Raw genomic sequence first — 43,067 nt, forward strand, 5'->3', positions numbered from 1 at the left:
GAAGATGATGAAGGGGCTAGCAAAACATTTCCAAACTATGTCCAAGTTTCAGATCAACGAGCTGGGGACCCTAAAGGCTGGAGCCTAACCGTTAGTCAAAAAGGCAACTTCAAAGATAGCAAGGCAAATACTTTAACAGGTGCGCAAATTCTTTTAGGCTCGGCAATTGTTAAAACAACCACGAATAGTTACCCTAGCTCAAATCATACAGTAACTTCTTCTACTAATGGTGCGGCATTACAACCTGGAGGTGCTACTGTGAATGTGATGGCTGCAAAAGCTGGTGGTGGTTCCGGAACATGGGTTGATGTTTTTGGACAAGCAAATAACTCAACAGTAAAATTAGAAGTTCCAGCTGCAGCACATCCAAATGCGGATAGCTATAGTACAACGCTCACTTGGAGTTTAGCAGACACACCAGTTAATTCTTAAAATAATTAGGTAAAGGAGGTTGTCACTGTGAAACGAAAAACTTTTATCTTGATACTAATGACTTTGGTACTAAGCATTCTCACAATCTTGCCGGTTTCGGCAAATCAGCTAACCTTTGGAGTTCAAGCAAACCTTCCTGAAAATCAAGTTGACAATAAGGTTACCTATTTTGATTTGAAACTAAACCCGGGTGCTAGCCAAACTGTAACGGTCACGGTAACAAACGGGACTAAAAAACAAGTCAAGATAAAACCGGAAGTAAATACAGCGACAACCAATCTAAATGGTGTAGTCGAATATCAGAAAGTATCAGCTAAGAACTTTGATTCATCCCTGAAGTATCCTTTGTCTAAATATGTAACGCCAGTCGAAAAAACGATTGTCTTAAATGCAAAACAGTCTAAGAAAATCCATTTCAAAATCAAAATGCCTAAAGGTAAGTTTAATGGTGTAATGGCTGGTGGCATTCGTCTTCAAGATGAAAATGCCGAGATTAGTAAAGATGCTAAGAAGGAAAAAGGAACAACTGTCCAAAATGAATATGCGTATTTAGTGGGAATAGTCTTACAACAAACTGCAAAAAAGGTTACACCTGATATGAAATTGGCAAGTGTCAAGCCAAGTCAAAACAACCTTCGAAATGTAATCAATTCCCGTTTACGAAATGTTAAGGCAACTTATTTAAATAAATTGTCAGTAAATGCAAAAGTTTCCAAAGCTGGTAGTTCAAAGATTTTGTATCACCAGAAGACTTCTAATATGCAAATGGCACCTAACTCAGTTTTCAATTATGCATTGAATTTAAATGGACAAAAATTGAAGGCTGGGACATATGTCATGGATATCACAGCTAAATCTAAAAAGCAGACTTGGCATTTTAAAAAGCAGTTTACGATTACTCGTAAAAAAGCGGCTGTGTTAAATGCAAAGGATGTCTCAATTAAAAAGAATTATAGCTGGATTTATATCTCGGTAGGAGTCCTCATCTTGTTAATCATGATCGCAATTGCATTCTGGCTGATCCGTAGAAAACTAAAAGCTAAAGAAGCTGAAAACGAAGCATTACGCGCCCAACTTGAAAAACACTCCTCAGACAACTAATTGTTTAATGACCCCCTTTGCAAATAAGACTGGAAATTTCCAGCCTTATTTGTTTATTGTTTCAATAAGTAATACTAAGCTGGTAAACTTAAAGAAAAGTCGAAAGAGGATTTAGCTATGTGGACTCAATTTAAAGAAACAAATTTTTTTAAATTTATCACAATCTTTTTGCGCCGATTTAAAAGTGGAAATGTGTCGAACAATGGAATTGTTTTTGCGTATTATACTTTGCTCTCATTCTTTCCGTTACTTCTGTTAATTGGAAACCTGTTACCATTACTGAATTTGCCGATAAAAACCGTTCTAGAATATGTGCAACAGGTCATGCCAGAAAATATTTATGAAATTTTGAGTCCTTTAATTCGTCAGTTATTGACAACTAATAGTGGCGGCATTTTTTCGATAGGAGTTGTGGTGGCAATTTGGTCGGCAAGTCGCGGCATTTCGGCATTTCAAAAATCGTTGGATGCGACCTATGAAATGGAGAATTCTGCAAATGCTATTCTGAGTCGGCTGTTGTCTTTTGTGATTGTCCTTATTTTTATGTTGGCCTTGGTTGTGGTCGTCCTGTTCTTCACATTAAGTTCGGCTGTTTTGACTTATTTGACCCCAATCCTTCATCTACCTCAAAACTTGGTGGGCATCGTGAGCACAGTTAAATGGCCGATTACCATTATTGCGGCTGTCATTATTTTGGCTGTTTTGTATGTCATTGTGCCAACCGCAAAGGTCTATTGGCGGTTTGTCTGGGTTGGTGCGGCGTTTTCGATGGTTGGTTTACTGTTGCTAACGCAGTTCTTTGCGCTATATTTACGTTACTTTGGCGGCGAAATTACCACCTATAGAACAATTGGGACTTTTATTGTGATCATGCTGTGGTTGGATCTTTTTGCGGAGATTCTCTTGATTGGCGGGGTCATCAATGCTTCCTTACAAGAAGGCTGGCAGAAAAAAGCGTTTATCCCCAAGAAACGCCGTTCAAAAAGGCAAAAATCTGATAAACTGGTATAATACAAACATAAATTAATGTACCGGGAATTTTGGTTCTCGGAGGCAGCTAAAGGTGTGAAAATTACGAATTTTATTAAAACGCATAAAGCTTTAACGACTGATGTCATTTTGATTTTGGCTGGGATAATCGATTGGTTGATTACGCGCAATGTCATTGTGACTAGCAACCACTTTTTTATGATTGGATTGGCGCTATTACTAATTGGTGTGGCCTTTGTATTAGAACGAGGACATTTACTAACGGGGTGGTTTCGCCGGCCAGCTAAAGGTGAAGAAAAACTGAAGCGAAAAAAGATCGATGTTCACAAAGTCGGGCGGATTAAAAACAGTCCAATTGTGTTTACAAAGCCAGCACGCTATTTTTTACGCATTGGGATTTTTACTGTTGTTGTCAGTATTCTTGTTTCATTTATCTAAAAAACTCTTTACCAAATGATTTTTGAAGTCATTGGTAAAGAGTTTTTGTTTGGAACCTAAGTAGTTAACACAAATTTTTGAATAGCTTTGGCAACGCCGTCTTCTTCGTTTGTGGCAGTTACAAATTTGGCTAATTGTTTGACTTCTGGAATTGCATTACCCATTGCGACGGGAGTTCCAGCAACTTTTAACATAGAAAGATCATTTCCTTGGTCACCAATTGCCATCATATTTTCAGACGTCCATCCTAAACGTTTCGCCAAATCTTTCAGCGCGTTACCTTTGCTGGCCGATTTATTTAAAACTTCTAAAAAGAAAGGCTCACTTTGCACAAAGTAGTATTTCTCTAAAAAGCTTTGTGGAATCTTTTCACGCAGAGCGGTGATCTTTTCTGGTGGGTCAATGAACATCCCCTTTGGAATTCGTAAATTCATTGGCATTTCACCGACATCACGATACCGAATACCCATGCGCACGTAAAAACTTTCTGCAATTGTGTAAGGACTCAGATTCTTATTGGCAGTATAAATATGGTTTTCAGTTTCTACATGAAAATGACTGCGCAATTTCCGACTTAAGGCTTCAAGATCAGTATAGTCATTGTAGTTTAGAGTATGCCGAATAATGGTCCGCCCCTCGATTGTTTGAACCAGCGCGCCATTGTAAGTAATGACAAACTGGTTATCACCAGACAAGCCTAGTTTTTTTAAGTGTTCAGCGACCCCAGTAAGTGGTCGTCCGGAGCATAAAACAATTTTGACACCAACTTGACTGGCCTGCTTGATAACAGAAACGGTTTTGTCGGTAATTTGTTTATTGTCGGTTAAAAGCGTGCCATCAAGGTCAATGGCCACAATTTTGATCGCCATTAGCGTTGACCTCCCTTAGCATCTAGCAAAATTCCGTTTTTAATATACGATTGAAACTCTTTGTAAATTGGGTGGAAGAGTTCACTATCATCTTCAGATAGCATTTTTTTAGGAAAGAAGAAACGTTCATCACCAGAAACGCGTCCCGTGATCGCAGCCACTAAAGCACTCACGGTTGAAAGCTCAACTAAACTACCATCGTGTTGCATAAGCTCAATTTGGGTCCGTGGTTTAGTGGTGCTAGGATCGTAAGCATCATATGGTAAGTCATAGCTATTATTGATAGCTGTGTAGTAGGTACTGTTAAACCCGGCTTTTTCAATGAGGCTTCGCAGCTCAGGTAATAAATATTCTGTTTCGCGCGTAAAGCGTACTGATTTCAGTGGGATACGATTTAAAAATCGATTTGATAAATCATTTAAAACGGGATCTTTATCGTCCTCCCACTGTTGGAAGTAGGTGTTTAAAACGCCATCATCTAAACGTAAATAATCGGCAACTGTTGCATTGTGATTAAAAAACGGCATCAAAAAATAAGGAATAAAATCGCGTTGCTTACTATTATCATTGGTAGCATCGCCATAAATTTCGTTTGCTCGTTGCAAAAGATGACTTAAAATCATTTCCATTGAGCGAGAAACAGGATGAAAGTAAACTTGAAGGTACATTTGGAAACGACTGACGATAAAATCTTCCACGGCATGAATGCCGCTGATTGAAAAGGCAATGCCATCTTTATAAGGACGCATCACGCGCAAAATTCTGGTTAAATCAAAAGTGCCGTAGTTTGTGCCTGTATAATAGGAATCACGAAGCAGATAATCCATTCGATCAGCATCAATTTGGCTAGAGATCATTTGGACAACCTGTGGATTTGGATATTTATGAGAGATCACGCTGGCAACTTCGCTCGGAAACTTTGGTGAAACTCGGCGGAGCACTTGGTTAACCTCGGTTTCTGGGTCCGTAATAATGTGTTCGGTATAGCTTTCATGATCAGTATGAAAAATATGCTCAAATGTATGTGAGTATGCGCCATGACCAATGTCATGCAGTAAGGCAGCACATAAGGTGACGAGACGTTCTGAATTGTCCCATAAACCATCGCCAGGTGTCTTTGAGGGATAGTTACGCTCAAAACTGTCACAAATGCGCCGGGCAACTTCATAACATCCAAGGGAGTGTGAGAAGCGCGTATGTTCAGCACCATGGAACACAAGTGAAGTTGTACCAAGTTGATGAATGCGACGTAAACGTTGAAATTCTTTTGTATTAATTAAGTCTAAGATGACCTGGTTTTGAACATAAACATAGTTATGAACCGGGTCACGAAATACCTTTTCCATTGGCAATAATTTATTACGGTAATCCATGAAAATAGGCTTCCTTCCATCTAAAAGTTATTTGTTAAGCCTAGTATAACAAAGTTTTGTAATTCCGTTTGAATAAAGCCAAATCGCTATGATGAATGAATTTTTGGGTTTATACTAATAAGGAAGTTATTTTTGGGAAAGAAGGGTGCTGACTTTAATGGATGAACTTAATACTGGTGTACCGGTTGCCATTCATTTGGACACTTATATCACACAAGAAGGAGAAGAGTCCCATTTTGCATTTGATGAAGATGGTCAACTTTTTCAAATGGGTGATTCTTTTTATATTCGTTACCAAGAAACGGATGAAGATACCAAAGAACAAATTCCGGTCACTATGAAAATTGATAGTGAAGGAGACGTCTTATTGACGCGTTCCGGTGAAAACAAATTGCGATTACGCTTTAGTAATGGCAAACGAATTCAGGCCCGTTATCGTACACCATACGGAATTTTACCGGTCGATACAGTTACCCCGTTTTTGGAAGTTCGTGTGCGTGATCGACCATTTTCCGGAACTGTGAATGTGGATTACCAGTTATTTGCTGGTGAAAGTTTATTAGGAGACTACAAAATTAGATTGCAATTTACAGCCTAGGTAATGTATCATAGGGAGTAGACTGTTGAAAGGACGTGCACCAGTTTGGATTTGAAAATTTTTGATGGTCAAGACAAAACTGAACTTTCATTAATCGAGGTTGCTCATGCAATTCTTGCTCAGCATGGTGATCCCATGGCATTTGTGGATCTTGCTAATGAAGTTCAACAGTATCTTGGCAAAACCGATGAAGAATTCCGCGATCGTTTGTCACAATTTTATACTGATTTAAATACTGATGGTAGTTTCATTTCTTTGGGCGACAATAGTTGGGGGTTACGTACTTGGTACCCCTTTGAGTCAATTGATGAAGCCATTATTCATGCTGATGAGGATGAAGATGACGATCGTCCAAAACGTAAGAAACGTAAGAAGGTTAATGCTTTCTTAGCTGACGCCGCAGATGATGACGACGTAATTGATTATGATGCCGATGATCCAGAAGATGATGATGTTGTTGCTGATGACGACAATGACTTTGATTCCGATAATAATGATGATTATACTGATAGTTCAAAAGATGATGATAGTGATGATTTACCTGATGATGATTTGCCCGATGGTATCGAAGGACAGTTATCTGAGTTAGATGATGACGATTCGGATGATGATGAATAAGTCAGCTTTTCAAGCTTGACATTAGATTAGTTACCTTGTATTATCTTTATTGGGCGCTTTGCTATGTGCAAAGCCAAACAGTACGGATTTTAAATTGTGCTCCCTATTCCAAATGAATAGGGAGCATTTTTATTATTTCATAAATGTCCCTAAAAAACCTCAAAGGAGTTATAAAATGACTAAATACATTTTTGTCACTGGTGGCGTTGTTTCTTCGCTTGGAAAAGGAATCGTAGCGGCTTCTCTTGGTCGTTTACTCAAGAATCGTGGCCTAAAGGTTACCATTCAGAAGTTTGATCCCTATATTAATGTTGACCCAGGAACGATGAACCCGTATCAACATGGGGAAGTATTTGTTACAGATGATGGCACAGAAACTGATCTTGACTTAGGTCACTATGAGCGGTTTATCGACAATGATCTTAACAAGTATTCCAATGTGACAACTGGGAAAATCTATTCTGAGGTTTTGAAAAAGGAACGTCATGGTGACTACTTAGGTGCCACTGTGCAAGTAATTCCACATATTACGGATACCATCAAAGAAAAAATCATGCGCGCTGGGACAATCACAGATTCTGATATTGTGATTACTGAAATTGGTGGAACAGTTGGTGATATCGAATCTCTTCCATTCTTAGAGGCTTTGCGTCAAATGAAGAGTGAAGTGGGTTCGGAAAATGTGATTTATATTCACACCACTTTGATTCCTTATTTACGTGCAGCTGGAGAAATGAAAACAAAGCCAACTCAACACAGTGTTAAGGAATTGCGTGGGCTTGGAATTCAACCAAATATTTTGGTAGTTCGGACTGAAAAGCCCATTACACAATCCATGCGGAATAAAATTGCGTTGTTCTGTGATGTAGATCCAGAAGCTGTTATTGAATCACGTGATGTGGATAATTTGTATCAAATTCCGTTGAATCTTCAGGTTCAAGGGATGGATCAAATTATTGTGGATCACTTTGGTCTTAAGACACCAAAAGCTGATATGGAAGACTGGCGAAAGATGACAGAACATGTTCGTAATGATTTGGACCATGTCATTAAGATTGCCTTAGTTGGTAAATATGTGGCCTTACAGGATGCTTACATTTCTGTATCTGAAGCTTTGAAACATGCCGGATATCCAGTCAATGCTAAAATTGAAATTAAAAAAGTGGATTCTGAAAAAATCACAACCGATAATGTTTCTGAAATTCTTGGCAACGTAGATGGTTTAATCGTTCCTGGTGGGTTCGGTGATCGTGGAATTGAAGGCATGATTACGGCCATTCAGTATGCTCGTGAAAATGATTTACCATTCTTGGGAATTTGTTTAGGTATGCAAATGGCTTCCGTTGAGTTTGCGCGAAATGTCTTAGGTCTTAAAGATGCTAATTCAACAGAAATGAATGCTGATACACCGCATAACATTATTGACTTAATGGCCGACCAGGAAGACGTTCATGATTTGGGTGGAACACAACGATTAGGCTTGTACCCATGCAAACTTAAAGCAGGTTCTGTGGCTGCTGCAGCATATGACAATCAAGATGTTATTCAAGAGCGTCATCGTCATCGTTTTGAATTTAATAATAAATATCGGGATGCTATGCAAGAACATGGATTAGTATTTTCCGGCACTTCTCCTGATAACCATTTAGTTGAAGTTATTGAATTACCTGAAAAGAAATTCTTTGTGGCTTCTCAATATCATCCAGAATTCTTATCACGGCCACAACGTCCAGAAGGTTTGTTCAAAGCCTTTATTGCAGCTGCTAATAAATAACAGTAAACAAAGTAGTACACGATCGTCAATAAGACATAGTCGTGTACTATTTTTGTGAATAAATTTATAGAAAAATTAGGTCAAATTATAAGTTTTTCGTGAATAACCCTTAGGCGGGTTCGGTTTATTGATTTTTTTTAATTTATGGTTGTTTTTTTGATATAGGTTATTTATGATTAGAATTGACTGTACAATTATTAGCATGTTGATAAGTGAGGAAAGTACACATGAAAAAAATGGTAATCCGTGGCGGACAACAACTTTCCGGTGAAGTGACAATTGGCGGTGCTAAAAACAGCACAGTAGCTTTAATTCCAGCTGCTATATTAGCCGATACTCCTGTCCGCCTAGACTCTGTTCCAGACATCTTAGACGTTCATAATTTAATGATCATTCTTGAATCAATGAATGTTCATTCTACGTTTGAAAATGGTGTTATGGAAATTGATCCAACTAATATAATTGAAAGTGCCTTACCAAGTAAGGCAATTAAAAGTTTGCGTGCTTCCTACTATTTTATGGGGGCATTGCTAGGTAAATTCAAACGCGCAACGGTAAGTTTCCCAGGTGGCGACAATATTGGTCCTCGTCCAATTGACCAACATATCAAAGGATTCAAGGCCTTGGGTGCTACGGTTAACGAACAAAACGATTCGGTTTATATCACGACTGATAACCGTGAATTACACGGTGCCCATATTTTCTTAGATGTCGTTTCTGTTGGAGCAACCATTAATGTCATTTTGGCGGCTGTCAAAGCCAACGGGCAAACAACGATCGAAAATGCGGCTCGTGAACCTGAAATCATTGATCTGGTGACCTTCCTAAATAGTATGGGAGCTAGGATTCGTGGGGCAGGAACAGATGTCATTCGTATTGATGGTGTGGATAGTTTGAGTAGTAATGCTACTCACACAATTATTCCAGATCGCATTGAGGCGGGAACTTATTTGTCATTGGCTGCTTCAGTGGGCAACGGTATCCAAATTAATAACATCATTCCAGAACATTTGGAATCTTTTAACTCAAAGCTTCTGGAGCTTGGAGTTGATTTAGATGTTGGTGAGGATAGTATTTATGTTCCTGAATCGCGTAATTTACATGCCATTGAAATAAAAACAAATCCGTTTCCCGGCTTTGCAACGGACCTTCAACAGCCCATCACACCCGCTTTAATGAAGGCTCAGGGAAGTAGTGTCATTGTGGATACTATTTACCCCAAACGTGTTAAACACATCTCACAGCTGCAAAAAATGGGTGCTAACATTAGAGTTGAAAATGATATTATTATTGTGGCACATACAGAACAATTACATGGCGCCGAGGTTGAGGCTGGTGAAATTCGTGCCGGTGCGGCCTTGATGATTGCTGGCTTGATGGCTTCGGGAACAACGATTATAACTAAAGCTGAGAACATTTTGCGCGGGTATGATCGCATTGTTTATAAGCTGAAGCAACTGGGTGCCAACATTGAAATTGTGAGCGATGCAGAAGAAAAAGTTAAATAGAGGTAAAGAATGAGCGATTTTTTAACAATGGCGGAATTACAAAAAATGACGCTCAAACAGATCTATGGTTTTGCGCGTCAATTTAAGATTCCGTATTATGGTCAGATGAACAAACCAGAATTAGCTTTAGCTATCATTCGGGCTCAAGCTAAGGAACAAGACTTTGTCGAAATGGAAGGCGTTTTAGATATCGTCTCCCAGGAAGGCTTTGGTTTTTTACGGCCAATCAATTATGGGCCTTCTCAAGAAGATATTTATATTTCGGCTTCACAGATTACTCGGTTTGGATTGCGAAATGGTGATCTTGTCACAGGAAAAGCTCGACACCCCAAACCATCTGAGCGTTATTATGGCTTGATGCACGTTGATCGAGTAAACGGAAAAAATCCCGAAGAAGCTAAACAACGACCTCATTTTCCGGCATTAACACCTATTTATCCCAAACAACAAATTAAATTAGAAACAACCTCGGAAACCTTGTCTACCCGCTTAATTGATATTTTCACACCAATCGGTTTTGGTCAACGAGGGCTGATTGTGGCCCCACCCAAGGCTGGTAAAACCACTTTGCTAAAATCAATTGCCAATGGCATTGCTAAAAATTATCCCAAGGTTAAACTAATTGTGTTATTGATTGATGAACGTCCTGAAGAAGTGACGGACTTGGAGCGCTCGATTAAAGGTGAAGTGGTATCTTCGACTTTTGATAAAGAGCCGAAAAACCACATTCGAGTTTCGGAACTTGTTTTGGAGCGGGCACTGCGCTTAGTCGAAGACAAAGAAGATGTGGTCATTTTACTGGATTCAATTACGCGTTTAACGCGGGCATACAATTTGGTGATTCCACCCAGTGGTCGAACGTTATCCGGTGGAATTGATCCAGCTGCGTTTTATAAACCCAAGAAATTCTTCGGAGCGGCGCGGAATATTGAAGAAGGCGGCAGTTTAACAATTTTGGGAACCACGTTGGTTGATACGGGAAGTCGCATGGATGATGTTATCTATGAGGAGTTCAAAGGAACAGGGAATTCTGAGTTAACCTTATCACGAGAACTTGCGGAACGCCGTGTTTTTCCTGCGCTTGATATAAAACAATCAGGAACCAGAAAAGAAGAATTGTTATTACCACAGAATGTTTTGGATCAAGTTTGGCGGATTCGCCGTGCTATGGTGGGTGATTCGCTTGAAACAACGGAACAATTGTTACAATTCTTGAAAAATACTAAAGATGATCAAGAATTTTTAGGTGAGATTGAAAATGTGAAGTTTAAATCAGCCGTTCGGAAACGAAAACCACGGTAAAAGTGAGTTGCGTGTAATAGATATTCATGATATTATAGTGGTCGTTGATTAATTTAAGAAAATAACTATGTCTCAGTAAATGACTCATGGCAAAGGAGCGTATTTATAATGAAAAAAGGAATTCATCCAGATTATCACGAAGTCGTATTTCAAGATTCAACAACTGGTTATAAGTTTATTTCCGGTTCAACAAAGACTTCTGCTGAAACAATCACAATGGACGATGGCAAAGAATATCCATTAGTTCGTGTTGAAATTTCTTCTGATTCACACCCATTCTACACAGGTCGTCAGAAGTTCAACCAAGTCGATGGTACTGTCGATCGTTTCAACAAGAAATACGGACTTACAGACGACAACAAGTAATTCTGTACTTAAAAAAGCTCGAACCAACTGTGACGTTGATTCGAGCTTTTTGTTTTGGGTTAATGTTTGCGGTCGGCGTGCGTGTTGATTTGAACCAAAATAAAATTCAAAGCAACTAAGACTGATGTGGAAATAAAGACGGATCCGTAATCAAAGGTTCCAGAAACTGCAGATCCAATTAAGGGACCGGACATGTTTCCTAATGCTTGAAAAGATTGATTCCAACTAAATACCCGACCTGTTACTTCGGCAGGCGAGCGTTTTGACAAGATTGCTTGAACGGCAGGCAACATGGCGCCATCCGAAATACCAACCATAAAGCGGAAGAAAGCCAATAGCCAAACTGAACTAACAAATGCCATTGGAATATACATACAAATGGCAAAAATAAAACCAATGGAAAGAATTTTTTCAGTCCCGATATGATCTCCTAATTCACCAAGTCTTGGGGCAGAAAAAAGCGTTGCAATTCCAGGAACGGCAGCTACGATTCCAGCCACAAGAGTGATCGGGCCAATTTCTTTCATTAACTGCCGCACGTAAAGGCTTAAAATAGGCGTGATTGAATTATTGGAAGCTTGAATAATCATGGTTGTGATAAACATGCCAAACACAATTTTAGGATTATCTAATTTGCCGATGACTTCTTTAGCGGTTAAAGGTTTTGCGCGTTCTACAGGATGGAAATGTTCATGCACAAAGAAATAGCTCAAAAAGAAAACGAGTAATAAGACGGCCCCGGTAATGAAAAAGGTAATTCGATAAGAGAAAAATTCTGCTAAAATTCCACCAAGTAAGGGGCCAATCAAGTTACCACTGACATACCCGGTTGATAATGTTCCTAGAGCCAAACCACTTTTTTCTTTAGGAGTTTCTGTAGCTAACAAAGCGTTAGCATTACTTATGTACCCGGAAAATACACCTTGAACCATCCGTAAAGCAATTAATTGCCAAATTGTTTGAACCAATCCCATTGCGCCAATTACAAATGCCATGCCAAGTGAAGCACGTAAGATCATTAGTTTTCGGCCTTTAGAATCGGCAAGTTTTCCCCAGATTGGTGAAACTAAAGCGGTAACTAAATAGGTTGCAGAATATGTAATCCCACTGTAGAATGTAAGTTGTTGCTTGGAAAAATTGCCAAGTGTGTCGACATATAAGGATAAAAAGGGCATGACTTCGCTAAAAGCCATCCCGGCCATAAAAGTGCCAAGCCAAAGGACGACTAAGTTTTGTTCCCAGGGTGCTCGTTTTTTAAATATGGATCTTTTAATTTTAGAAAACAAAGCCATCCTCCTTTCTAAACGAAATTAGGTTAATAAAAACTATATTTATTAGAATACCACTATTTAGGTTACAGGGAGAAGAACTTGAAAAAAAAGGGAACCAGGATTAGAAAATGGCTAACCACAATTTTAATTTTAATTTTGTTGCTTATAAGTTTGGCGTTAATTTTCAATGAACAGATCAAAGATTGGTTAGTTGATTCTTATAAACCACAAATTACGCAGCAAACGATTAAAAAGAATAAAAATAAAAAAGCTAGTTACAATTTCAAGAGTGTTAAGTCACTTGATTTTCAAACGGTTGCGAAGGCACGCGCTAATTCTGCTAAGTTGAATGTGGTTGGGGAAATTAGTATTCCAAAAATTAAGTTGAATTTACCAATTGCAGAGGGGGTCACCAATGAAAATTTGGCATTGGCGGCAGCAACTTTGAAGCCTAATATGAAAATGGGTAAAGGTAATTATGTTTTGGCTGGGCATCACATGGTGCGAAAAGACATTTTATTTAGTCCTTTGTATTGGAAGATGAGACCCGGAATGAAGATTTACATCACTGATCTAAAAAGAATATACACGTATAAAGCAACGAAAAGGCAATTTATTGCAGCGACGCGTGTGGATGTGATTAATGATGTGCCAAACAAAAAAATAATTACGTTGATTACTTGTGATGCAACTGGTGCCAAGCGTCTCATGATTCGCGGAAAATACGAGAGTTCAGTTGCATACAAGAAAGCACCAAAGAGTATTCAAAAGAGTTTTTCGAAAAATTTTAATAATAAATAGGCAGGTCATGTGACTAAGTAACCCTTATTCACATACTTGAGCGATTAGAATATATCATCTTAAAAACGACTGGGAAAACTTTCCCGGCCGTTTTTAGATTTAAAATGAAGAGAAATCTAATGTGACTTATTTTTCACTATCGCAGTTGGTTAAGTAGTCAAGCCAATTGTCAATACCAGCGGCGATTTGTTGGTAGGCGGCTTCAAATTTATGCGTGTACCAAGGATCTGGAACATCACTTGCCGGATTTTTAGATGAAACTGACATAAAAAGTCTGAGTTTTCCTCGTGAGTTTACGGGTTTTAATTTTTGCAAATCCTGCATATTTTTATGATCCATTCCGATAATCAGATCAAAGTTTTTAAAGTCAGTCTTTGTGACAGGACGAGAAATTAATTGTTTGGTAGATACCCCATGATTTTGTAAAGTTGCAATTGTTTGGGGATGCGGTGGGTTACCCTCTTCCCAGTCACTGGTACCGGCGGAATCCACACTAAATTGGTGCGTCAATCCAGCTTGAATTATTTTTTGGCGAAAAATCGCTTCGGCCATGGGAGAGCGACAAATATTTCCTAGACAAACAAATAAAATTTTTTGCATAAATACCACCTAATCTTAATTATTTTTGAATTCATTGCCTAACGCTTTATAAACAACCCGCCGTCTGGTATTATCAAGGTATTAAAACGAAGAGGAGAATTAGTATGACAGTAGGAATAATAATTGCAGTAATCGTCGTCATTCTAATCGGATTGTTTATTATATTATATAACAATTTGGTTAAGGCCAGAACTTATACACAGGAATCATGGAGCCAAATTAATGTTCAATTGAAGCGTCGAAACGATCTAATTCCAAATTTAGTTTCTACGGTTCAGGGGTATGCTTCGTATGAAAAAAGTACCTTATCCAAAGTTGTTGAGTTGCGAAACCAATTGGTGTCTGTTACTGACAACCCCCAGGCTAGTGCAACGGATCGTGCACAGACAATGGCTTTATCGGATCAATTAAGTTCTCAATTAAAAAGTGTGTTTGCTTTATCTGAGAGTTATCCTGATTTAAAGGCAAGTGCTGAGTTTACAAAACTTATGGAAGAGCTAACAAACACTGAAAATAAAATTGCTTATTCTCGTCAGCTATATAATTCAAGTGTGGCCAGTTACAACATGAAATTACAAACATTTCCAAGTAATTTGGTTGCTTCGATGACAAGTTTTAAAGAAGCAACTTATCTACAAGTTCCAGAAGAAGAAACTAAAACACCTGATGTTTCTTTTAAAAAGTACGAAGATTTATAAAAATCAGTAAGCAGAGAAGGAGTTGATAAACAGTGCTATTCCAACAAATTGCACGTAATAAACGACGGACTATTTACGTCATGATAGGCTTCAGCTTGCTCGTGCTTCTTATTGGTGGTGCGCTTGGATACTTCTTCTATGATAGTGCCATTTCAGGCATTATCATGGCGGCTGTTGTTGCTGGAATTTATATGATCATGATGATTTCACAGTCAACCTCAGTAGTGATGCGAATGAATCACGCGCATGAAGTTACAGAAGCACAGCAACCTGAGCTTTGGCATATTGTTGAAGATATGGCGTTAGTTGGGAAAGTCCCAATGCCCAAAGTGTTCATTATTGATGATCCAAGTCCAAATGCATTTGCGACGGGAAACGATCCAAAGCACGCAGCCGTTGCCGTCACGAGTGGTATCATGGAGCGACTGAATCGTGAGGAAATGGAAGGCGTTTTAGGCCATGAAATTTCGCATGTTCGTAATTATGATATTAGACTGCAAACGATCGCCCTTGCGCTGTCGGCAGCTATTTCAATGTTGGTTAACATTGGCATGAATTCGTTTTGGTGGGGTGGCGGTCGTCGCCGAAATAACAACGATTCTGAGGGTAGTAACATACAAATAATATTGTTGATATTATCTGTAGTGCTCATTATTTTGGGACCCCTTGCTGCTTCAATTGCACAAATGGCATTGTCGCGAAATCGAGAGTATTTGGCCGATGCATCAAGTGTAGAACTCACACGAAATCCCCAGGGTTTGATCACAGCTTTAGAGAAAATTTCGGATAGCAAACCTATGCAGGCAGCAGATCCGACAAGCGCGGCGCTTTATATTTCAGATCCGTTAAAGAAAAAAGGTGGGTTATCTCATTTGTTTGATACCCATCCGCCAATTGAAGACCGAATTGCAAGACTTCAAAATATGTAAGTTATTTAGCAAAATTTGGCGTACAATAATAAGTTGAACAGATAATTCATTGAAAGTGAGCTATTAAGATTATGCGGGATGATTTCGTATATATCCACTTGGAGCCCATTGCAAACTTGATTTACTCAAGAGGACTAAGTGTCGAAGATTTCCTACGTGGTATTCCCCGAATACCGACGCATATTTTGGTGTTGAATACACCGATTAATGATAATTTAAGTATTGATCCCCATACGCAGTTAAATACAGTGAGTGGGACTTTTAACATTCGAAAATATTTAACTAATCCAAAGGCCATTCATACGAGTTGGCTAGATTATTCGCGTGATGAGGGACTGGATGAACTTCTTCCGGAAGAAATTGCAGAATTGCTATATTTAGGCCATATGCATACCCATTATACGACGCCATTTTCTTATAAACTGCAAAACGATTTTGTTTTTCTTTCTTTGGGAAGTAAACATTTGAAAGTCTACTACCGCCAATTGAAAAATTTTTATCCAGTTTTGAATGGTGCACTTATTCGGCATACAAAGCAGGCTTTTAATGAGCGAAGAATGTTTCGGCGTTACGATGGGTTTCCCGAGATCCCACAGACTATGTTGCGACAGTTAACACCTATTCTAAGTAGTGGAATCATTTTTGCTTTTGATCAAGCATTCGAACAAGAAAAGCAGTACCGAATTCCAATTTTGATTGCTCAAGAAAATGGGCAGTCACCAATTTATCGTAGCCGAACGTCACTTTATAATAAGGCGCAGCAAGTAGCTGTTTTACGGTATAACATGGTGAGCAGTCATTGGCATTTAGTTATTACAAATTCGCGCGCTTTTGAAGATGATCAGTTTTATTAATTAATAACAATGTGAGAACTGACTGGTTCAGTTCTTTTTATTTTGTAAAACGAAGATAAATAGTTAGTGTGGTATAATTTAAGGGTTCTAAATTCGAGATTAGGAGAATGGATAAAATGAAAATGCAGTTGACAGAAATTGCCAATGCGGTTGGAATTGAAGAAGTACCTGAAAATTGGCAGGAAATTACAATTGCAAACGTTGAGTTTGATAGCCGTAAGGTGCAACCAAATTCGTTATTTATTCCATTAAAAGGTCAGCGTGATGGCCATGAATTCGTTGAAAATGCTATGAAAAATGGTGCTGTAGCCACGCTATGGGCAAAAGACCATGAAAATGTACCAACTGGGTATCCAGTCTTGGTAGTGGACGATCCACTTGAAACTTTGCAAAAATTAGCAGTTTACTATCTTGGCAAAATTAATCCAAAAGTGGTGGCAATTACAGGTAGTAACGGGAAAACAACCACTAAAGATATGACGGCTGCTTTACTGGAAACTGAATATAATGTTGTAAAAACAGAAGCTAATTTCAATAATGAAATTGGGGTACCAATCACTTTATTGAATATGAATGCTAACACAGAGGTTGTAGTGGTTGAAATGGGAATGGATCGTCCTGGTCAACTTGATTTTTTAAGTAAAATGGCCCAGCCAGACACAGTGGTAATCACCATGATTGGAGAAGCTCATATTGAGTTCTTTGGTACCCGTGATAAAATTGCGGATGCAAAATTGGAAATTACCCATGGGTTAAAAGAAGACGGTCTATTTATTTATAATGGTGATGAACCTCTCCTAAGAGAACGAAGTAAACAAGTTGAGCAACAACAATACACGTTTGGTAGTAGTGCCGCTGATGATTTGTTTGCTAGCAATGTGCAAAGTGCTCGTGATCATACAAGTTTTGAAATCAATTTAGTACCGGATCAAACTTATGAAATTCCAATGATTGGAAAATATAATGTTATGAATGCTTTAGCCGCTATTGCAGTGGCTAAGGCCTATCATATCGATCCGGCAAAGGTTGGGGATGCGCTAAAAAATTTTCAACTTACACATAATCGAACTGAATGGGTTCGGGGGAGTGCTGGTGAGTTGATCTTGAGTGACGTTTATAATTCAAATCCCACTGCTGCCAAAGAAGTTTTAGCTTCTTTTAGTCAAACAGAGATCAAAGGTAGTCGATTTGCTGTTTTAGGTGATATGTTGGAACTCGGTGAGCAATCTGATTTGATGCATGCTAGCTTGGCCAATTATTTAGATCCAAAACTAATTCAAGATGTTTATTTAGTTGGTACTCATATGAAAGCCTTAGAACAAGCTCTAAAAGCAAAATATGCTGATGATCACATTCATTGGTATACGGTGGAGCAAGAAAATCAATTAGTTGAAGATCTGAAAGAAAAATTAACTAACCAGGATGAAATTGTGATTAAGGGTAGTCATGGCATCCATTTGGAAAAAGTTTTATCAGGTCTACAAAACGCATAGCAAGACATTATTGAGCAAATCGGCCATATTGGTGCGGTTTGCTTATTTGTATGTGCGGGTGTATGATGTTAAGGTTATGTTTATAGCTGTGACTTCTCAGAATTGCAGGATAAAAGGACGGATTTTCTTTTGGATTCTGAAAGAAGCACGATTTCACTAGGAGGAAAATTATTTGAAGTTTACAGATTTCGATTTATCGGATGCGTTGCAAAAGACCATTCAAGAAAGTGGTTATGAAACGCCAACCCCGATCCAGGAACAAACAATTCCCCACGTTTTAGCTGGCAAGGATATCATTGGCCAAGCACAAACAGGAACAGGGAAAACGGCAGCTTTTGGTTTGCCAATCCTGGAACACGTTGATGTTGATAATCCCAACGTGCAAGCATTAGTAGTCTCACCTACACGAGAACTTGCCATTCAAACGCAAGAAGAATTGTATCGTTTAGGAAGAGCAAAGCACGTTAAAGTGCAAGTCGTTTACGGTGGAGCAGATATTCGCCGGCAAATTAAGAACTTAAAGAACCATCCCCAAATTATTGTGGGAACACCAGGACGTTTATTAGATCATATTCGTCGTCATACAATTAAATTAGAAAATGTCCAAACCTTAGTGCTTGATGAAGCAGATGACATGTTGGACATGGGATTTTTGCCTGATATTGAATCTATTATTTCTGAAACACCTGACAGCCGTCAGACATTGTTATTCTCTGCTACAATGCCTCCAGCAATGAGAAAAATTGGTGTGAAGTTTATGACTGATCCAGAACAAGTTATCGTTAAATCAAAAGAATTAACGGCTGACTTGGTTGATCAGTATTATATCAAGTCAAAAGAATTCGAAAAATTTGATATGTTAACCCGTGTTTTAGATGTTCAAAATCCTGCTTTGGCACTGGTATTTGGACGAACAAAGCGTCGTGTGGATGAAGTATCTCGTGGATTAGAAATGCGCGGATACAATGCTGCTGGAATTCATGGTGATTTAACCCAGCAACGTCGTTCTAGTATTTTACAAAAATTTCGAAATGGTGAAATTGACATTTTAGTTGCAACAGATGTTGCGGCTCGTGGATTGGATATTTCTGGAGTTACTCATGTTTATAACTATGATATTCCTCAAGATCCAGATAGTTATGTTCATCGAATTGGCCGTACAGGCCGTGCCGGAGCACATGGTGTTTCAGTTACGTTTGTGACACCTTGGGAAATGGATTACCTCCGTGAAGTTGAGAAATTAACTAAGAAACGGATGTTACCACTTAAACCACCAACAAACGACGAAGCCTTCCAAGGCAGAGTTGCAATTGCTGAAAAGGAAATTGAGGATCTTGTTTCTAAGACTCACGAAGACCAATTTAGTGATCAAACAAAAGAATTATTGGAAAAATACACGCCAGAACAATTGGTTGCTGCCTTATTAAGCAGTAAAACTAAGGCTGATTCTAGCCAAGTTAAGGTCCGTATTACACCAGAACGTCCTTTGCCTAAACATAAGGGCGGTAAAGGCGGAAATTATCATGGTAATGGTCATCGAGGTGGCGGTTATCGTGGTAACAACAAACGTCGTAGCAACAGTAGTAGCAGCTACCGTGGCAACCGTGATAACAATCATGGTAAGTCATCTGATCGTAGCCATGGCAACTACAAGAAAAACAGTGGTAGCAGCAATAACAGCGGAAACCGTCATTCTTCATCCAATAGTAAATTTACAATCAGAGAACATAACTAGTTAGTTCTTCTTGAAGGTGATTTGCGTGATCAAAATAACTCTTCTGAATTTCTGCAAATGTAGATTTTCTGCAGGGTTATTTTTTTGATCTCTAAGTGAATATTGCTCACCTTACTTTGAGAAAGATGAGTTTTACTTATTCAACGCCACGTTTTACACTTAAAAGGTGGATGTGATACTTATTGAAGTATGCTTCGTGAGATTTGTTGATTAAGGCGTATTTATAAAATAGGGATCTGTTAAAATAAAGGTAACTTAAATGTGGAGATGAGCCTATGATTTACGGAACGGGGATCGATTTAACTGATATTGACCGGGTTTTCAAAGTGCAATCAAACCTTCCCAAATTTGCGGAACGGGTTTTAACAGATAAGGAACAGAAACTATATCAAAAATATACGGGAAAACGAGCTAGTGAATTTTTGGCAGGTCGTTTCTCAGCAAAAGAAGCATATAGCAAGGCTTATGGGACAGGATTGGGTGCTGAAGTTGGGTTTCAAGATGTTGAAATTTTGGATAATCCTTCCGGTAAACCAACTGTGACGAAACAACCATTTACAGGAATTGCGCATATTTCCATTTCACATACTGAACATTATGTAATGACACAAGTGATTTTAGAAGAAAGAGGATAAATTGTCTTATGAACACAGGAACTCATCGACCAACGGTTATCAAAGTGGATGCACAAGCAATCCGACAAAATATTAAACAAGAATTGGGACGCTTGCAACCTGGAAATGAGTTATTTGCGGTGATTAAGGCTAATGGTTATGGTCACGGATTAACTCATGTGGCGCGTTTTGCCTCTGAAGCGGGGGCAACTGGTTTTTGCGTGGCAATTTTAGATGAGGCATTGGAGCTGCGGGAAGCTGGTTTTAACCAACCAATTTTGGTATTAGGTATTGTGGAACCAAAATATGCACAAATTTTGGCTGATCAAAAAATCTCCGTTGCCGTTGGTAGTCAGCAGTGGCTAGAGGAAGCAAACAAAGTGTTGTGCGGTGATTCGGTGGTTCGTGTCCATTTTGCATTAGATACTGGTATGGGACGAATTGGGTTTCAAGAACCTGTTGAACTAAAAGCGGCGGTTGCCTACTTAAAAATTCATAGTGATTGTTTTTTGTTTGAAGGTATTTTTACTCACTTCGCGACTGCAGATGAACTGGACGATCACTATTTCAATACACAGGTTGCACGTTTTAAAGCGTTTATGGCTATTTTGACCAAAAAACCGCGCTATGTTCATGTTGCGAATTCGGCTACTAGTTTGTGGCATAAAGCTTGTGAGGGTAATATGATTCGATTTGGAATTGCGTTGTATGGCATGAATCCTTCAGGGCACGTGCTTAAAGAACCCTATGAATTACAGCCTGCAATGACGTTAACTTCTGCGCTGGTTTTTGTGAAATTATTGAAAAAGGGACGCTCAGTTAGTTACGGTGCCACATATACTGCGGGGGAAGATGAATGGATCGGGACGGTACCAATTGGATATGCAGATGGCTATCCCCGCCGTTTGCAAGGATTTCATGTTTTAGTAAATGGTCATTTTTGTGAAATAGTAGGGCGAGTTTGCATGGATCAATTGATGATTCGATTGCCAAAACACTATGAAATCGGAACAGAAGTGGTTTTGATTGGTAAAAGTGGCGATAAGGAGATTTCGATGGTGGATGTTGCGGAAAAATCTGGAACGATTAATTATGAAATTGCTTGTAGATTTTCTTCACGGATTCCACGAAACTACTTAAATGATCATGAATCTTAATAAATTTATTACCATTTAGCACGGAAACGTGATATAGTAATGTTAATTCATGAATAACGACGGGAGTTTTGATCATGGAAAACATTCAACAGAACCAGGCTATAACTAATGACGGAAAAGCGACGATAAGCCGGTTACAGGCGTATTGTGATTTATTTGGCGTTAATCAAGAGACAGTTTCTGAGGATGTTGTAGAGACTTATTTTGCTGATCATCAATTTGACCGCGTTCAAGCCTTGATTGAGGGGTATGAGACAATGGCTAGTTTAAACGAGCAAATTGTCCATGAATTTCAGGCTTGTGATGATGAGTGTTATAACGAGTTTCTAAGAAATTAATAATTAGAGGTGACAATCGCAATGAGTGATGCCAATATTAAACGTGGCGACATTTTTTATGCGGACTTGTCTCCTGTAGTTGGGTCGGAACAGGGTGGTATGCGCCCTGTTTTAATTATCCAAAACAATATTGGTAATCACTACAGTCCTACTGTGATTGTCGCAGCAATTACTGCGAAGATTCAAAAACCAAAAATGCCAACCCACGTTGGAATTACAGCTGCAGAGACAGGGGTTGAACGTAATTCAGTTATTTTGCTCGAACAAATTCGAACGATTGATAAGCAACGACTTAAAGATCGTGTGGGAGAATTGAAATCTGGAAAAATGCTCGAAGTTGATAATGCCTTAAAGGTAAGTATTGGCTTAACTGAAAATATTCAACGTACATAAAGATGTTTGATCTATTACACATAGGACAGACTAAAAGGGTTAGTGCCAAGCAAGTTGGTCACTGGCCTTTTTATTTTGATTTTTTGGAGGGAAACTATTGCAAATTAAATTAGAGCGTGTGTATACAAAACCAGTTGATGAATCTGGGTATCGAATTTTAGTGGACCGTTTATGGCCGCGAGGCATTTCAAAAGTTAACGCTAAGTTAGATTGGTGGGCAAAAGAAATAGGACCAAGCACCGAATTAAGAAAATGGTTCGGGCATGATCCTGAAAAATTTAGTGAGTTTGCCGAAAAATATCGCTTAGAACTAAAAAAAGCTGAGTTTACAGCAGAATTTATTGAAAAAGTACAGACAAAATTAAAAACACAAGATGTTATTTTTCTTTTTGGTGCCAAAGATGAACGCCATAATCAAGCTGTTGTTCTTAAAAAATATGTGGAAACTCAATCAAAAAAATAGGCCATCTGATAGTCCGCAACAAAAATACCATTAAGGAAAAATTCATCTTTCAAAATTCCTTCAATTTTGAATCCGTGTTTTTTATAAAATTGAATGGCTCCGGGATTGGTTCCTAAGGCGCGCAGATGAATTTTGTGGACGCCAGATTCTTTTGCAAAGTGTTTGAAATGTTCCAACAATTGTCCGCCAATTCCCACAGATTGCTGTTGAGGGGAAATGCCAATTCCAAAAGTCCAAGTATATTTTGAAGCTGCCTTAGAGGTAGCCGGGTGAAAATCGATTGCACCCACTGGTAGATCATTGAGGACAGCGACAATGGTGTCCTGACTGGAATGGTCTTCAAGGTAAGCCTGAGCGTCTGGATAGGAGACGTTTGCAGGTGTGTTATTTGAATCCCAAATTTCATTTTCCATTTGGTAGAGTGTTTCGGCATCGGAATCACAAAATGGCCGAATCATTAGTGAATTTTTCATAGGAGCCTCCTGAATTACAGATGATTTTATGATATCATAAAAAGGTTCGTGGTTCGCAATTATCCCACACAAAAAAACTAAGGAGGTATTTCTTATGACCAATCATCGGACGAAATCCTGGATTATTAATGCAATGGTAGCCGCATTGTACATTGTTTTATCATTATTAGTTGGTATTTTAAATTTAGCTTCAGGAGCTATTCAATTTCGGATTTCTGAAGGGCTGAACCACTTGGTCGTCTTTAATAAAAAATATATTTGGGGAATTACGGCGGGCGTATTGTTGTTTAATGCGTTTGGGCCAGGTAATTCGATCCCTAATGTTATTTTTGGGACGGGACAAACATTGTTGGCTTTGCTGGTGGTAGGCTATGTCAGTCCCCGGCTGCCAAAAATGTGGCAGAAGATGGCGTTAAATACGGTTTTATTCACTGTTTCGATGTGTTTAGTGGCATTAGAGTTAAAGTTAACGCTGAATTTACCATTCTGGTGGACATACTTTACAACTGCTGTTTCAGAATTAATTATCATGACCATTACTGCACCAATTATGTATTACTTGGATAAAGTGGTGCATTTCAATCAACGTATTGAAGAAAAGTAAATTAACAGTTATTTTTATATGGTTTAACTGTTTAAATCCACAAACTAAAAACAAGCTGAGATGAAAGTTACTTTTTCTCAGCTTGTTTTTAAATTTTCAATTAAATTCGATCATATGATTGCAAATCTTCAATTTCAGGGACGCGGAATTCTTTACGTTCCAAGTTGTCTACAATTCGATCTAATTTTTTCTTGCCTACCTCTGATGGTAAAGTGAACAATGTACGATGAACCAGCTCACCACCCTGAGCGTCTAGTGACATCACACTAGCGATTGATGTGTATTTTGTAATGATCTTGGCCATAGAAGCTAAGTCGCCACGTTCGCCGCTTGAAACGACTGTTAAGACATAGCTACCAACGTTCACGTTCCAAGATTGTGACAACATGTCCAAAAGACGGGCGTGGGTCAAAATACCATAGAAGTGGTTGTTGTCATCTAAAACGGTGATATAAGGCAAATCCTTAATTGAAAAGAACACATTAAAAAATGCTGCGTTAACTGAAATGAACTTGGTGGCATTTTTTAATAAAGTTGTCACAGGAAGGCTCATATCGCCACCCCGAGACTTATGACGATAAATATGCATTTTGTAAATATTTCCGCGGAATAACTGACCAGTTTCATCTAAAATAGGTACACAACGAAAGCCAGAATCCTCAAGAATTTTTAGTGCTTCTTCCAAAGTAGCGTCTTCACGCACTGTGGTTAAACGTTCCTTTGGTTTAACAAGTGATTTTAAGAGCATATAGCATCCCTCCAACTGAATAAGTAGTCTTCACAAGCTTAATGATAGCATGTTTTCAAAAAGAGTGCGATAGAATAACGAGACTTCTCACTATTTTATCACACTCTTTTAATGTTTGGTTGAGAAGCAACTAGAAAACGATAACTGGTGTTCCCAATGCTACGAGTTTGTAAACCTTTGGCATCACAGATGGTGGCGTATTAATGCATCCATTTGAACCGTGCGTCTTGTACCAAGTACCACCAAACGTTGGTTGCCAGGAAGCATCATGAATTCCAATCCCAGTGTCATCGATTGGCATCCAGTAGCTAACCTTAGTAGCATATTTGGTTCCATCTAATTCTGATCCCTTTAAAGTTGCGTTACGTTTCTTTGCCCAAACGGACCAAACGCCGGTTGTTGTTGTTTGTTTGGGTGGTAAGCCAGTAACGACGTTTGTCTTAAGCTTTAATTTGCCGTTGACATAGATAAACATCTTTTGGTTCTTTTTATCGACTTCAACATACGTATTGCCAATAACTTGTTTCTTCGTATTGTAGCCCGTTCCTTGAACAATTGGTTGCCGTGTAAAATCTTTCCCCTTTAGGATTTCTGCAGTAAGGGCCGCCGTTTCATCATCGACTTTTAAGCTCCATCCATAAAATCCACCACTTACCGTAACAGTTCCACGTAATGTACTCTTGAATGTCTTCTTTTTGCCATAGGTCCGGTACTTGGTATTAATTTTCGAAACGTAAGCTTTAACTAAAGTTGAGTTTAAACTGAGCTGACCATTTTTGTAAGTGAGCCATTTTGCAATTTCACTTTTTGGAATTGCAAATTTATAACCACCGACATTATAGTTTGCTTTTTCATTTATAATGGCATTCGTTTTTTTTGCGATTTTAGCATCTGAACCAGTTGTGACTGACGCATAAACGGCTTTGGTAATCGGGAGAGTAGTTGCACCAGAGGCTAAAGCTTTTTTTAGTTTGGAGGCTAGTTTAGCGGCATAAATTTTGTTTCCTTGCGTTCCATTACTTAATTTGACTTGACCATTTGTAATGGTCAAAGTGCCGTTCTTACCCGCTGTTCGAGTCTTATTTAATTTAGTGACTTCTTGATTGACCAACTTTGTGAATTGTTTTGAATTCTGAGTTGTGGTTAATTTAGTGGTTGAGCTGGCCTGCACAACATGCGCTAAATGAAGTGGCCATGACCAAACTGACTGTTTGTTTAAAGTAGTTTTTAAGGCCGTGGTTGATTTCAACTTCAAACCGACTTGTTTTGTATTGAAGCTTGTTAGAGTTTTACCATTTTGGGTAATGGAGAATTTACGATTGGTCAGCTGATTTGTGATGGTAGTGGATGCTTGTTGCACCGTTTTATTACCCACATTTATTCCCGCCACCTTAGTGTTAGGCAAAAAGCGATTGTTGGTAGCAAAGTAATAACTGCCGATCCCATAAACAACGGCGATAAGCACGATGAAAATGCTAAGTACTCGCCAATTGCTTTTAGATTTGTGTCTCATTTTGTTCCTCCTAAATTGTGTTCATGTATTAATTGTATAATTCAAGATACTGCAAAAGGAAAGAAACTTCAATATAAGAATTATATGATAGGTAAAACTAAGCAAACAAAAAAAACAACAATTCACATCATGGAAATTCGCGAATTGTTGTTTTTCAATTACTCAGAAGTAATTATTACCTTTACTTCTCTAAGTTAGCTAAACCGTCTGTTAAAACTTGTTTCAAAGTTTTTGCAGAAGCAGCCATCTTTTGTTTTTCGTCAGCATTCAATGGTGATTCGATGACACGTACCAAACCTGAACCATTGATAACAGCTGGTGTACCGATGTAAATGTCTTTTAAACCGTCATATTGGCCGTCCATGTAAGCACCAACAGGGAGAACAGCATTTTCATCACGTAAGATTGCTTTAGAAATCCGAGTCAAGGCAGTTGCAACACCATAGAATGTTGCGCCCTTCTTGTTGATGATTTCGTAAGCTTTGTTACGAACGTCATCTTCAATCTTAGCAAGATCATCAGCTGAAACGCCTTCTTCTTTAGCAATTTCAAGTAATGGTTTTGTACCAATTGTAGCTGCTGAATAACCAGCAAATTCTGAATCACCATGTTCGCCCAAGATGTAAGCATCAACAGAAGCAGGTGAAACGTTGAATTTCTTACCAAGTGCCACACGTAAACGAGCAGTATCCAATGAAATTCCTGAACCGATAACCTTTTCCTTAGGGAAACCTGAGAATTTCCATGTTGCGTAAGTCAAAATGTCAACTGGGTTAGCAGCAACTAAGAAGATACCGTTGAAGCCTGAGTCAACAACTGGTTTAACGATTGTTGATAAGATCTTCAAGTTCTTGTTCACGAGGTCTAAACGAGTTTCACCAGGTTTTTGAGGAGCGCCGGCTGTAATAACAACTAAGTCAGCATCCTTGCAATCTGAATATTCACCAGAATAGATCTTCTTTGGTGAAGTAAATGGAGTTGCGTCTTCAAGGTCAAGTGCGTCTCCTTGAGTACGTTCCTTGATGACATCAACAACAACAAATTCCTCAGCAATTCCTTGTTGAGCCATTGCAAATGCAAAACTTGAACCTACAGCGCCATCGCCGACTAAAACAACTTTTTGATGATTTGGTGTATTAGACAAAATATAACATCCTTTCAATTTGTGATTTCAGCTACAAGTATAACACGTTACCCATTGGTTTCGCATTCACTAATTAAACTTTTCACAAAATTAAATTTAGTCGGTTTCACTAATTATTTTTTCAGTGTGTTTGAGGTTACAAAACTGCAAGCCATAAGTGAATATGCTACAATTGATTGATCAATCAAACGGAGTGCTGAACGGATTATTTCTGTTCGGCTATTTTGTATTTTTGCCACAAATTGGAAAGAAATTAGGAGAGCTTAGATAAACATGAAAATGATCGTTGGATTAGGGAATATTGGTACACAGTATGACGAAACAAGACATAATACTGGTTTTATGGTTGTGGATCGACTAGCAGGTCTATATCACACAACATTTTCTAAACACCAAATGGAAGCAAGTTTGGCAACCACACAGATTAATGGTGAAAAGGTTTTGTTGGTAAAACCTTCCACCTATATGAATGAATCTGGCCGGGCGGTTCGTCCTTTGATGGATTATTACAAAATTGACATTAAAGATTTGATCGTGGTTTATGACGATATGGATTTACCAGTTGGTAAAATTCGTTTTCGTCAAAAGGGTGCTGCTGGTGGACACAACGGCATAAAAAGTTTAATTGCCCATTTAAAGACTCAAGACTTTGACCGCTTAAAAGTTGGAACAGATCATCCCCAAAAGACAACGGTGGTTAATTACGTATTGAGTAAATTCACGGCCACACAACAACCTTTGTTTGATGAAAGTGTTGACCAAGCTATCAAAGGTCTTGAAGACTGGGTTCACGGAATGACAATTGCAGATTTGATGAATAAGTATAATTAGAAAATCAGAAAGGAGATCCATAATGGAGATTCAGGATTTCTTTGCCCAAAGCGATGGGATTCAACAAGTTTTAAAAGAAGCTCAACCGAAAAAACGGCAATTGGTTACCGGCCTTGTTGGATCTGCAAGAACCCTTTTATTAAGTGAGTTGCTTAAAAAGAAGCAGTCGCCTATTTTAACAGTTTCAGATAATCTTTATCATGCTCAACAACTTAGTGATGATTTACAAAATATTCTTGATGACACCCAGATCTATCTTTTTCCTGCTGAAGAGACACTTGCGGCTTCAGCTGCCACAAGTTCTCCAATTTATCGAGGTCAACGGACTGAGTTTTTACAAGCACTTTTGAGTAATAAACCAGGAGTGTATGTGACTTCCGTATCCGGGATTCGCCGTTTCTTACCACCAAAAGAAGTGATGAAACAGGCCGTGGTGGACGTGAAGGTTGGGGCGGAATTTGAGCTTACCCAATTGGAAGATCAATTAATTGATATGGGCTATGTGCGCGAAGAAATGGTGGCTCGCCCAGGAGACTTTGCTGTTCGGGGGTCAATTGTTGATATTTATCCGCTTGACACGGAATACCCAGTTCGAATTGACTTTTTTGATACTGAGGTTGACTCGTTAAGATATTTTGATGCTGAGAATCAACGCAGTGTAGAAAATATTGATGAAAGTCTTATTTTACCGGCCACAGACTTTATTGTGACTAGAGACATGCTACAAAGGGGGATCCAGGGTTTTCAAAAGGCCGTTGAAAAAGAAAAAAAACATTTAAAAAGTGATAATGATTTACAATTATTGACAGAAAAATCCACTGATATTCTTGATCGTTGGCAACAACGGGATGTTCGGCCTGATGATATTGTGTTTACGGATTATTTATATGACAGGAAAAGTACGTTGTTAGATTATATGGCTAATTCTGGTGTACTGGTGATGGATGATTATTCACGGATTCTAGAAGCCGAAAATGATTTGCAAGATGATGAAGCCGAGTGGGTTGCTGATAAACTTAAAACTCATGAAGTAATTTCAACACAAAAGTTTGGTTTTGAGATTCGAACGTTAATTAAAGAAAATGACCAAGCACAAATTTTGTTATCTCTATTTCAAAAGGGACTTGGTCGTCTGAAACTAGATAAATTAACGGATCTTCGTACCCGTGCCATGCAAGAATTCTTTGGTCAAATGCCAGTGCTAAAAACGGAGATGGATCGATGGCACAAACAACAGCAAACCGTTGTTGTTCTGATTCAAAAAAAGGATCGGTTAGACAAAGTTAACGAAACACTGAGAGACTTTGAAATTGACGCAGTGGTTGCTCATGGAAAGACGATTCATGCCCAAACCGTGACCATCATGCAAGGTGAATTAGCAAGCGGTTTTGAATTCCCAGACGCCAGCTTGGTGATTGTAACTGAGCATGAATTGTTTGCAAAAATTCCCAAAAAACGACCTAAACGGCAAAAAATGGAAAATGCGCAACGTCTAAAGAGTTACACCGAACTAAAACCAGGAGATTATGTTGTTCACGTGAATCATGGAATTGGGCGCTATACAGGGATGACCACGCTATTGGTTGATGGGGTGCATCAGGATTACATTACCATCCAGTATTCGGGAAGTGGTAAACTTTTTATTCCTGTGACCCAGTTAAACTTAGTACAAAAGTACGTAGCGTCTGAGGGCAAAAACCCTCACTTAAATAAATTAGGTGGCAGTGACTGGGCGAAAACTAAACGTCGAGTTGCTGCAAAGATTGAAGACATTGCGGATGAGTTGGTAGAACTTTATGCGCAACGAGAGGCAGAAACTGGATATGCGTTTTTACCTGACGATGACTATCAACATCAGTTTGAAGACGATTTTGCCTATACAGAAACACCGGATCAATTGCGCAGTGTAACAGAAATTAAACGTGATATGGAACGCGCGAAACCAATGGATCGGTTGTTAGTAGGAGATGTGGGTTATGGTAAGACGGAAGTAGCCCTACGTGCAGCTTTTAAAGCAATCGAATCAGGAAAACAGGTGGCTTTTTTAGTGCCAACAACAATTTTGGCACAGCAACATTATGAAACAATGATTAACCGGTTTAGTGGTTATCCAATTTCTGCTGGTGTGCTTTCTCGGTTCCGAACCAAAGGCCAAATCAAGGAAACATTGACAGGTTTGAAAAATGGTACGGTTGATATTGTGGTTGGCACACATCGATTACTGTCAAAAGATGTGAAGTTTCAGGATTTAGGCTTGCTAATTATTGATGAAGAGCAACGATTTGGTGTGAAACATAAGGAACGAATTAAACATCTGAAATCAGACGTGGATGTTTTAACGTTGACTGCAACCCCGATTCCTCGGACCTTGAACATGTCTATGATTGGAGTACGTGATCTTTCTGTGATCGAAACACCGCCAACCAATCGGTATCCCATTCAAACCTATGTTATGGAGGAAAACGCCGGTGCGATTCGGGATGGCATTCATCGCGAAATGCAACGGGGTGGTCAAGTCTTTTATTTGCATAATCGGGTTGAAGATATCGAAGAAACGGTAAGTCAGATTGAAGCGCTGGTACCTGAAGCAAGTGTGACTTATATTCATGGCCAGATGTCTGAAAAACAAATGGAAGACGTTTTGTATGATTTTGTGCAGGGCGAATATGATGTATTGGTAACCACCACAATTATTGAAACTGGTGTCGATATCCCTAATGTAAATACGCTATTTGTGGAAAATGCGGATCACATGGGATTGTCGCAGCTATATCAATTACGTGGTCGAATTGGACGCAGTAGTCGAGTGGCCTATGCTTATTTCACTTACAAACCCAATAAAGTTTTGACTGAGGTTAGTGAAAAACGGTTGGAGGCCATTAAGGATTTCACGGAATTAGGTTCAGGATTTAAGATTGCTATGCGAGATTTGTCAATTCGTGGTGCCGGTAATTTATTAGGCAAGCAACAACATGGATTTATTGATTCTGTCGGTTATGATTTATATACGCAGATGTTATCTGATGCGGTCGCCAAAAAGCAGGGTAAATCAGCGAAGGTTAAGACGGACGCAGAGGTTGAGCTTGGCATTGAGGCTTATTTGCCAAGTGATTATATTGAAGATCAGCGACAAAAAATTGAGCTTTATAAACGCATTCGCCAAATTGAAAGTCAAGATCAGTTTGTGGAAATTCAAGAGGACTTGATTGACCGGTTTGGAGAATATCCAATTGAAGTAACCAACTTATTGGCGGTTGGTCAGATTAAAATGTTGGCTGATGAAGCCTTGATCGAAAAAATCCAGCGCCAAAAAGACGATATATTTGTGACACTTTCCGCGCGAGCTACGCAAAAACTTCAGCAGGCAGATATCTTTGAGGCTTTGTCGGCCACCCAATTACGAGCTATGGTAAACATTGATAATGGTAAGATGCAGATTAAACTGGTTATTCAGCCTGAAATGAAAGAAAAAGATTGGTTAAAACAATTACAACAGTTTGTAGAAGCTTTAATAAAAAAAGTGGCGTAAATTTAGGAGGGAACTCCCGTGCAAAATAAAAAAATGAAGACTGTTATGCAAGGAGCGTTTATCCTAACGATTGCGTCATTAGTGGCGAAGGTTCTTAGCGCTATTTATCGAATTCCGCTGCAAAACTTAGTTGGCAATACTGGTTTTTATGTCTATCAACAAATTTATCCCATTTACGGAATTGGAATCACCTTTGCATTGAGCGGTTTTCCAGTTTTTATTTCAAAATTGATTGCAGAACAAGATTCAGAAGCTCAGAAAGTTAAAGTGGCTCGCCAATCTTTTTTAATTTTAGGTCTGATTTCCCTTGCCCTTGTGGTATTTTTGTTAATTGGAGCACCTGAGATTGCCCGTGGAATGGGAGATTCCGGGTTAACGCCAATTATCAGATGTGTATCGTTCATGTTTGTTTTTATGCCTTTTTTAGCGGTTGGTCGGGGATACTACCAAGGTGTTTTTCAGATGGTACCTACTGCTCGTTCGCAAATTATGGAACAGGTTGTGCGGGTAGCTGTCATTATTGGTGTTGCCTATACAGCGGCACATCAAAATTGGGATGTCTACAAAATGGGCACTTGGGCAATGTCAGGTGCCGTGATTGCGGCAGTTGTTAGTACGCTATACTTTTTAAGACTTTTCCGTGTGAAAATTTTTGCGCCAATACAAGGCTTGTCAAGACAGCCACTTATTTCCGGAAGTTATGGAAAATTGACTAAACGTTTTTTCGTGGAAGGTGGCACGATTTGCCTGTTTGCGGCAATCATCATTTTATTACAGCTGATTGATTCATTTTCTGTAAAAAATGGATTGGTCGCGCAAGGTTTATCTAATGGTGCAGCTAAGTCGTTAAAAGGGGTGTATGATCGAGCTCAACCGCTTGTTCAGCTTGGCTTAGTCATTGCAACCTCGTTTTCAACGACCTTATTACCATCGCTAACCAAGGCGGTGCAAAACCGCAATCAATATGATTTTAAACGGACTGCTCAATCGATGTTTCATATTTGTTTAGCTATTTCTACTGCGGCAACTGTAGGAATGGTGACGTTATTGCCACAAATCAATCAGATTTTGTTCGGCAATACTGAAGGCACAATGGCTATTCAGATTTACGTTGTGGCTGTTATTTTGGCCTCACTAATTGCGACTTATAATAGTGTTTTGCAGAGCCTAAATATTTTTCGGCCTGCCATCTTTGCCTTTACAATTGGCTTGGTTGTCAAACTTGCCTTAAATCAAACGGCAGTCGTGAAGTATGGAATTGACGGTGCTAGTTGGGTTACCGTGTTGAGTTTAGCCGTTATATTGGGATGTATGCAAGTAAGAATTCCCGCCTATTTAAAAGGTAAATTGCATCTTGGATGGCAATTCTTTGGTAAACTGACAGTTGCAAGCCTAGTGATGGTTGTTAGTGTTACGTTAATGCGTTGGGGGTTGTTAAGCCTATTGCCAGATCTCAATCGAATTGGATTGAGTTTAGTGGTTATCGTGATTGTTTTGGTAGGAATTTTGGTGTTCGCGACGATGTCAATTGAATTACGATTGTTCACCATAAGGGAGTGGCTGACGATTCCGTATGGTAAGAAACTGTTAAAGAAATTAATTAAGTAGGTTTATAAATAAAAGAAGTGAGGAAAAATAAATGCGATTGGACAAATTTTTAAAGGTGTCAAGAATTATTAAACGTCGCTCTGTTGCAAAGGAAATTGCGGATCAAGGAAGAATCTTGATTAATGATCGTACTGCTAAATCGTCAACTGATGTTTCAGTAAATGATCAAATCGTGATTAAATTTGGTAATAAAACATTAACGATTCGGGTAGACGCTTTGTTAGAAACAACCAAGAAGGATGATGCAGAGCGGATGTACACCATTTTATCTGAAGATTACGCACAAGATTTTCGAAAATAGATTTCTGGTTTTGTTATAACCAAAGGCAGATCAGTACTAGTTTATTTTGGGACTGGCTTTCCACTTTGTGGGAGTTTAGTCCCTTTTTTAGTAGTTAGGAAACCACTTACAAAATTTAATGAATTCTTTCCAACAAATCCATAGACACTGATATAAGAGCTTGTTATAATTGCCTTTAGAGATGTTTAAAATTTGGGGACGGGGGTTGTGTAAATGGCAAGTAACGTGAACGGGTCACAGCGTAATTTAACCAAAACAAACGAAAAAATCAGAAAAATTCGTACAACTCGACTGCACCGTTTTTATATCATTATGGGAATTTTCATTGTATTTGTTGGTATTTTTGGCTTTCAAATTATCCACACTCACTATCAACGAGCGGCTGTGGATCAACAAATTCAGACTAGTAAATCACATTATTCTGCGGCAAAAGCAGAAAATAAGACGCTAGGTTTGCAAGTGAAACAATTAAATGATTCCAATTACTTACAAAAATTGTTGAGAGAAAAATACTATTATAGTAAATCGGGTGAAATAATTTACAGTTTACCTTCGGATCATTCATCCGATGTCAGTCAAAATTAATTGAATTTTTTAGAAGTGGTTATCTTTTTCGAGTGCGTATTCTCACGGAAAAGATGATCACTTTTTGTTTAAAAATTCGTTTAGGATATACTCGCACTTGCATTCATGTGGTGCTATACTTATTACACATAGTCTAAGGAGGAAGTACTTTTTTATGGCAATTGAAGTTGGGTCAAAGGTATCTGGCAAGGTTTCGGGAATTACTAATTTTGGTGCGTTTATTGATTTAGGCGATCACAAAACCGGATTGGTTCACATTAGTGAAGTTTCCAATGGATTTGTGAAAGATATTCATGATGTTTTAAAGGTCGGCGATACAGTCACCGTTAAAGTACTAACAGTTGGCGATGATGGCAAGATTGGTTTGTCAATTCGTAAAGCTGAGGAACAACCAGCTCCAGCGCATCATAATCATAACCAAAGTAGTCATTCAAATCATTTCGAACATGAGGCTAGTTCACATCGTTCTTCAAAGCCAAGTTCTCATTATCAAGGCCATTCAAACAAGCAACATGACGATCCCAAAGATTTTGACTCTTTGTTATCAGGCTTTTTGAAAGATAGTGAAGTCCGGTTAACAACTTTGAAACGTAATACTGAAGGCAAACGCGGAGGTCGCGGAGGTCGTCGAAGTTAATTAAATAAAATAAAGTGAGAAGCCCGTTACAAAACAAACGTTTTGGTCGGGCTTTTCTTCAAATTAGAAGGTGAAATTTAATGGCCATCCAATTACAAAAAGCTTTTGATTTAATCATCAGGCAGTATCATGTAAAGCCAACGGATTCAGTTGTTGTGGGCGTTTCAACTGGGGTTGATTCTATGGTGTTATTAACATTGTTAGAAAAGTTACCGGTGAGCTGCCGACCAAAAATAATTGTGGCCCATGTGAATCATAAATTAAGGGAACAGAGTACAGAAGAACAGACCTTTATTGAAGCCTATGCACGTAAACACAACTTACAATTGAGAATTAAAGTTTGGCCATTAAGTCAACATCCGGACACGGGGATTGAAAACGCGGCTCGAAAGGTGCGTTATGATTTTTTTGCAGAAGTCGCGCAAAACCTGCAAGCTCGTTTTTTGTTCACTGCTCATCAAGCGGACGATCAAGCTGAAACCTTTCTAATGAAATTAGTTCGGGGTGGCGCACTACAGCAATTACAGGGGATTGGTTCGAGAGACTTAACTAAGACAACGAAAATCGTACGGCCACTATTATCTTTTTCAAAAGAAGAAATTCGTGATTTTGCAACGTCTAGACATTTGAAGTGGTATGAAGACCAAACCAATACAGATGAAAGCTTCACGAGAAATCGAATGCGCCATGAGATTGTTCCCCGGCTTAAGCAAGAAAATCCGCAATTTCTGAAACATGTTCAAAGCTATGAATCTCAGTTACAGACGTTAATATTGGCCACACGGCAGTATGAAGAAAAGATTGTCAAGAATCTACTAATTGATGAAGGGTACAAAGTTCCAGAGTTTTTATTATTAAGTGTGGAATGGCAGAGCTTAGCTTTAGAGTTCATTAGTAATAAAGAAGTGGGCAAAGGATTAGTTTCTAAAAAACAACAGACAGAAATTCTACAACTTCTTGGTAATTTGAAAAAACCATCGGGAAAAATTCAAATTAATTCACAGATGTGGTTTGTGAAAGCATACGACAAATTTAGTTTTCAATTGGTTTCAAAAATCCATAAAAAGACGCTGATAACGCGGAATTCTATGTTAATATTGAATCAATGGCATTTGATTGAAAGCTTTGGTCAGGTTGCTGTATTTGAAGCTGACAAATACTCAGGTAAGGTGACTGATTTGCAACAAACAATGCAGCTTAGTCAAAACCAATTTAGCATGCCACTTTCTGTGCGCCCGGCTAATAGGCAAGATCAGTTAAGATTGAAAACTGGTGGTCATAAAAAGGTACAACGTGTTTTAATGGATGCCAAGGTTTCTAATTGGCAAAGAAAAGGGTGGCCATTGCTGGTAGACGGGAATGGGAAACCAATTTGGTTATTAGGCCTTCGTAAAAGTTGGCTTGAGAAAACGTTTAAGGTAGAAGAATCTAAGTATTTCATAATCTGGAAACCCAATAATCTGGAGGAATCAAATTGATGAACGATGATATTGAACGTGTTTTATATAGTCAAACCGACATTGCTGATGCCTGTGCACGGTTAGGCAAACAATTATCAGGTGACTACGAAGGTAAAGTTCCTGTAGTCTTGAGTGTGTTATCTGGAGCAGTATTTTTCACAACTGACGTCATGCGACAAATGAATACATACACTCAGTTAGATTTTATTGACGTTTCTAGTTATCATGGTGGTACAAAGTCTAGTGGTGAAGTTCAATTGGTGACGGATATTAGTCGAGACGTAAGTGGCCGTGATGTGCTTATTATTGAAGATATCGTGGATACAGGTCGAACTCTCAAATTTATTATTGATCTTTTGAAAGATCGCCATGCAAAAAGTGTGAAAGTCTGCACTTTATTGGATAAACCAACCGGTCGTGTGTTGGAAGCTAAGGCAGATTATGTGGGATTTGTAGTCCCTAATGAATTTGTGGTTGGGTATGGCTTGGATTATAAAGGTGAGTATCGTAACTTGCCATACGTCGGTGTTTTGAAGCCCAAAATTTATATGGATAAATAATTGGTCAAAATTGGTCAAGTGTGATATTATCTATCTATCGAAGGCTAAGCACACGTTTGCTCACCGTTCGTAAAACCATCAACAAGGAGGATTCCAATGAATAAAAAAGGGAATAACAACGGACTTGTTAAAAATAGTTTGTTTTACATCGTTGTTTTCTTAGCTTTGGTGGGCATTATTTATTTTGTCACCGGTCAAGGAAGCAGTACACAAACGGCATCTATTTCTTCAAGCCAATTTGTGTCCCAATTACAAAAAAACAAGGTTAAGAGTTTTGTCGTACAGCCAACTAATGGTGTTTACAAGATTACTGGTAAATACCGTACAGCGCAAAAAGGCAGTGCTCAATCTGGTTTATTCCCGGCGTCAACTTCAACTACTAAAGTTGAAAGCTTTACAACATCTGTTTTGCAGAATGATTCAACAACTGCACAGATCACGAAAGCTGCGCAAAAGGAAAATGTCAAAATGGACACAAAACCAGAAGCTTCTAACAGTTTCTGGGTACAATTATTAATTACTGGTTTACCACTGTTAATTTTCATCGTCTTCTTCTACATGATGATGAGCCAAGCAGGTCAAGGTGGCGGTGGTAGTAAGGGTGTAATGAACTTTGGTAAGTCGAAAGTCAAGCCGGCCGATAAAAAGGCTAATAAAGTTCGTTTCTCTGATGTTGCGGGTGAAGAGGAAGAAAAACAAGAGCTTGTTGAAGTTGTTGAATTTTTGAAAGATCCTCGAAAGTTCGTGTCATTGGGTGCTCGTATTCCATCTGGTGTGCTTTTAGAGGGGCCTCCTGGTACTGGTAAAACATTGTTGGCAAAAGCGGTAGCCGGTGAAGCAGGGGTTCCTTTCTACTCCATTTCTGGTTCCGATTTCGTTGAAATGTTTGTTGGTGTTGGGGCTAGTCGTGTGCGTGATTTGTTCGATCAAGCCAAGAAGAATTCACCTTCTATCATTTTCATTGATGAAATTGATGCTGTTGGTCGACGTCGTGGAAGCGGCGTTGGTGGCGGTCATGATGAACGTGAGCAAACTTTGAACCAGTTACTGGTTGAAATGGATGGATTTACAGGGAACGAAGGCGTCATTGTTATGGCGGCTACTAACCGTTCTGATGTTTTGGATCCAGCTCTCCTTCGGCCAGGTCGATTTGATCGTAAGATTTTGGTTGGTCGTCCTGATGTTCGTGGTCGTGAAGCTATTCTGAAAGTTCATGCTAAGAACAAACCACTTGATAAAAATGTTGATTTGAATGAGATTGCCAAACAAACTCCAGGGTTTGTGGGTGCTGATCTTGAAAACTTGTTAAATGAAGCTGCTTTACTTGCGGCAAGACGTAACAAAAAGATTATTGATGCTTCAGATTTGGACGAAGCTGAGGATCGAGTTATTGCGGGACCTGCTAAAAAGAATGCAGTTGTCAGTCCTGAGGAACGTAAGGTTGTGGCTTATCATGAGGCGGGCCATACAATTGTTGGCCTTGTTTTGAATGATGCCCGTGTGGTTCATAAGGTTACCATTGTACCTCGTGGTCGTGCTGGCGGTTATGCCATCATGCTTCCTCGTGAGGACCAAAACTTAATGTCTAAGAAAGATGCTATGGAACAGATTGCCGGTTTAATGGGTGGTCGTGCTGCTGAAGAAACAATCTTTGATTCTCAATCGTCAGGTGCTTCCAATGACTTTGAACAAGCCACTGGAATTGCTCGTGCTATGGTTACTCAGTACGGGATGAGCGATAAAATTGGTCAGGTTGAATTATCAGCTCCAGGTCAGTCATACTATGGTGAAAATGGGCCAGCATATTCTGAAAAGACGGCCGCAACCATTGATGATGAGATCCGTCGTTTGACTGAAGAAGGTCATCAAAAAGCACTGGATATTATTGCTGCTCACCGTGAACAACACAAGATTATTGCTGAAGCTTTGTTGAAATATGAGACATTGGATGAAAAGCAGATTTTGAGTTTGTATAAAACGGGAGAAATGCCTTCTAAGGATGGTGCTTCAGAATTTCCAAGCGAAAAAGCGGCAACGTTTGAAGAATCTAAACGTGAGTTGGAACGTAAGGAAGCTGAACGCCATGCTGATGATAATGATGGCGATACTAGTGATTCGGACTCTAAATTAGAAGCTCCTAGTGAACATGATGAAGATTCTACTAGCAATACTGGTAGCAATCATCGTTTACCAAGTTCACATGATGATTCGAGCGATTCACAAGATCATGATTCTAATGATCATACGAATTTGTAAAATTGAATCTGAAATAAAGGTTTATAAAAACAGCAAATTTAGTAAGGAACTTCCTTATTGGTTTGCTGTTTTTGAGTAGTTAGGGGTTGGTTTCGATTACAAGATGTGTGAAAATGTAAGACGGTAAAAGAAAACTTGAGGAGAAAACATGAAAGATTATTTAATTAAAAGTATTATTAATGATGGCATGTTTCGTGCTTATGTGGTGAACGGTACAAACTTGGTTAAAGAAGCGCAGAAACGCCACGATACATGGAGTGCAGCGACGGCAGCATTGGGACGTTCTTTAGTTGGTACGGTAATGCTTGCATCTTCGTTGTTGAAAGGTAAAGAAAAATTAACGGTTAAAATTAATGGTGGTGGCCCAGTCGGGGGGATTGTGGTTGACGGTAATGCGAATGGGACAGTTAAAGGTTATTTGAAGAACCCACATGTTTCATTGCCTTTGAATAGTAAACATCATATTGATGTTGGTAAGGCTGTTGGTAATCAGGGAACGTTTTCAGTTACTAAGGATATGGGATTAAAAGATCCGTTCACGGGAAATGTGGGATTGGCATCCGGAGAAATTGGGGACGACTTTACTTATTATTTAGCGCAATCCGAACAAATTCCTTCTTCAGTGGGTGTTTCAGTATTTGTCAACCCTGATGAAACGGTTGAAGTAGCCGGCGGTTTCATGATTCAAGTGATGCCTGGAGCGAGTGACGAAGCAATCGATCGTTTGCAAACTACTTTGAATGATCTACCATTAGTTTCTGATTTATTACGGCAAAAAAAGACACCAGAGGACATTTTGAAACTTCTGTTTAAAGATGATAAAGTGAAAATTTTAGATAAGATGCCAGTTTCATTTGAATGTGATTGTTCAAAGGATCGTTTTGCGGCGGCCATGTCGAGTTTACCATCTGACGAAATTAAAACGATGATTAAAGAAGATCATGGTGCTGAGGTCACTTGTCGGTTTTGTGGGAATAAGTATCATTACAGTGAAGTTGAACTAAAAGCTATTTTACTTAAGTCACAAAGCTAATTTTTATTTGGGTGACTATCAGTTATGTGCTATTATAAATTTCATGACTGACTTTTAGTAAGATAATTGGCAATGATCAAGATAAAAGCTAAAGTGGATTTATCAAATATGTAGATGAGGTGACAAAATGGAATGGCAAATTGGCGATGTTAAGATTCCTAACCAACTAGTCGTGGCCCCTATGGCTGGTGTTACAAATTCAGCTTTTCGGTTGATTTGTAAAAAGTTTGGTGCAGGCCTTGTAGTTTGCGAGATGATCTCTGATCGTGGAATCATGTACAAAAATAAAAAAACATTAAGTATGATGAATGTGGATCCTCATGAACATCCAATGAGTATTCAAATTTTTGGCGGTACTAAAGAGACCTTAGTGGAGGCCGCTAAATTTGTGGATCAGCATACAGCTGCAGATATAATTGATATCAACATGGGCTGTCCAGTTAACAAAGTTGTGAAAACTGAAGCAGGCGCACGTTGGTTGTTAGATCCAAATAAAGTTTATGAAATGGTTTCTTATGTGACAGATGCGGTTAAAAAACCGGTCACTGTGAAAATGCGGACAGGATGGGATTCTGATCATATTTATGCGGTTGAGAATGCTTTGGCTGCCGAACGAGCTGGCGCTTCAGCTTTGGCGATGCATGGTAGAACCCGGAAACAAATGTATACGGGTCATGCGGATTGGGATATTTTGAAACAAGTTTCTGATCAATTAACTATTCCATTTATGGGTAATGGTGATGTTAAAACAGCTGAGGATGCCAAACGAATGCTGGATGAAGTTGGGTCTACAGCTGTGATGATTGGTCGCGCAGTTTTGGGTAATCCTTGGATGTTGCACCGTGTTTCTGCTTATCTTGAAACTGGCGAGTTAATCGATGAGCCGCAACCAGCAGAAAAGATTCGAATTGCAAAGGAACATTTACATGGCTTGGTGGAACTAAAGGGTGACTATGTTGGTCCGAGAGAGTTCAGAACGCAAGCAGCGTATTATCTGAAGGGAATTTCTCATTCGGCGAGAACTAAGGTAGCACTTAACAATGCAGAGTCCGAAAAAGAGATGGATGACATATTTGATCGCTTTGCAGAGCAACAACAAGAGCGGGCAATTAAACGTCAACAAATGGCAAGGTAATCGGTACTTGCTTTTTTAGTGTAAAATAGGCATCATGGATACGTGAGACTAATGGTAGAGGAGGATTTTTTCAGTGGCACAAAAAGAGCAAGACATGAACGATCAATTGAAAGTTCGTCGTCAAAAAATGCAGGATTTAAGAGATAAAGGGATTGATCCGTTTGGACATGCGTTTAAACGCACACATCTAACTAATCAATTGCATGAACAATATGGTGAGCTTTCAAAAGAAGAATTAGAAGAAAAGGATGTTAAGGCAACCATTGCAGGCCGCATGATGTCTAAACGTGGAAAAGGTAAGGTTGGTTTTGCAGATCTTAAGGATCGTAAGGGGACCATGCAGATTTATGTTCGTAAAGATACTGTTGGCGAAGATGAATATGCCCTTTTTAAACAAGCTGATATTGGCGACTTTATTGGTATTACTGGTGAAGTAATGAAAACTGATATGGGTGAGTTGACAGTTAAAGCAACTGATTTAACTTTCTTAACTAAGGCGCTTCGTCCGCTTCCAGATAAGTATCATGGTTTACAAAACGTTGAACAAATTTATCGTCAACGTTATTTAGACTTAATTTCAAATGATGATAGTTTTGACCGCTTCATGAAGAGAACCAAGATTATCAGTGCAGTTCGTAAGTATTTAGATGGTTTGGACTATACAGAAGTTGAAACCCCAGTACTCCACTCTCAGGCTGGTGGTGCTAATGCGCGACCATTTATTACTCATCACAATGCGTTGGATATTGATTTGTATCTTCGGATTGCGTTGGAATTACATTTGAAACGTCTGATCGTTGGTGGCATGGAACGCGTTTATGAAATTGGTCGTGTTTTCCGAAATGAAGGAATGGACACGCGTCATAATCCTGAGTTTACAATGCTTGAAACTTATACTGCTTATTTTGATTTTCATGATGTGATGGATGAAACTGAAGGCATTTTTAAGGCAGCTGTTAAAGCAGTTTCACCAGATGGTAAGATCACATTTCAAGGAACTGATCTTGATTTAGGTCAGGATTTTGCTCGTATGCACATGGTAGATGCAATTAAGAAGTATACCGGTGTAGACTTTTGGCCAAAGATGAGTTTGGAAGATGCGCGGAAGTTAGCTGATGAACATAAAATTCATTATGAAGATTGGTGGCAAGTAGGCCATATTATCAATGAATTCTTTGAACAATTAGTTCAAGATAAGTTAACCCAACCTGTATTTATCTACGGTCATCCTGTGGAAATTTCACCATTGGCAAAGAAAAATCCTGATGATGAACGGTTTACAGACCGATTTGAGCTTTACATTAAAGGCAATGAGTTTGCTAATGCTTTTACTGAGCTAAATGATCCAATTGATCAACGTCAACGTTTTGAGGCACAAGTTAAAGAACGTGAACAGGGTAACGATGAAGCTGAAGGCATTGACGAAGACTTTATCGAAGCTTTGGAATACGGGATGCCACCAACAGGCGGTTTGGGTATTGGAATTGATCGATTAGTTATGCTATTAACTGATGCGCCATCAATTCGAGATGTGCTTTTATTCCCAACAATGCGTCCAGATAAATAGAATAGAGCCATTTAAACAAACTATTGCAATTTTTTTGCAAATAGTTTGTTTTTTTATTTTACTATTTATAATATTTGAAAGCTGATAATTTAATGACAGGTTTGCTTAAAATGGAAACAAGATGTTGTGGTGAATACAAATTGTTCGGATCTGTGTGAGTTTGTTTAATGAATTTTGGCTCTGAACTCGAGAAGGTCGAATTTTGGTGTTGACCAATCGGGTATTTTTTGGTTATACTAGTACACGTTGTTTAGAAAGACATCGTGTCCAACAAAACTTGTCAAAAAAGTTTTTGTTGACGAACTTAATTCAAAATGCTATTATTATATAGCTGTCGAAAATTGAATTTATCTTTTGGAACAGCCTAG

At 38.8% G+C, this 43,067-nt stretch carries 42 protein-coding genes and 1 riboswitch; of the genes, 34 read left to right on the forward strand and 8 right to left on the reverse strand.

Going from position 1 to position 43,067, the window contains the following annotated elements; all coding sequences use genetic code 11:
• The 4 genes from PPA04_RS03805 to PPA04_RS03820 all read left to right on the forward strand — a co-directional run.
• Positions 1-432: WxL domain-containing protein (locus PPA04_RS03805; RefSeq protein WP_147206715.1), on the forward strand; the 432-nt coding region annotated here is incomplete at its 5' end.
• A 27-nt stretch (positions 433-459) separates the two neighbouring features.
• On the forward strand, positions 460-1,533 hold the full coding sequence (locus tag PPA04_RS03810) for a WxLIP family cell surface protein (protein WP_057783611.1): 1,074 nt from the start codon (positions 460-462) through the stop codon (positions 1,531-1,533).
• Positions 1,534-1,650: 117 nt separating this feature from the next.
• Entirely contained in the window at positions 1,651-2,544 is an 894-nt protein-coding gene (locus PPA04_RS03815; RefSeq protein WP_057783609.1) for a YihY/virulence factor BrkB family protein, read from the forward strand.
• A 54-nt stretch (positions 2,545-2,598) separates the two neighbouring features.
• Positions 2,599-2,961: a DUF3899 domain-containing protein gene (locus tag PPA04_RS03820; RefSeq protein WP_057783607.1), complete on the forward strand. Its 363-nt coding sequence runs from the start codon at positions 2,599-2,601 to the stop codon at positions 2,959-2,961.
• 56 nt (positions 2,962-3,017) lie between these two features.
• Here the strand turns inward: PPA04_RS03820 and yidA are convergent, their stop codons facing one another.
• Positions 3,018-3,830: a sugar-phosphatase gene (gene yidA / locus PPA04_RS03825; protein WP_057783606.1), complete on the reverse strand. Its 813-nt coding sequence runs from the start codon at positions 3,828-3,830 to the stop codon at positions 3,018-3,020.
• Positions 3,830-5,203: an HD domain-containing protein gene (locus PPA04_RS03830; protein ID WP_057783603.1), complete on the reverse strand. Its 1,374-nt coding sequence runs from the start codon at positions 5,201-5,203 to the stop codon at positions 3,830-3,832. The genes yidA and PPA04_RS03830 overlap by 1 nt, the downstream gene beginning before the upstream one ends.
• A gap of 157 nt (positions 5,204-5,360) precedes the next feature.
• Between PPA04_RS03830 and PPA04_RS03835 the strand changes: the two genes are divergently transcribed.
• From PPA04_RS03835 to PPA04_RS03860, 6 genes are all read left to right on the forward strand, one after another.
• Entirely contained in the window at positions 5,361-5,801 is a 441-nt protein-coding gene (locus PPA04_RS03835; protein ID WP_057783601.1) for a YwiB family protein, read from the forward strand.
• A gap of 45 nt (positions 5,802-5,846) precedes the next feature.
• Positions 5,847-6,419, forward strand: a complete 573-nt coding sequence (gene rpoE / locus PPA04_RS03840; protein ID WP_057783600.1) for a DNA-directed RNA polymerase subunit delta — start codon at positions 5,847-5,849, stop codon at positions 6,417-6,419.
• A gap of 175 nt (positions 6,420-6,594) precedes the next feature.
• Positions 6,595-8,193: a CTP synthase gene (pyrG, locus tag PPA04_RS03845; RefSeq protein WP_057783598.1), complete on the forward strand. Its 1,599-nt coding sequence runs from the start codon at positions 6,595-6,597 to the stop codon at positions 8,191-8,193.
• A gap of 227 nt (positions 8,194-8,420) precedes the next feature.
• The gene (gene murA / locus PPA04_RS03850) at positions 8,421-9,701 is read left to right on the forward strand and encodes a UDP-N-acetylglucosamine 1-carboxyvinyltransferase (RefSeq protein WP_057783596.1); all 1,281 of its coding nucleotides are present in this window, start codon (positions 8,421-8,423) and stop codon (positions 9,699-9,701) included.
• A 9-nt stretch (positions 9,702-9,710) separates the two neighbouring features.
• Positions 9,711-11,003, forward strand: a complete 1,293-nt coding sequence (gene rho, locus PPA04_RS03855; RefSeq protein WP_057783595.1) for a transcription termination factor Rho — start codon at positions 9,711-9,713, stop codon at positions 11,001-11,003.
• 108 nt (positions 11,004-11,111) lie between these two features.
• On the forward strand, positions 11,112-11,369 hold the full coding sequence (locus PPA04_RS03860; RefSeq protein ID WP_057783593.1) for a type B 50S ribosomal protein L31: 258 nt from the start codon (positions 11,112-11,114) through the stop codon (positions 11,367-11,369).
• A 59-nt stretch (positions 11,370-11,428) separates the two neighbouring features.
• Here PPA04_RS03860 and PPA04_RS03865 read toward each other — a convergent pair whose 3' ends face one another.
• On the reverse strand, positions 11,429-12,655 hold the full coding sequence (locus tag PPA04_RS03865) for a multidrug efflux MFS transporter (protein ID WP_057783618.1): 1,227 nt from the start codon (positions 12,653-12,655) through the stop codon (positions 11,429-11,431).
• Positions 12,656-12,739: 84 nt separating this feature from the next.
• Here PPA04_RS03865 and PPA04_RS03870 point away from each other — a divergent pair, with 84 nt between their 5' ends.
• Complete coding sequence (locus tag PPA04_RS03870) at positions 12,740-13,441, forward strand: class A sortase (RefSeq protein ID WP_057783591.1); 702 nt, start codon at positions 12,740-12,742, stop codon at positions 13,439-13,441.
• 126 nt (positions 13,442-13,567) lie between these two features.
• Here the strand turns inward: PPA04_RS03870 and PPA04_RS03875 are convergent, their stop codons facing one another.
• Entirely contained in the window at positions 13,568-14,041 is a 474-nt protein-coding gene (locus PPA04_RS03875; RefSeq protein WP_057783589.1) for a low molecular weight protein-tyrosine-phosphatase, read from the reverse strand.
• Between the two features lie 104 nt (positions 14,042-14,145).
• On the opposite strand from PPA04_RS03875, the gene PPA04_RS03880 reads away from it, so the two are divergent.
• The 10 genes from PPA04_RS03880 to PPA04_RS03925 all read left to right on the forward strand — a co-directional run bounded on the left by PPA04_RS03880 (position 14,146) and on the right by PPA04_RS03925 (position 22,715).
• Positions 14,146-14,739 (forward strand): LemA family protein, encoded by a 594-nt coding sequence (locus PPA04_RS03880; RefSeq protein WP_057783588.1) that lies wholly within the window; start codon positions 14,146-14,148, stop codon positions 14,737-14,739.
• A 32-nt stretch (positions 14,740-14,771) separates the two neighbouring features.
• A complete protein-coding gene (htpX, locus tag PPA04_RS03885; protein ID WP_057783586.1) occupies positions 14,772-15,668 on the forward strand; it encodes a zinc metalloprotease HtpX in 897 nt (298 codons plus the stop codon).
• 116 nt (positions 15,669-15,784) lie between these two features.
• Positions 15,785-16,522, forward strand: coding sequence for a hypothetical protein (locus PPA04_RS03890; protein ID WP_229923070.1), 738 nt, complete (start codon positions 15,785-15,787; stop codon positions 16,520-16,522).
• Between the two features lie 116 nt (positions 16,523-16,638).
• On the forward strand, positions 16,639-18,015 hold the full coding sequence (locus tag PPA04_RS03895; RefSeq protein ID WP_057783582.1) for a UDP-N-acetylmuramoyl-tripeptide--D-alanyl-D-alanine ligase: 1,377 nt from the start codon (positions 16,639-16,641) through the stop codon (positions 18,013-18,015).
• A 172-nt stretch (positions 18,016-18,187) separates the two neighbouring features.
• The gene (gene cshA, locus PPA04_RS03900; RefSeq protein WP_057783580.1) at positions 18,188-19,750 is read left to right on the forward strand and encodes a degradosome RNA helicase CshA; all 1,563 of its coding nucleotides are present in this window, start codon (positions 18,188-18,190) and stop codon (positions 19,748-19,750) included.
• A 275-nt stretch (positions 19,751-20,025) separates the two neighbouring features.
• Positions 20,026-20,385, forward strand: coding sequence for a holo-ACP synthase (gene acpS / locus PPA04_RS03905; RefSeq protein ID WP_057783578.1), 360 nt, complete (start codon positions 20,026-20,028; stop codon positions 20,383-20,385).
• Between the two features lie 8 nt (positions 20,386-20,393).
• Positions 20,394-21,521: an alanine racemase gene (gene alr, locus PPA04_RS03910; RefSeq protein ID WP_057783576.1), complete on the forward strand. Its 1,128-nt coding sequence runs from the start codon at positions 20,394-20,396 to the stop codon at positions 21,519-21,521.
• 74 nt (positions 21,522-21,595) lie between these two features.
• A complete protein-coding gene (locus PPA04_RS03915; RefSeq protein ID WP_057783574.1) occupies positions 21,596-21,859 on the forward strand; it encodes a hypothetical protein in 264 nt (87 codons plus the stop codon).
• Positions 21,860-21,880: 21 nt separating this feature from the next.
• Positions 21,881-22,252: a type II toxin-antitoxin system PemK/MazF family toxin gene (locus tag PPA04_RS03920; RefSeq protein ID WP_057783572.1), complete on the forward strand. Its 372-nt coding sequence runs from the start codon at positions 21,881-21,883 to the stop codon at positions 22,250-22,252.
• A 97-nt stretch (positions 22,253-22,349) separates the two neighbouring features.
• On the forward strand, positions 22,350-22,715 hold the full coding sequence (locus PPA04_RS03925; protein ID WP_057783570.1) for a DUF488 domain-containing protein: 366 nt from the start codon (positions 22,350-22,352) through the stop codon (positions 22,713-22,715).
• Here PPA04_RS03925 and PPA04_RS03930 read toward each other — a convergent pair.
• Entirely contained in the window at positions 22,700-23,188 is a 489-nt protein-coding gene (locus tag PPA04_RS03930; protein WP_068806892.1) for a GNAT family N-acetyltransferase, read from the reverse strand. The two genes, PPA04_RS03925 and PPA04_RS03930, sit on opposite strands and share 16 nt — an antisense overlap.
• Positions 23,189-23,230: 42 nt before the next feature.
• Positions 23,231-23,275: riboswitch (PreQ1 riboswitch) on the forward strand.
• 7 nt (positions 23,276-23,282) lie between these two features.
• On the opposite strand from PPA04_RS03930, the gene PPA04_RS03935 reads away from it, so the two are divergent.
• Positions 23,283-23,792, forward strand: coding sequence for a QueT transporter family protein (locus PPA04_RS03935; protein ID WP_057783568.1), 510 nt, complete (start codon positions 23,283-23,285; stop codon positions 23,790-23,792).
• Between the two features lie 100 nt (positions 23,793-23,892).
• Here the strand turns inward: PPA04_RS03935 and cbpA are convergent, their stop codons facing one another.
• From cbpA to PPA04_RS03950, 3 genes are all read right to left on the reverse strand, one after another.
• Positions 23,893-24,540: a cyclic di-AMP binding protein CbpA gene (cbpA, locus tag PPA04_RS03940; protein ID WP_057783566.1), complete on the reverse strand. Its 648-nt coding sequence runs from the start codon at positions 24,538-24,540 to the stop codon at positions 23,893-23,895.
• Positions 24,541-24,670: 130 nt separating this feature from the next.
• On the reverse strand, positions 24,671-26,053 hold the full coding sequence (locus tag PPA04_RS03945) for a L,D-transpeptidase family protein (protein ID WP_057783565.1): 1,383 nt from the start codon (positions 26,051-26,053) through the stop codon (positions 24,671-24,673).
• A gap of 181 nt (positions 26,054-26,234) precedes the next feature.
• The gene (locus PPA04_RS03950) at positions 26,235-27,197 is read right to left on the reverse strand and encodes an L-lactate dehydrogenase (RefSeq protein WP_057783563.1); all 963 of its coding nucleotides are present in this window, start codon (positions 27,195-27,197) and stop codon (positions 26,235-26,237) included.
• 273 nt (positions 27,198-27,470) lie between these two features.
• On the opposite strand from PPA04_RS03950, the gene pth reads away from it, so the two are divergent.
• The 12 genes from pth (at position 27,471) to lysS (ending at position 42,699) form a co-directional block, all read left to right on the forward strand.
• Positions 27,471-28,028: an aminoacyl-tRNA hydrolase gene (gene pth, locus PPA04_RS03955; RefSeq protein ID WP_057783561.1), complete on the forward strand. Its 558-nt coding sequence runs from the start codon at positions 27,471-27,473 to the stop codon at positions 28,026-28,028.
• A 22-nt stretch (positions 28,029-28,050) separates the two neighbouring features.
• Positions 28,051-31,557, forward strand: coding sequence for a transcription-repair coupling factor (mfd, locus tag PPA04_RS03960; RefSeq protein WP_057783559.1), 3,507 nt, complete (start codon positions 28,051-28,053; stop codon positions 31,555-31,557).
• 18 nt (positions 31,558-31,575) lie between these two features.
• Entirely contained in the window at positions 31,576-33,165 is a 1,590-nt protein-coding gene (locus PPA04_RS03965; protein WP_373295133.1) for a polysaccharide biosynthesis protein, read from the forward strand.
• A gap of 31 nt (positions 33,166-33,196) precedes the next feature.
• Positions 33,197-33,466, forward strand: a complete 270-nt coding sequence (locus PPA04_RS03970; RefSeq protein ID WP_057783557.1) for an RNA-binding S4 domain-containing protein — start codon at positions 33,197-33,199, stop codon at positions 33,464-33,466.
• A 213-nt stretch (positions 33,467-33,679) separates the two neighbouring features.
• Complete coding sequence (locus PPA04_RS03975; RefSeq protein WP_057783555.1) at positions 33,680-34,051, forward strand: FtsB family cell division protein; 372 nt, start codon at positions 33,680-33,682, stop codon at positions 34,049-34,051.
• 154 nt (positions 34,052-34,205) lie between these two features.
• Positions 34,206-34,688 (forward strand): S1 domain-containing RNA-binding protein, encoded by a 483-nt coding sequence (locus PPA04_RS03980; RefSeq protein ID WP_057783553.1) that lies wholly within the window; start codon positions 34,206-34,208, stop codon positions 34,686-34,688.
• Positions 34,689-34,768: 80 nt separating this feature from the next.
• On the forward strand, positions 34,769-36,166 hold the full coding sequence (gene tilS / locus PPA04_RS03985; protein WP_057783551.1) for a tRNA lysidine(34) synthetase TilS: 1,398 nt from the start codon (positions 34,769-34,771) through the stop codon (positions 36,164-36,166).
• The gene (hpt, locus tag PPA04_RS03990) at positions 36,166-36,708 is read left to right on the forward strand and encodes a hypoxanthine phosphoribosyltransferase (RefSeq protein WP_057783549.1); all 543 of its coding nucleotides are present in this window, start codon (positions 36,166-36,168) and stop codon (positions 36,706-36,708) included. The genes tilS and hpt overlap by 1 nt, the downstream gene beginning before the upstream one ends.
• A gap of 96 nt (positions 36,709-36,804) precedes the next feature.
• Positions 36,805-38,964: an ATP-dependent zinc metalloprotease FtsH gene (gene ftsH, locus PPA04_RS03995; RefSeq protein WP_057783547.1), complete on the forward strand. Its 2,160-nt coding sequence runs from the start codon at positions 36,805-36,807 to the stop codon at positions 38,962-38,964.
• A 148-nt stretch (positions 38,965-39,112) separates the two neighbouring features.
• Complete coding sequence (gene hslO, locus PPA04_RS04000) at positions 39,113-39,997, forward strand: Hsp33 family molecular chaperone HslO (RefSeq protein WP_057783545.1); 885 nt, start codon at positions 39,113-39,115, stop codon at positions 39,995-39,997.
• A gap of 127 nt (positions 39,998-40,124) precedes the next feature.
• The gene (dusB, locus tag PPA04_RS04005) at positions 40,125-41,132 is read left to right on the forward strand and encodes a tRNA dihydrouridine synthase DusB (RefSeq protein ID WP_057783543.1); all 1,008 of its coding nucleotides are present in this window, start codon (positions 40,125-40,127) and stop codon (positions 41,130-41,132) included.
• A gap of 94 nt (positions 41,133-41,226) precedes the next feature.
• Positions 41,227-42,699, forward strand: a complete 1,473-nt coding sequence (gene lysS / locus PPA04_RS04010) for a lysine--tRNA ligase (RefSeq protein WP_147206719.1) — start codon at positions 41,227-41,229, stop codon at positions 42,697-42,699.
• The last annotated feature ends 368 nt before the right edge of the window (positions 42,700-43,067 follow it).

It is taken from the genome of Pediococcus parvulus (assembly GCF_007990205.1).
Classification (GTDB): domain Bacteria; phylum Bacillota; class Bacilli; order Lactobacillales; family Lactobacillaceae; genus Pediococcus; species Pediococcus parvulus.

Bases quoted from the DNA above. Each gene is read 5' to 3' on its own strand.
- PPA04_RS03815 (WP_057783609.1), top strand. From the start codon at position 1,651: ATGTGGACTCAATTTAAAGAAACAAATTTTTTTAAATTTATCACAATC.
- yidA (WP_057783606.1), bottom strand. From the start codon at position 3,830: ATGGCGATCAAAATTGTGGCCATTGACCTTGATGGCACGCTTTTAACC.
- PPA04_RS03830 (WP_057783603.1), bottom strand. From the start codon at position 5,203: ATGGATTACCGTAATAAATTATTGCCAATGGAAAAGGTATTTCGTGAC.
- PPA04_RS03835 (WP_057783601.1), top strand. From the start codon at position 5,361: ATGGATGAACTTAATACTGGTGTACCGGTTGCCATTCATTTGGACACT.
- pyrG (WP_057783598.1), top strand. From the start codon at position 6,595: ATGACTAAATACATTTTTGTCACTGGTGGCGTTGTTTCTTCGCTTGGA.
- murA (WP_057783596.1), top strand. From the start codon at position 8,421: ATGAAAAAAATGGTAATCCGTGGCGGACAACAACTTTCCGGTGAAGTG.
- rho (WP_057783595.1), top strand. From the start codon at position 9,711: ATGAGCGATTTTTTAACAATGGCGGAATTACAAAAAATGACGCTCAAA.
- PPA04_RS03860 (WP_057783593.1), top strand. From the start codon at position 11,112: ATGAAAAAAGGAATTCATCCAGATTATCACGAAGTCGTATTTCAAGAT.
- PPA04_RS03875 (WP_057783589.1), bottom strand. From the start codon at position 14,041: ATGCAAAAAATTTTATTTGTTTGTCTAGGAAATATTTGTCGCTCTCCC.
- PPA04_RS03880 (WP_057783588.1), top strand. From the start codon at position 14,146: ATGACAGTAGGAATAATAATTGCAGTAATCGTCGTCATTCTAATCGGA.
- PPA04_RS03895 (WP_057783582.1), top strand. From the start codon at position 16,639: ATGAAAATGCAGTTGACAGAAATTGCCAATGCGGTTGGAATTGAAGAA.
- acpS (WP_057783578.1), top strand. From the start codon at position 20,026: ATGATTTACGGAACGGGGATCGATTTAACTGATATTGACCGGGTTTTC.
- alr (WP_057783576.1), top strand. From the start codon at position 20,394: ATGAACACAGGAACTCATCGACCAACGGTTATCAAAGTGGATGCACAA.
- PPA04_RS03915 (WP_057783574.1), top strand. From the start codon at position 21,596: ATGGAAAACATTCAACAGAACCAGGCTATAACTAATGACGGAAAAGCG.
- PPA04_RS03920 (WP_057783572.1), top strand. From the start codon at position 21,881: ATGAGTGATGCCAATATTAAACGTGGCGACATTTTTTATGCGGACTTG.
- PPA04_RS03930 (WP_068806892.1), bottom strand. From the start codon at position 23,188: ATGAAAAATTCACTAATGATTCGGCCATTTTGTGATTCCGATGCCGAA.
- PPA04_RS03935 (WP_057783568.1), top strand. From the start codon at position 23,283: ATGACCAATCATCGGACGAAATCCTGGATTATTAATGCAATGGTAGCC.
- cbpA (WP_057783566.1), bottom strand. From the start codon at position 24,540: ATGCTCTTAAAATCACTTGTTAAACCAAAGGAACGTTTAACCACAGTG.
- PPA04_RS03945 (WP_057783565.1), bottom strand. From the start codon at position 26,053: ATGAGACACAAATCTAAAAGCAATTGGCGAGTACTTAGCATTTTCATC.
- pth (WP_057783561.1), top strand. From the start codon at position 27,471: ATGAAAATGATCGTTGGATTAGGGAATATTGGTACACAGTATGACGAA.
- mfd (WP_057783559.1), top strand. From the start codon at position 28,051: ATGGAGATTCAGGATTTCTTTGCCCAAAGCGATGGGATTCAACAAGTT.
- PPA04_RS03970 (WP_057783557.1), top strand. From the start codon at position 33,197: ATGCGATTGGACAAATTTTTAAAGGTGTCAAGAATTATTAAACGTCGC.
- PPA04_RS03975 (WP_057783555.1), top strand. From the start codon at position 33,680: ATGGCAAGTAACGTGAACGGGTCACAGCGTAATTTAACCAAAACAAAC.
- PPA04_RS03980 (WP_057783553.1), top strand. From the start codon at position 34,206: ATGGCAATTGAAGTTGGGTCAAAGGTATCTGGCAAGGTTTCGGGAATT.
- tilS (WP_057783551.1), top strand. From the start codon at position 34,769: ATGGCCATCCAATTACAAAAAGCTTTTGATTTAATCATCAGGCAGTAT.
- hpt (WP_057783549.1), top strand. From the start codon at position 36,166: ATGAACGATGATATTGAACGTGTTTTATATAGTCAAACCGACATTGCT.
- ftsH (WP_057783547.1), top strand. From the start codon at position 36,805: ATGAATAAAAAAGGGAATAACAACGGACTTGTTAAAAATAGTTTGTTT.
- hslO (WP_057783545.1), top strand. From the start codon at position 39,113: ATGAAAGATTATTTAATTAAAAGTATTATTAATGATGGCATGTTTCGT.
- dusB (WP_057783543.1), top strand. From the start codon at position 40,125: ATGGAATGGCAAATTGGCGATGTTAAGATTCCTAACCAACTAGTCGTG.
- lysS (WP_147206719.1), top strand. From the start codon at position 41,227: ATGAACGATCAATTGAAAGTTCGTCGTCAAAAAATGCAGGATTTAAGA.